This window comes from Parapedobacter lycopersici, assembly GCF_024643285.1.
Lineage (GTDB): Bacteria > Bacteroidota > Bacteroidia > Sphingobacteriales > Sphingobacteriaceae > Parapedobacter > Parapedobacter lycopersici.
Window position 1 is genome coordinate 346,029 of record NZ_JAMSLW010000005.1, and the last position, 55,033, is coordinate 401,061.

The 55,033-nt window shown below is 50.3% G+C and carries 49 protein-coding genes and 1 tRNA gene (1 of these 50 running past the window's edge); 28 read left to right on the forward strand and 22 right to left on the reverse strand.

Translation table 11 applies throughout. From position 1 onward, the window contains the following. The 9 genes from NEV57_RS12605 to polA form a co-directional block, all read right to left on the reverse strand. Window positions 1-72: the 5' end (the start) of an OmpA family protein gene (locus NEV57_RS12605; RefSeq protein WP_257658680.1), read on the reverse strand. It extends 1,305 nt beyond the left edge of the window; 72 of the gene's 1,377 nt are visible here — the first part of the coding sequence; it begins with the start codon at window positions 70-72; the stop codon falls past the left edge of the window. A 470-nt stretch (window positions 73-542) separates the two neighbouring features. Next, a complete protein-coding gene (locus NEV57_RS12610) occupies window positions 543-1,553 on the reverse strand; it encodes an inorganic phosphate transporter (protein ID WP_257658681.1) in 1,011 nt (336 codons plus the stop codon). 59 nt (window positions 1,554-1,612) lie between these two features. Next, entirely contained in the window at window positions 1,613-2,260 is a 648-nt protein-coding gene (locus NEV57_RS12615) for a DUF47 domain-containing protein (protein WP_257658682.1), read from the reverse strand. A gap of 163 nt (window positions 2,261-2,423) precedes the next feature. Beyond that, complete coding sequence (locus tag NEV57_RS12620) at window positions 2,424-3,461, reverse strand: sensor histidine kinase (RefSeq protein ID WP_257658683.1); 1,038 nt, start codon at window positions 3,459-3,461, stop codon at window positions 2,424-2,426. Window positions 3,462-3,512: 51 nt separating this feature from the next. Continuing rightward, window positions 3,513-4,172 carry a phosphatidylserine decarboxylase family protein gene (locus NEV57_RS12625; RefSeq protein ID WP_257658684.1) on the reverse strand — a complete coding sequence of 220 codons (660 nt, stop codon included), beginning with the start codon at window positions 4,170-4,172 and terminating at the stop codon, window positions 3,513-3,515. A gap of 184 nt (window positions 4,173-4,356) precedes the next feature. After that, window positions 4,357-5,196, reverse strand: coding sequence for a VOC family protein (locus NEV57_RS12630; RefSeq protein WP_257658685.1), 840 nt, complete (start codon window positions 5,194-5,196; stop codon window positions 4,357-4,359). A gap of 10 nt (window positions 5,197-5,206) precedes the next feature. Further along, the gene (locus tag NEV57_RS12635) at window positions 5,207-5,614 is read right to left on the reverse strand and encodes a VOC family protein (protein ID WP_257658686.1); all 408 of its coding nucleotides are present in this window, start codon (window positions 5,612-5,614) and stop codon (window positions 5,207-5,209) included. 185 nt (window positions 5,615-5,799) lie between these two features. Further along, window positions 5,800-6,921: a toxin-antitoxin system YwqK family antitoxin gene (locus NEV57_RS12640; RefSeq protein WP_257658687.1), complete on the reverse strand. Its 1,122-nt coding sequence runs from the start codon at window positions 6,919-6,921 to the stop codon at window positions 5,800-5,802. Window positions 6,922-6,935: 14 nt separating this feature from the next. Further along, window positions 6,936-9,737, reverse strand: a complete 2,802-nt coding sequence (gene polA / locus NEV57_RS12645) for a DNA polymerase I (RefSeq protein ID WP_257658688.1) — start codon at window positions 9,735-9,737, stop codon at window positions 6,936-6,938. Window positions 9,738-9,987: 250 nt separating this feature from the next. On the opposite strand from polA, the gene rsgA reads away from it, so the two are divergent. From rsgA to NEV57_RS12660, 3 genes are read left to right on the forward strand one after another with little or no spacing between them, the layout of a single operon-like run. Next, window positions 9,988-10,908, forward strand: a complete 921-nt coding sequence (rsgA, locus tag NEV57_RS12650) for a ribosome small subunit-dependent GTPase A (protein ID WP_257658738.1) — start codon at window positions 9,988-9,990, stop codon at window positions 10,906-10,908. Between the two features lie 24 nt (window positions 10,909-10,932). Continuing rightward, complete coding sequence (locus NEV57_RS12655; protein WP_257658689.1) at window positions 10,933-11,748, forward strand: purine-nucleoside phosphorylase; 816 nt, start codon at window positions 10,933-10,935, stop codon at window positions 11,746-11,748. Next, on the forward strand, window positions 11,748-13,739 hold the full coding sequence (locus NEV57_RS12660; protein ID WP_257658690.1) for a putative porin: 1,992 nt from the start codon (window positions 11,748-11,750) through the stop codon (window positions 13,737-13,739). The genes NEV57_RS12655 and NEV57_RS12660 overlap by 1 nt, the downstream gene beginning before the upstream one ends. Window positions 13,740-13,801: 62 nt before the next feature. Here NEV57_RS12660 and NEV57_RS12665 read toward each other — a convergent pair whose 3' ends face one another. The 3 genes from NEV57_RS12665 to NEV57_RS12675 all read right to left on the reverse strand — a co-directional run bounded on the left by NEV57_RS12665 (window position 13,802) and on the right by NEV57_RS12675 (window position 16,575). After that, a complete protein-coding gene (locus NEV57_RS12665; protein WP_257658691.1) occupies window positions 13,802-14,266 on the reverse strand; it encodes a YybH family protein in 465 nt (154 codons plus the stop codon). 11 nt (window positions 14,267-14,277) lie between these two features. Next, a complete protein-coding gene (locus tag NEV57_RS12670) occupies window positions 14,278-14,625 on the reverse strand; it encodes a TfoX/Sxy family protein (RefSeq protein WP_257658692.1) in 348 nt (115 codons plus the stop codon). Window positions 14,626-14,688: 63 nt separating this feature from the next. Further along, a complete protein-coding gene (locus tag NEV57_RS12675; protein ID WP_257658693.1) occupies window positions 14,689-16,575 on the reverse strand; it encodes a cytochrome c oxidase subunit I in 1,887 nt (628 codons plus the stop codon). A gap of 256 nt (window positions 16,576-16,831) precedes the next feature. On the opposite strand from NEV57_RS12675, the gene NEV57_RS12680 reads away from it, so the two are divergent. The 3 genes from NEV57_RS12680 to NEV57_RS12690 all read left to right on the forward strand — a co-directional run bounded on the left by NEV57_RS12680 (window position 16,832) and on the right by NEV57_RS12690 (window position 18,788). Beyond that, window positions 16,832-17,527: a Crp/Fnr family transcriptional regulator gene (locus NEV57_RS12680; protein ID WP_257658694.1), complete on the forward strand. Its 696-nt coding sequence runs from the start codon at window positions 16,832-16,834 to the stop codon at window positions 17,525-17,527. A 147-nt stretch (window positions 17,528-17,674) separates the two neighbouring features. Beyond that, complete coding sequence (locus NEV57_RS12685; RefSeq protein WP_257658695.1) at window positions 17,675-18,181, forward strand: Crp/Fnr family transcriptional regulator; 507 nt, start codon at window positions 17,675-17,677, stop codon at window positions 18,179-18,181. A gap of 52 nt (window positions 18,182-18,233) precedes the next feature. Continuing rightward, window positions 18,234-18,788, forward strand: a complete 555-nt coding sequence (locus NEV57_RS12690; protein WP_257658696.1) for a DinB family protein — start codon at window positions 18,234-18,236, stop codon at window positions 18,786-18,788. A gap of 167 nt (window positions 18,789-18,955) precedes the next feature. On the opposite strand, the gene NEV57_RS15810 is transcribed toward NEV57_RS12690, so the two are convergent. Further along, window positions 18,956-19,201 (reverse strand): GIY-YIG nuclease family protein, encoded by a 246-nt coding sequence (locus NEV57_RS15810; RefSeq protein WP_372340077.1) that lies wholly within the window; start codon window positions 19,199-19,201, stop codon window positions 18,956-18,958. Between the two features lie 49 nt (window positions 19,202-19,250). Then, window positions 19,251-19,325, reverse strand: a tRNA-Val gene (locus NEV57_RS12695). Between the two features lie 251 nt (window positions 19,326-19,576). Here NEV57_RS12695 and NEV57_RS12700 point away from each other — a divergent pair. From NEV57_RS12700 to NEV57_RS12710, 3 genes are all read left to right on the forward strand, one after another. Continuing rightward, window positions 19,577-20,074 carry a PepSY-like domain-containing protein gene (locus tag NEV57_RS12700; RefSeq protein WP_257658697.1) on the forward strand — a complete coding sequence of 166 codons (498 nt, stop codon included), beginning with the start codon at window positions 19,577-19,579 and terminating at the stop codon, window positions 20,072-20,074. A 517-nt stretch (window positions 20,075-20,591) separates the two neighbouring features. After that, complete coding sequence (locus tag NEV57_RS12705; RefSeq protein ID WP_257658698.1) at window positions 20,592-21,149, forward strand: helix-turn-helix domain-containing protein; 558 nt, start codon at window positions 20,592-20,594, stop codon at window positions 21,147-21,149. Between the two features lie 103 nt (window positions 21,150-21,252). Beyond that, window positions 21,253-22,473 (forward strand): serine hydrolase domain-containing protein, encoded by a 1,221-nt coding sequence (locus tag NEV57_RS12710; protein WP_257658699.1) that lies wholly within the window; start codon window positions 21,253-21,255, stop codon window positions 22,471-22,473. Between the two features lie 74 nt (window positions 22,474-22,547). Here NEV57_RS12710 and NEV57_RS12715 read toward each other — a convergent pair whose 3' ends face one another. Beyond that, on the reverse strand, window positions 22,548-23,336 hold the full coding sequence (locus tag NEV57_RS12715; protein ID WP_257658700.1) for a Rieske (2Fe-2S) protein: 789 nt from the start codon (window positions 23,334-23,336) through the stop codon (window positions 22,548-22,550). A 136-nt stretch (window positions 23,337-23,472) separates the two neighbouring features. Here NEV57_RS12715 and NEV57_RS12720 point away from each other — a divergent pair, with 136 nt between their 5' ends. Further along, window positions 23,473-23,790, forward strand: a complete 318-nt coding sequence (locus tag NEV57_RS12720) for a hypothetical protein (RefSeq protein WP_257658701.1) — start codon at window positions 23,473-23,475, stop codon at window positions 23,788-23,790. Between the two features lie 45 nt (window positions 23,791-23,835). On the opposite strand, the gene NEV57_RS12725 is transcribed toward NEV57_RS12720, so the two are convergent. Further along, window positions 23,836-24,630 (reverse strand): anti-sigma factor, encoded by a 795-nt coding sequence (locus NEV57_RS12725; protein WP_257658702.1) that lies wholly within the window; start codon window positions 24,628-24,630, stop codon window positions 23,836-23,838. Between the two features lie 2 nt (window positions 24,631-24,632). Further along, window positions 24,633-25,277 carry an RNA polymerase sigma factor gene (locus NEV57_RS12730; RefSeq protein ID WP_257658703.1) on the reverse strand — a complete coding sequence of 215 codons (645 nt, stop codon included), beginning with the start codon at window positions 25,275-25,277 and terminating at the stop codon, window positions 24,633-24,635. Window positions 25,278-25,428: 151 nt separating this feature from the next. Here NEV57_RS12730 and NEV57_RS12735 point away from each other — a divergent pair, with 151 nt between their 5' ends. Both NEV57_RS12735 and NEV57_RS12740 read left to right on the forward strand, forming a co-directional pair. After that, window positions 25,429-26,145 carry a ferritin-like domain-containing protein gene (locus NEV57_RS12735; protein ID WP_257658704.1) on the forward strand — a complete coding sequence of 239 codons (717 nt, stop codon included), beginning with the start codon at window positions 25,429-25,431 and terminating at the stop codon, window positions 26,143-26,145. Between the two features lie 8 nt (window positions 26,146-26,153). After that, on the forward strand, window positions 26,154-26,981 hold the full coding sequence (locus NEV57_RS12740; protein WP_257658705.1) for a ferritin-like domain-containing protein: 828 nt from the start codon (window positions 26,154-26,156) through the stop codon (window positions 26,979-26,981). Window positions 26,982-27,276: 295 nt separating this feature from the next. On the opposite strand, the gene NEV57_RS12745 is transcribed toward NEV57_RS12740, so the two are convergent. Next, window positions 27,277-28,590, reverse strand: a complete 1,314-nt coding sequence (locus tag NEV57_RS12745; RefSeq protein WP_257658706.1) for a DUF389 domain-containing protein — start codon at window positions 28,588-28,590, stop codon at window positions 27,277-27,279. Window positions 28,591-28,740: 150 nt separating this feature from the next. Beyond that, a complete protein-coding gene (locus NEV57_RS12750; protein ID WP_257658707.1) occupies window positions 28,741-28,899 on the reverse strand; it encodes a FeoB-associated Cys-rich membrane protein in 159 nt (52 codons plus the stop codon). 229 nt (window positions 28,900-29,128) lie between these two features. Here NEV57_RS12750 and NEV57_RS12755 point away from each other — a divergent pair, with 229 nt between their 5' ends. From NEV57_RS12755 to NEV57_RS12785, 7 genes are all read left to right on the forward strand, one after another. Then, window positions 29,129-32,074: a TonB-dependent receptor domain-containing protein gene (locus NEV57_RS12755; RefSeq protein WP_257658708.1), complete on the forward strand. Its 2,946-nt coding sequence runs from the start codon at window positions 29,129-29,131 to the stop codon at window positions 32,072-32,074. Between the two features lie 10 nt (window positions 32,075-32,084). Continuing rightward, window positions 32,085-33,512 (forward strand): hypothetical protein, encoded by a 1,428-nt coding sequence (locus NEV57_RS12760; protein WP_257658709.1) that lies wholly within the window; start codon window positions 32,085-32,087, stop codon window positions 33,510-33,512. Between the two features lie 23 nt (window positions 33,513-33,535). Beyond that, window positions 33,536-35,110 carry a calcineurin-like phosphoesterase C-terminal domain-containing protein gene (locus NEV57_RS12765; RefSeq protein WP_257658710.1) on the forward strand — a complete coding sequence of 525 codons (1,575 nt, stop codon included), beginning with the start codon at window positions 33,536-33,538 and terminating at the stop codon, window positions 35,108-35,110. A 163-nt stretch (window positions 35,111-35,273) separates the two neighbouring features. Beyond that, window positions 35,274-35,786, forward strand: coding sequence for a signal peptidase II (lspA, locus tag NEV57_RS12770; RefSeq protein ID WP_257658711.1), 513 nt, complete (start codon window positions 35,274-35,276; stop codon window positions 35,784-35,786). An 81-nt stretch (window positions 35,787-35,867) separates the two neighbouring features. Then, window positions 35,868-36,302 (forward strand): low molecular weight protein-tyrosine-phosphatase, encoded by a 435-nt coding sequence (locus tag NEV57_RS12775; RefSeq protein ID WP_257658712.1) that lies wholly within the window; start codon window positions 35,868-35,870, stop codon window positions 36,300-36,302. Window positions 36,303-36,780: 478 nt separating this feature from the next. Next, entirely contained in the window at window positions 36,781-37,140 is a 360-nt protein-coding gene (locus NEV57_RS12780; protein WP_257658713.1) for a hypothetical protein, read from the forward strand. 73 nt (window positions 37,141-37,213) lie between these two features. After that, window positions 37,214-37,963 carry a peptidylprolyl isomerase gene (locus NEV57_RS12785; protein WP_257658714.1) on the forward strand — a complete coding sequence of 250 codons (750 nt, stop codon included), beginning with the start codon at window positions 37,214-37,216 and terminating at the stop codon, window positions 37,961-37,963. Between the two features lie 21 nt (window positions 37,964-37,984). On the opposite strand, the gene NEV57_RS12790 is transcribed toward NEV57_RS12785, so the two are convergent. Continuing rightward, complete coding sequence (locus NEV57_RS12790) at window positions 37,985-39,763, reverse strand: AsmA family protein (protein ID WP_257658715.1); 1,779 nt, start codon at window positions 39,761-39,763, stop codon at window positions 37,985-37,987. Window positions 39,764-40,105: 342 nt separating this feature from the next. Between NEV57_RS12790 and NEV57_RS12795 the strand changes: the two genes are divergently transcribed. The 3 genes from NEV57_RS12795 (at window position 40,106) to NEV57_RS12805 (ending at window position 43,960) form a co-directional block, all read left to right on the forward strand. Beyond that, entirely contained in the window at window positions 40,106-41,203 is a 1,098-nt protein-coding gene (locus NEV57_RS12795) for a vWA domain-containing protein (protein WP_257658716.1), read from the forward strand. A gap of 53 nt (window positions 41,204-41,256) precedes the next feature. Continuing rightward, window positions 41,257-42,744, forward strand: a complete 1,488-nt coding sequence (locus NEV57_RS12800; protein WP_257658717.1) for a sigma 54-interacting transcriptional regulator — start codon at window positions 41,257-41,259, stop codon at window positions 42,742-42,744. 142 nt (window positions 42,745-42,886) lie between these two features. Next, window positions 42,887-43,960, forward strand: a complete 1,074-nt coding sequence (locus NEV57_RS12805; protein ID WP_257658718.1) for an Ldh family oxidoreductase — start codon at window positions 42,887-42,889, stop codon at window positions 43,958-43,960. Between the two features lie 59 nt (window positions 43,961-44,019). Here NEV57_RS12805 and NEV57_RS12810 read toward each other — a convergent pair whose 3' ends face one another. Beyond that, window positions 44,020-45,726 carry a hypothetical protein gene (locus tag NEV57_RS12810; RefSeq protein WP_257658719.1) on the reverse strand — a complete coding sequence of 569 codons (1,707 nt, stop codon included), beginning with the start codon at window positions 45,724-45,726 and terminating at the stop codon, window positions 44,020-44,022. Window positions 45,727-45,885: 159 nt separating this feature from the next. After that, a complete protein-coding gene (locus tag NEV57_RS12815; protein WP_257658720.1) occupies window positions 45,886-46,323 on the reverse strand; it encodes an RrF2 family transcriptional regulator in 438 nt (145 codons plus the stop codon). A 678-nt stretch (window positions 46,324-47,001) separates the two neighbouring features. Between NEV57_RS12815 and NEV57_RS12820 the strand changes: the two genes are divergently transcribed. From NEV57_RS12820 to NEV57_RS12845, 6 genes are all read left to right on the forward strand, one after another. Then, complete coding sequence (locus NEV57_RS12820) at window positions 47,002-47,781, forward strand: tyrosine-protein phosphatase (protein ID WP_257658721.1); 780 nt, start codon at window positions 47,002-47,004, stop codon at window positions 47,779-47,781. A gap of 101 nt (window positions 47,782-47,882) precedes the next feature. After that, a complete protein-coding gene (locus NEV57_RS12825; protein WP_257658722.1) occupies window positions 47,883-48,713 on the forward strand; it encodes a polysaccharide biosynthesis/export family protein in 831 nt (276 codons plus the stop codon). A gap of 15 nt (window positions 48,714-48,728) precedes the next feature. Then, a complete protein-coding gene (locus tag NEV57_RS12830; protein WP_257658723.1) occupies window positions 48,729-51,119 on the forward strand; it encodes a GumC family protein in 2,391 nt (796 codons plus the stop codon). 122 nt (window positions 51,120-51,241) lie between these two features. Continuing rightward, the gene (locus tag NEV57_RS12835; protein WP_257658724.1) at window positions 51,242-51,757 is read left to right on the forward strand and encodes an ArsR family transcriptional regulator; all 516 of its coding nucleotides are present in this window, start codon (window positions 51,242-51,244) and stop codon (window positions 51,755-51,757) included. 267 nt (window positions 51,758-52,024) lie between these two features. Continuing rightward, window positions 52,025-53,947, forward strand: coding sequence for a polysaccharide biosynthesis protein (locus NEV57_RS12840; protein WP_257658725.1), 1,923 nt, complete (start codon window positions 52,025-52,027; stop codon window positions 53,945-53,947). 22 nt (window positions 53,948-53,969) lie between these two features. Beyond that, on the forward strand, window positions 53,970-54,719 hold the full coding sequence (locus tag NEV57_RS12845) for a CpsB/CapC family capsule biosynthesis tyrosine phosphatase (RefSeq protein WP_257658726.1): 750 nt from the start codon (window positions 53,970-53,972) through the stop codon (window positions 54,717-54,719). The last annotated feature ends 314 nt before the right edge of the window (window positions 54,720-55,033 follow it).

Genomic DNA, 55,033 nt, shown 5'->3' on the forward strand with positions numbered 1-55,033 from the left:
CGCGGTCTCTGCTAACCCAAGGGCTGCAACGAGCGAGCAGGCAATTGCCGTTTTGATTGTAGAATAATTCATACTCGTGTTTTTTTAAAGGTTAAAAATTTTTAATTGTCTAATTTTCTCGCAAAAATAACCAATAGTTTGATTCACGCAACATTTGCAAATACTATTCCAGTTTTTTGTTTCCGCGCTTCTTTTTTTAAAAAAGTGCTTCTTTTTGTCTGAAACCGCTTTTTTCTTTATTGTTTATGAGCCTGTTATACAACAGCTTATGCGTGCTGTTTGTTTTCAGGGAAATCAGGGCACTAATGCCCTGTCCTTATTGTATCAGCCCATTCAGTTTTATAATCACCTCAAAAAGAAACGACTGCGTGTCTGCAAACGCATTAATTGTCCAATTTTATGGTCAGTCAAGGCTAAAACGCGATAAAACTACATATAAATTTGCAATGATTCCTATAAAACCCTGTTTTTTTTATACATAGACACAGGTTTTTGCCTGCCAGTATGGTTTGCCGGTATCCCAAAGAACCCGTCGGCCGGTTTTAAAACAGGTAATGGATGATGGTAAAGGTAATACCGGCCAGTACCGCGGATACCGGAATGGTCAGTACCCATGCCCAAAGAAGGCTGATCGTTACGCCCCAGCGGACAGCAGAAACCCGTTTTACCACACCTACCCCGATAATGGAACCGGTAATGGTGTGCGTGGTCGAAACCGGAATGCCAAAGTGTTCGGTAATACCCAGTGTCAGTGCGCCGGCTGTTTCGGCACCCACGCCTTCCAGCGCGTTTACCTTCGTTATTTTGGTGCCCATGGTTTTCACGATTTTCCACCCGCCGCTCATGGTACCCAACGCAATTGCAGAATAACAGGCTAATGGAATCCACTCCGGCATAGGGTCGCCCGATTGCAAATATCCACCCGCCACCATGGCCACGAAAATAATCCCCATCACCTTCTGCGCGTCGTTGCCGCCATGTGCGAAGCTGAGGGCGGCCGACGAAACGAGCTGCAGTTTCCTGAACCACCATTCGGCTACGGCCGGTCGGGCCCGTTTGGATATGTTGATGATGATTAATGTGATAATGGTCGCAATGATCATCCCGATTAGCGGTGCCAGGACAATGAACGAGATAATCTGCAACGTGGCTTTCATGTTGATTGCACCAATAACATTGTCGCCCAGAATAAAGGCGTGCATCATTCCTGCACCGGCAAATCCGCCGATCAGGGTATGGGATGAGCTGGAGGGGACGCCGTAATACCAGGTAAACAGGTTCCAGCCGATGGCGGCAATTAATCCCGCGAAAATCACCTCAAGGGTAATGTACTGTTCCAGTACCGTTTTGGCAATGGTATTGGCAACTTTATGGTCAGTGAAATAGAAATAGGCTGCGAAGTTGAATGCCGCCGCCCACAGCACCGCCTGAAAGGGGGTCAGTACTTTGGTGGAAACGATGGTGGCAATGGAGTTGGCGGCATCGTGAAATCCATTGATATAGTCAAATGCAATGGCAAGGATGATGACGATAACCAGTAATGTGGTAATCATTAGACGTATGTTTCGTTAATTAAACCTTTCGGTTGCTTCGTTATTGTCCGCGGCTTCACTTATGCGTTTTTCACCAGGATGCTCTCCAGTACATTGGCCACGTCCTCACACCGGTCGGTGGCCGTTTCCATCGCCGATAACACCTCTTTGTATTTGATCAGGTTGATGGCGTCCTTTTCAAACTGGAACAACTCGCCCACCGCTTTGTCAAATATATAATCCGCTTTATTTTCGACGCTGTTGATGCGTACACACGAATCGGTGATGTTGCGAATATTTTTCAGGTTGCGGAGCTCATGCACTGCCTTGGCCACATCTTCCGTCGCTTCCACAATCAGGTCGGCGATCTCAATGATGGGATCGGTAATCTTTTCCACCTGGTATAAATCGATCCGGTTGGATGCACCATGAATGAAGTCAGCGACATCGTCCAACGAACTCGTCAGCGTATGGATGTCTTCGCGGTCAAAAGGTGTAATGAAGTTTTTGCCCAATTCGAGGTGTATCTGATGAGAAATCTCATCGCCCTTATGCTCCAGGTCTTCAATTTTTCTGCAGATTTCTTTCCGCTTGCTAAGATCGGGCAGGTTTACCAATTCTTTCAGTAGCCGGGCCATTTCAATGAGGTTGCTGCTGGCCTGCTCAAAAAGTGGGAAGAATTTTTTGTCTTTAGGGACAAAATACTGGAATATGCTGTTTAACGACATAACTGGAATATTTCTGCAAATGTATAACCTTAATGTTAACTTAACGTTAATTAACAAGTTACTTATTGTTAAGTTTGAAGGGAGGAGGGTTTACTTTTTTTCCGCAAAAAAGTAATAAAAAACTCGTCGCTGGGCCCAGCCGCTACAACCACCGGTCACCGGGTTAAATCGCGGGGCTTTCTTTCTCCAGTGTGAAGGCAAAGGTAGTGCCCAGACCTTCCGTACTCCGCGCGTTGATGGTCTGCTCGTGGGCTTCAATGATGTGTTTTACAATGGCAAGCCCAAGTCCCGAGCCGCCGATTTTCCGTGAGCGGCTCTTATCTGTCCGGTAAAACCGCTCAAATACCCGTGTCAGGTTTTTTTCCTCGATGCCGATCCCGTCGTCGGTCACCTCAACCAGCACCGTGTCGAAGAGCTCGTAAACCCGGATGTCGGTCTGCCCGTGTGTTTTTCCGTATTTAATGGAATTGTCGACGAGGTTAACCAGTACCTGCCTGATTTTCTCACGGTCGGCATTCACCATCATGGCCCGTTGGTACTTCTCTTTGAAGCGGAGTGTGATTTCATGTGCTCGGGCCCGGTCGTCCATGGATTCCATGACCTCCCTGACCAACGGCACGATGTCGAATTTCTGGTAGTTGACGGGGATCTGTCCGCTTTCGAGTTTGGAAATCGCATCCAGGTCCTTAATCAGAAAGCTCAGCCGGTCTATATTCTGCGATGCCTTTACGAGAAACTGGGTGGCTGTTTCCGGGTCCTCTTCCAGCATGCCGTCCTGCAGCGCATCGATATACCCCTGGATGGCAAACAGCGGTGTCTTAAGTTCGTGGGAAATATTGGCCAGAAACTCCCGGCGAAAGCGCTCCTGGTCTTTCAGCGTTTCAATTTCTTTTCCCTTTGCCTTTGCCCAGTCCCGCACCTGCTGTTCCATATCATTGATGGGGTCGTTGCTCATCTTCTCGCCCAGCGCATTCTTTAGGTCTTTGCCAAGCTTAAGGCTATGGATCTGCTTATAGATAAGCCTGATTTTATTATAGATGTAACGCTGGAACAAGTAATAAAACACCAGGAAGCTGATGGCAAAGCTAATGCCGAAGGAAATCAGGAAAGCGGACCAGTCGCGTTGAAAATAAAAGTTCACGAAGGCAATGGATATGCCCACCGCACAGGCATTGATAAAAACAAGCAGGAGGAATCTCATGGTGTATTGAAGCTATATGATGCCCCGTTGTATGTCGTCACCGGAGCACTGTTACTCGAACTGCCCGAGTGTCGTCAGTCCGCCGGTTACGTGGTCCCCGATTTTTACATTTACTTTCGTACCGATAGGCAAAAAAACATCCACACGGGAGCCGAACTTGATAAATCCGAACTCCTGCCCCTGTGTGACACTGTCGCCTTCCCTCACATACCAAACGATCCGCCTTGCCATGGCACCGGCAATCTGCCGAAAAAGGACTTCCGTGCCCTTCGCGGTTTGTATCGCAATGCTTGTCCGTTCATTAAGTGTTGATGACTTAGGATGCCAGGCCACCAGGTATTTTCCCGGGTGGTAGCGGAAAAACCGAACGACGCCGCTTACCGGATTACGGTTAATGTGCACATTCACGGGCGACATGAAAATGGAAACCTGTATCCGCCGGTCCTTGAAATACTCCGTTTCCTCTGTTTCCTCAATTACCACCACCTTGCCGTCGGCCGGACAGAGTATGGTGTTTTCATTGGGTATGATGTGCCGTTTGGGATTTCTGAAAAACTGCAATATGGCAACAAACAACAGCAGTGAAAGCAGGTATACGAACCACACCACAAATGTGCTGCCCGGGATAAAGTAATGTACCAAGGCATTACTTACAAAAATTACCAGTAACGTAATGGCAATGCTGGTATACCCTTCTCTATGGATTGTCATCTTATTTTGCTAAGCCGTAAATTAACCAAGCAAACTTAGCTAAATTCACCTTGATATGCAACACGACGGCGGTGCATATATAAACCATCCGGACACCGCATAGCCATACATCCGGCACCGGTGGGTGCACAATCCGGGCAGGCCTGTCCGGCCATCGTACACCTGTTCCTCCGAACAGGGCACGCTACGCATTGACCAGCTGCTCAATATTGAATTTTTTCATCTGCATAAACGCCTGCATTACCCGTGCGGATTTCGCGGGGTCCTGCAGGAGTCCGGCCAATACGGTGGGGACCACCTGCCACGACACCCCGAACCGGTCTTTCAGCCAGCCACATTGGCTTTCGCTTCCACCGTCGGTAAGCCGCTCCCAGTAATAATCGATTTCCTCCTGGGTGTCGCAATCAATCACGAGGGACACCCCTTCGTTAAATGTAAACGGCTGCGGCACGGCACTGTCCATGGCCATGAAAACCCGGTTATTGAGCCGGAATCGGGCGTGTACAACCGTCGCATCGAGGGTTACCTGCCCTGGTTCGTACCGGACGATGCTTTCTGTTTTTGCGGGGTTAAATACGTTGGTATAATATTGCAGGGCTTCCGCAGCCCTTCCCTGTTGTTCGCCACAGTACATCAGCAACGGAACGAATCGCTGGCCCACGGCCCGGCTGTCGCCCAGACTAATCTGCCACGACACCCCGAACCGGTCCTGCACCCAGCCATATTTTTCGCTCCAGTCATACTTGTCGAGCGCCATCAGCACCATTCCGCCATCGGAAAGGCGTTCCCAGGCTTTTTGTACCTGCTCTTCCTTGTCCAGCACAACATAGAATGAAATCGCGGGATTAGGCTTAAATGTCGGCCCGCCGTTCAGGCCCATGAACTTCACACCATCCAGCTCGAAGGTGACGACCATGGGCGTGTCGTCGATGATGCCGGAGTTTTCAAATACCGAACAGTAGTATTCGGCCGCATCCTTAGCCTGACCATCAAACCAGATGCAGGGATAAATTGCATTTTTCATAATTTTCTTGCTATTCCTGTGGAAATTTACTCATATCCATATAACAGACTTCCCAGAGGTGGCCGTCCGGGTCCTCAAAACTCCGTTGCCACATGAAGCCATAGTCGTCGGGCTCCCGGCTTTCTTTGCCGCCGGCGGCCACTACCTTTTCAATGGTATTGTCCACCCGCTCCCGGCTGTCGAGTCCCAGCGAATTGATCACTGCGGCGGTTTGCCGGGTATCAGCAATGGCCTTGCCGGTAAACTGGCTGAATTTTGCATGCGTGAGCAGCATCACGTAGATTTCTTCAGAATATACCATGCACGCCGCGGTCTCGTCGGTAAACGTCGGATTATTCGTGAACCCGGCCGCGGTATAGAAATCCATGGAACGTTTCAGGTCTTTTACCGGGAGGTTAATGAAAACTTGTGTATTCATGATCTTTGATTAAAGGTGAGTAACTAACCACGCAACCTTGTGTGGTATGTTGATCAAAATTACGGCCGGTCGACGGCAATTACACGGTGGAAATGCGACAAATCAGGGGGTAATCCGTGACAAAGAAGCAGTCGGCAATGCGCCGTGTATCCCTGGCCTGCAATCCGGCTAGGATTATAGCCGGTTCAGTACCCTTTTTCGCGCCTGATCTGTATATTGTAAAAGTGCAGTTTTTGTCCGTCCGGGTCAGGGGCTACCTCGGCCGTCAGCGTTAAGGTATCGGCTGTATATTCGCCATCCGCATAAGAGGGGAACCAGAATTCAATGCCATGGCACGCGCTTAACAGCAGGGAAGCGTACTGTGCGCTTGGAAACGTCTGTATGGCCTCAATCCGCTGGGCGGTGCCCGTTTCATCGACGGCAATGGCGAGTTCGATCCGCTGGCTGGCCAGCGCGGCCGCATTGACCGTGGCAAACCATCGCTCAAAGTATTTTTCCAGGTACTGGGTGAAACCCGAATACTCATCAATGGTACAGGCTTTACTCACTAGGATCGTTGCCCGGTCGAAAAATTCAACCGGGTATAGCCGGTAGCGGGGTGTGCCGTCAAACGTTTCGTCGGTGAATGTTTCATATCCCCGTATAAACTGGCCATCGCGGTAATACTCATGGCCGGCCCCCGCCTTTTCACCATCCTCAAACACATATTCCACGATCCAGTTGCCATGGGGAAGCCCGTTAACAACCCGCCCGCTCCGGTTATAGCGGACGTAGCCATATTCGTTGTAACCATCGGCCGCTATTTCAAAGGCATACTTCCCATTGCCGTCGGTCACCTGCTGGCGGCCCCGGGTGTCCCAGAAATTACGGATAATGGTGCCCCGGGGGCCATACTCCAGTTCAAGCAGGGGTTTTCCATCCGGATAGTAAAAAGCCCATATGCCCCGGGGAACATCCTGTACGAAAGTCACTTCCCATTTCCGTTCTCCGTTCGGGTGATAGGCCGTAAATTTCCCCTCTTTTTTACCGTTTTCATAATTGCCCCGCAGTATGGCGCGCCCGGACAGGTTAAAATCGACAAACTCACCTACAAATACCTGCTTGTTGAAATCAAATTTAGCGATGCGCTCGATTGCCCTGAACGAACAGGCCTTATCTGCCAGGTAATACCTGTCGTCATAGAAAAAGCGCAGCATGCCCTCCGGCGCCGGTTCATAATAAACCGGCCGGCCGGTGGTATCCGCGCCGGCGGCCATCGCCGTTATAGCAGTGGTAACCAATAAATATAACAGCAGGTATGTCCGCATAGTTGCCGGTATGGTTAGTGCGCTTCGAGCCAGTTCTGCCCTTCGCCGATTTCCACTACAACCGGCACGGTCATGGTCAGCGCATTTTTCATGTGTTTTTCCACCAGGGTACGGAATTGGGATACTTCCGAGCGCGGAACATCAAAAACCAGTTCGTCATGTACCTGCATGGTCATTTTTCCCTGAAGACCCTGTTGCTGGATATCCCGGTGGATGGCAATCATGGCAACCTTGATCATGTCGGCGGCGGATCCCTGGATGGGGGCGTTGATCGCGTTCCGTTCAGCAAAGCCTCGCACGGTCTGGTTGGCCGAGTTGATGTCGCGCAGGTAGCGCCGCCGCTTGAGCAGTGTTTCCACGTAGCCATTTTCCTTGGCAAAATTAATGGTGTCGTTCATGTACTTTTTGATGCCGGGGTACTGGGCAAAGTATTGGTCAATAATGGTTGCTGCTTCCTTGCGCGGAATGCCCAGGTTCTGCGAAAGACCAAAGGCCGACTGACCATAAATAATACCGAAATTGACTGCTTTCGCGTTTCTGCGCTGTTCGGATGTGACCTCCTCCAGCGATACGCCATATACACGGGCAGCCGTGGCCCGGTGGATGTCCAGCCCTTGGTTAAAGGCATCTACCATACCCTGGTCGCCACTTATGTGGGCCACCAGCCGCAGTTCAATCTGTGAGTAGTCGGCCGAGAGGATCACGTGATCCGCATCGCGCGGTATAAATGCCTTGCGCACCTCGCGTCCCCGTTCGGTACGGATGGGGATATTCTGCAGGTTGGGGTTGGTTGAACTCAACCGGCCCGTTGCAGCTACTGCCTGGTTGTATGAGGTATGTACACGCCCGGTAATCGGGTGAATCATCTGGGGCAGCGCATCTACGTAGGTGGATTTCAGCTTCTGCAGCTGCCGGAAATCGAGGATGTCCTTTACAATATCACTTTTCGTGGCCAGCGTCAGCAGCACATCCTCACCGGTTTTGTACTGGCCGGTTTTGGTTTTCTTGGCTTTCGGGTCGAGCTGCAGTTTATCAAAAAGCACTTCCCCCAGCTGCCGGGGTGAGGCGATATTAAACCGGACACCGGCTTTGGCGTAGATGGTCCGTTCGATCTCGGCAATATCTTTTTCCAGCGAGCCGGAGAGGCCGCGCAGCACCTCCACATCGATCTTTACGCCGCAGCGTTCCATATCGGCCAGGATGTATACCAGCGGAAATTCCACTTCGCGGGCCAGGTTTGAAGCCCCCGCCTGTTCCAGCAGCGGCTCAAAAACCGTCTTCAGCTGCAGCGTGATATCGGCGTCTTCCGCGGCATAGGCGGTGATTGCTTCCAGGTCGACGTCCTGCATGTTGCCCTGTTTTTTGCCGCGCGGACCGATAAGGTCGGTAATGGGTACAGGCGTGTAGCCCAGGTAATTTTCGGCGAGTACATCCATGCCGTGGCGGGTATCGGGGTCGATCAGGTAGTGGGCCAACATGGTATCAAACAGTTCACCTTTAACCGACACGCCGTAGCGGGCCAGCAGTAACATGTCGTATTTCAGGTTTTGTCCTACCTTGGCAATTCCTTCATGCTCAAATACCGGCTTAAACGGTTCGAGCAGGGCGCAGCAGCCCGCCTCGTCGCGGGGTGCAGGCACGTACCACGCCTTACCGGCCTCCGTGGCAAATGATAACCCGACCAGGTCGGCCACATTGGCGTCCGTACCCGTGGTTTCCGTATCGAAGCAGAACGATTTCTGCGCCGCCAGCAACGCCACCAGTTCGGCCTGCTTTTCGGGTGTGTCTACCAGGATGTATTCGTGCGGTGTATTGTTGATGTTCCTGGCGGCAACGGGCGGTACGTACTCTTCCGCCACCTCCGGGTTGCCGGCAAGCTCCGGTGCAGCATTGCCGAAGAGGTCCATCTGGGCGCCGGTAGCCGAGCGCGTTTCAGCCACGCTGAACCCATCGCCAAATACGCGCCTGCCCAATGTGCGGAATTCCAGCTCCGCAAAGATCGGTTCCAGCACATCTTTGTCCGGTTCGCCCAGCTTCAGCGCATCTTCATCCAGCTGAATGGGTACATCCAGCTGGATGGTGGCCAGCTGCTTGGAGATCAGTCCCTGCTCGGCAAACGTCTCCACGTTTTCCCGCTGTTTGCCCTTCAGCTGGTGCGCATTGGCAATAATGCCCTCCACCGAACCGAATTCCTGCACCAGCTTCTTGGCCGTTTTCTCACCGATGCCGGGTATACCGGGGATGTTATCCACCGCGTCGCCCCAGAGGCCGAGAATGTCAATGACCTGGGAAACGTCGGTAATTTCCCATTTTTCCAGGATTTCCCTGACGCCGAGCACTTCGGCACCATTACCCATCCGCGCCGGTTTGTAAATCAGGATGTGTTCAGTCACCAGTTGCCCGAAGTCCTTGTCGGGCGTCATGCAATACACCGTATATGCTTTTTGTTCTGCCTGTTTGGCCAGCGTGCCGATGATGTCGTCGGCTTCGTAGCCATCCATCGAAATGATGGGGATGTTAAATCCCTCGACAATTTTATATACATAAGGGATGGCCGCGGCCAGGTCCTCGGGTATGGCCTGCCGGTTTGCCTTGTAGTTTTCAAACGCGGTATGGCGGTTGGTTGGCGCCATGGTGTCAAATACCACGGCAATATGAGTGGGCTGCTGGCTTTTCAACACCTCCAACAGCGTATTGGTAAAGCCCATGATCGCCGAAGTGTTAAACCCCGTTGAGGTAATCCGCGGTGTTTTGTTGAGCGCAAAGTAGGCCCGGTAAATCAGGGCCATGCCGTCGAGGAGAAAGAGTTTTTTCATCAGCGTAGTTTGTTCTTTAACGACGATGAAGCTTGCATGAGTTGTTTTTCACTTCTTGACAGTTTTCAGCAGTGTTCAAGAGATCGCTGCGCTAAGTTCCTGTCTTTTTTCGAATAGCAATTCATGCAGGTTTCACGTGTATTTGACGTATTGGTATGCTACAAAGATAGGGATAGTGATGAGATGATGTAAAAATTTACCATTTTTGTCGTATGGCAAAATCCACGGCATATTACCCCTTCGCGGCACCATGAAAGGCTTGGTTACCAAATCCACGGGAAGCTGGTATGATGTGCTGGCAGAAGACGGCAGCGTTTACCAGTGCCGGATTAAGGGAAAATTCCGGACCAGGGACATCAAAACCACCAATCCGGTGGCGGTGGGCGACCGGGTAACCATTGTGCCCGAGCCGGAACAGTCAACCGCCGTGATCACCCAGCTGCACGACCGCGAGAATTACATGATCCGCAAGTCGGTGAACCTTTCCAAGCAGGCGCAGATTATTGCGGCCAATATAGACCAGGCCCTGCTCGTCGTAACCCTGGCCTCGCCATTTACCTCGCTGGGGTTTATCGACCGCTTTCTGGTAACCGCTGAGGCTTATGCGATTCCGGCGGGGTTAATTTTCAATAAGCTGGACCTGTTCAGCGCGGAAGGCCTTGATGTGCTGCACGAATATGAAGCCATTTACACCGCCATCGGCTATTCCTGTTACGAGACATCGGCACTCGAAGGCACCAACCTGGAAATCATCAAGCAGGTGCTCAAGGATAAAACGACATTGATATCCGGCCATTCGGGGGTGGGGAAATCCACCCTGATCAACGCACTTAATCCTGCGGCCGGCCAGCGTACCGCCGATATATCGGATTGGTCGGATAAGGGCCGGCATACGACCACCTTTGCTGAAATGATTCCGCTGCCCTTCGGCGGGCAGCTGATCGACACGCCGGGAATCCGCGAATTAGGTATCATTGATATCGAACAACAGGAACTCGGCCACTTCTTTCCGGAAATGCGGGAATTGATGAACGACTGCCGTTTTAACGATTGCCGGCACATCAATGAACCGGGCTGCGCCGTACTGGCGGCGCTGGAAGAAGGACATATTGCACCCAGCCGTTATGAAAGTTACCTGAGTATTTACCATAAGCATGATACCCGGGGATAGGCACGTTTATACAACACTTCCGGTATGTACCATTTAGTAGAAGAAACCACGGCATTTATCCGGCAGCGGATCGCCGATTTTGAGCCCGAATCCGGGATTATTCTGGGCACAGGCCTGGGCAGGCTGGTCGACGAGATCGACATCAGCCACCGGCTGATGTATTCCAACATTCCTAATTTCCCCATTTCCACCGTGGAATTCCATACCGGCCGGCTGATTTTCGGCACACTCAACGGCCGCCGGGTAGTAGCCATGCAGGGACGTCTCCACTATTACGAGGGCTACAGCATGCAGCAGATCACGTTCCCGGTCCGGGTCATGAAAGCGCTGGGCATCCGGAAACTGTTTGTGTCGAACGCGTCCGGCTCGCTTAATCCCGCGATTCTAAAGGGCGACCTGGCGATTATTGATGATCACATCAACCTGCTGCCCGACAACCCGCTCCGAGGAAGTAATGACGAGCGGTTCGGTCCCCGTTTTCCCGATATGAGCCGGCCCTATTCGCCGGCGCTTATTGACCAGGGGCTGGCCATCGCCCGGCAGCACCAGCTGCGCGTACACCGGGCGGTTTATGTTGCTACTCCCGGACCCAACCTGGAAACACGGGCCGAATACCGTTACATGCGGCTGATCGGGGGCGATGTTGTGGGGATGAGTACCGTTCCCGAGGTGATTGTGGCCAATCATATGCAGTTGCCCGTTTTCGCCATCTCCGTCGTTACCGATGAGGGCTTCCATGAAACCCTCCAGCCGGTATCACTGGCGGAAATTGTGGAAGTGGCGGCCGCAGCCGAACCGAAGATGACACTAATATTGAAAGAATTGGTAGCTTTGCAGTGATGAAATCAGTCCGCAGTGTCCTACTGTTTCTGGGTTTTTTTTTCGCAGCCGTGACGCTGCTGCACGCTCAGGTAGAAGAAGAGTGGAGCAGTGCCCTGGATTCCGCACGGGCTGCTGAGGATAATAAGGAAGATAGCGTCATCTATTCCGCGCGGTACGTGCGTTATACTACGCTGGCCATGATGAACCGGGGGACATACACCTACCAGATTGATACACTCCATAAAAATTTCCAATACTACAATCCGCAGAATCAGCCGAGAAACCCGAGCATTAACCTGGGCAGTTATGGCCTGGCCACGCGCGACCTGCTTTTCGTACCCGATAAAGCCATCGGCTTCCAGCCGGGTTTCCACAGCCTGGAGCGGTTCCTTTATCAGCCCGACTCTGTAAAATACTACCGGGCACGGGCGCCCTTCTCGGAACTGTATAATGTCGGTTTCTTTTTTGACGACCAGGTTTTACGGGCAAAGGTCACCCAGAACATCAACCCGTCGCTCAATGTCGGGGGCGAGTTCCATGCCACCCGGGCCGATGGCTATTACGCCAACCAGCGGTACAACGACCTGAAATCGGCCCTGTTTGCCTGGTATGAATCACCGGGCCACCGCTATAATTTATTGGCCAATGCCGTATTTAACCGGCTGATGTCTACGGAAAACGGCTCGATCCTCAAAGACACGATATTCCGCAACGGCGAACGCCCTTCCAGCGATGACGAGTCGACACGGCTGCGGGCTACGCGTGATGAGCGGCCACGGCATACCTGGCGCGACCAGAACATTTTTATCCGGCAGAGCCTGTTTGTGGGGCGGCTGGACACCATCAATGCCGGCGAACCCGAACAGCAGATACTGCCAACCAACAGCATGTGGCACAGCTTCCGCCTGCGTTCACGCAGTTTTGAATTTTATAAAAACGAGGAAGATGTTTACGGTGCCTTTCCGTTTGGCGAAAGCGTGTTGACACAGGATACCACGCGGCTGACTACCATTACCAACGATTTTGGCTACCGCTTTTACCTGCGGGGCAGCTCGCTGTCGTTCGTTAAAAACGAGATCCGGCTCGATGTGGGCTACCGGCACGACATGCACTGGTACCGGGACCGTGGTTACAGCGCTTTTTTGCAGAACAGCACACTGAAGGCGGGTATCGGCTACCGGTTCAGTGACCGTGTGAGCGTTACCGGCGACCTGAACCAGATTGTACAGGGGCAGAATTTCGGTGATTACCTGTATGAGGCGGAAGCCGATTTTCTGCTGAGCAAAACCATCGGACGGATAAAGCTGGGCGCTTATACCCAGAATAAATCGCCGGAACGGGTTTATGAGCGGGTGAATTACACCTACCACCAGTGGGACCGCAGCTTTGAAAAAACAAAGACCACCAGTTTCTCCTTTGCCTATGAAAACGATGCGATCGGTTTTTCGGGCAAGGCTGCGTATTTTTTGATTGCTAATCACCTCTACTTCCAGGAAGTGACCAATGAGGCAAATGACCCCCGGCTGTTCCGTGTCATTGAACCCGCGCAGCTGGACAACAGCATCAACCTATTACAGCTATCCGTGGGACAGAACTTCCGCTTTGGCGGCTTTCATTTTGATAACTACGCGGTGTACCAGAAATCGGACTATAATGCGGTGCTTGCCATCCCTGAGCTGTATACCTGGCATAGCTTTTACTACAACGGCAAGCTGTACAAGGTAGTCGATTTCAACCTGGGCTTTGATGTGCGGTTCAACACACCGTTCCGTACCCCGTCGTACGCTATTAACGTCGGACAGTTTTACAATGATAACGTAGGGATTGAGTTTTCCACCTATCCCATTGTCGATGTCTGGGCGACGGCTACACTCAAGCGGGCCAACCTGTTCCTCAGTTATAATTTTGCCAATCAGAACGTCTGGCCGGTAGGTTATTATACCGTGCGCCGGTACCCGATGAACAACGCCAACCTGCGGGTGGGGATTTCATGGAAATTTTACGATTAATGCAAGTGTACTGCGGTTTCGTTTCCGGTGTGTTTAAACCGGAGAGAACAGGAAGCTTGGGATTACGACCGATAGTCAGCCGGTACAAGCTCCCCTTTTTCGTTTCGGAGATGGGTTTCAGCTCCCGGCACGATATCCGTATTCTGTGCCGACACACATAGCCAGTGATCGCCGTGTTTCCGCACCACAAATAAGAACAGGTTATTCCGTATACCTGCCGCTGCCTGTGCTTTGGGCGTTTGGCCCGTAAGTCGCATCCGGGCATGGACCACCGCATGGCTATCGCCCAAAGGCTTTGTCTTGACCCGGCCGGTTTTCAGGGTCGATTCGTTGAAGATGATCCGTAAACCATAATCATGCGCTTTTTGGATGTCCGCCCGGTTTTCCCACCAGATGCCCACCACGTTAATGAAATCGGCTTCTTCCTCAAATAATGAGGCAAGCCAGTCCGCACGCCTGGCATTCCAGGCTTCGGTGAACAGCCTGGGGATGTCTTCGGGGGTTGTGGCTTGCGTGAGTTGATCCATTTGCTGGCCCTTTACCGGTGACGCTTGGATACTTTAGCCCGGTCATTAAATGACAGGCAACACTCCAGCCAATACGCAAAGTCATCTGCCCGGCTGTATCCTTCGGGACTGATATAACAATATCCGTTCAGCGTCTTCCCTTTCATTACCATCGGATGGTAACCCGGGCGTTTGGAGACCGTCGCCAGGTCGGCCGGATCAAAACGGCACATCAGGTTATTGCTGCTTACATTAACGCACATTTTTCCATTAACGAGGAACGCCAACCCGCCAAACATTTTCTTTTCTTCAAGAACGAGGCCGGGGATACCTGTCAGATATGCCCTTACTTTTTCTGCTAATGCGGTATCGTATGCCATGCTTAACTATAATAACATAAAGGTGGATATTTTTACCGCATTCTCCAAACGGGTTGCGCCACGCTATGTTTCATTGGCCTGGCCCTCCCGCTGCCGGGCGGCCTCCCATTCCCGCTGGTACCGTTCCCCCTCCGGGTTGCCATCGAAATCGTGCGGTAGGTTGGATTCCATGGTCTGAGAAAAGGGGACCGTCTGGCAGATAAAGTCCGCATCATGCCCGGGTTTGCTGTAGTCATATGGCCAGCGGTAAACCGTGGGCAACTCTGCCGGCCAGTTTCCGTGGATATGCTCCACGGGGGTGGTCCACTCCAGCGTATTGGCCTGCCAGGGGTTCTGCCCGACCTTCTTTCCGTAAAATGCGGAATAAATGTAATTGAACAGAAAGGCTACCTGCGCGAAACCGGCGATGATGGCCGACCAGGAAATGAACACATTCACCGACAGCCAGTGTTCCATGGACGGAAATTCCGTAAAGGCATAGTACCGCCGGGGGACACCATCGATCCCCATGAAGTGCATCGGGAAAAACACGAAGTAGGCGCAGACAAACGTTACCCAGAAATGCAGGTAACCAAGTTTTTCATCCATCATTCGCCCATACATCTTCGGAAACCAATGATAAACACCGGCAAGCATGCCGAAAACAGAGGCCGATCCCATAACCAGGTGGAAATGCGCAACAACAAAATACGTGTCGTGCAGGCCGATATCCAGGGTGGAATTACCCAGGTAGATACCCGTCAATCCGCCGGAAATCAGGAAGGACACGAAGCCGAGGGCGAACAGCAGCGGGGGCGTAAACCGGATGCTTCCCCGCCAGAGCGTTGCCAGGTAGTTGAACGTCTTGATGGCTGAGGGCACGGCGATGATCAGGGTGGTTACCATGAACACGCCCCCAAGGAACGGATTCATCCCCGACACGAACATGTGGTGGCCCCATACCAAAAACGACAGCACGACAATACCCATGAGGGAATACACCATGGCGTGGTACCCGAAGATCGGTTTCCGGGAGTGAACGGACATCACCTCCGAAACAATGCCGAAGGCAGGCAGGATCGCGATGTAAACCTCCGGGTGGCCCAGGAACCAGAAGAGGTGCTCCCATAGGATGGGGTTACCCCCTTCGTTGGGCAGGATCTTCCCCTGGATAACCAGGTCGCTGAGGTAAAAGCTGGTCCCGAAGCTGCGGTCGAAAATCAGCAGGACCAGGCCTGCCACCAGCACCGGGAAGGTGAGCAGGCCCAGCACAGCGGTCAGGAAAAGCCCCCATACCGTTAACGGCATTTTCCAGAAATCCATTCCGCGCGTCCGGAGGTTGAGTACGGTGCTGATGTAGTTGATGGAGCCCAGCACCGATGAAGCTACAAATAGAATGACGCTGGCCAACCACAGCGTCATGCCCAGCCCGGAACCCGGGATGGCGCGTGGGACGGCCGAAAGCGGCGGATAGACGGTCCACCCTGCGCTGGCCGGGCCCGTTTCGATGAAGAGGGACGACATCAGCACCACGCACGACGCAAAAAAGAACCAGTACGAAAGCATATTCATAAATGGGGAAGCCATATCCCGTGCACCAACCTGCAACGGAATAAGCAGGTTGGCAAAAGTGCCGCTCAGTCCGGCAGTAAGTACAAAAAACACCATAATGGTGCCGTGTATCGTAATCAGCGCGAGGTAGAAGTCGGGGTTGATCCGACCACCCTCGGCCCATTTCCCGAGGAACAACTCCAGTATGGGAAATTCCCGGTCCGGCCAGCCGAGCTGGATGCGGAACAGAATGGAAAGCAGCAAGGCCACAAACGCCATGGTGATGGACGTAACCAGGAACTGCTTGGCGATCATTTTGTGGTCGGTGCTGAAAATATACCGGGAAACGAAACTTTCCCGGTGATGGCCGGCGTGCCGGTCGTGGGTACCGTCGGTATCCGAAAGAACTAATGTTGCCATGGTATCGAATTTAACGTTCACGAATGGACGGAAGTCGTCGCAGGTTCCCGGAGACCTTCTGCTCCGCTGTGGCCAGGGTCATAGGGTGATTCCCGGGCTTCCACGGGTAAAATTATAAAAAACATTTTATATTGTATAAATAATATAAAACACCATTTATTGTTTAATAAAATTTATTTATTTATTGTTTATGCAATATTTATTGAAATAGGATCGCGGCGATTTATCCCGCGGAATTTTCGTACTATTGCGGTATATGAAGCGAAAACACCCTTCGTGTAACCTCAGCGACTGCATCCTTTGCCGGCTCTGCCTGCCCGACTGGATTCCGGCAGTGGAGCTCAACCGGAAGGTCATCCTGCTCCGGAAAGGGCAGCAGGCTTTTACCGAAGGCGATGTGGTGAAGGGTATTTATTTCATCTACTCCGGCGTGATGAAAGTCCACCAACGCTGGGACCAGGAGAAGGAGCTGATTGTGCGGTTTGCACGCCGCGGCGATATGGTGGGCCACCTGGGGTTGGGCAAGGAGGCGCGCTACCCGGTTTCGGCGACAGCCCTTGAACCCACGAGTGTGTGCTACCTGGAAATGCCTTTCTTTGAAAGCACTTTAAAAGTAAACCCCGAGCTTACCTATGCGCTGATGCGCTTTCTGGCCAACGACCTGCAGGAAGCACACCGGGCCATGCGTAACCTGGCGCATATGCCCGTTAAGCCTCGCATTGCACAGGCATTGCTAACCCTCAAAAACCAATTCGGCACCAATGAAGCCGGCTTTCTGGACTTCGCCATTACCCGGCAGGATATCGCATCCTTCGCCGGGACAACCTATGAAACCCTTTTTAAGGTATTGAATGAACTCAACGCAGGGGGACTTATCCAGCTGGATGGTAGGGATATCGCCATCCGTGATGAGGTGGGGCTTGCGACCATCGTTGATCCGGGCGATCGATAGTGCCTGTTTGATGTTAGCTGTTAAATTCGACATTTGAGATGCTATGGGTATTTATTCGAATGTCGCAATGATGTTTTTCGAGACCCTGACATCGCCAATCCATAAACCAATTGATTGCAAATACACAAAGGCACAGCCAGACAGCGAATGAAAGAGATTATTGAACTTTCAGACCGGGAAATAACCCTTGGCAGAAATGAGTTTCTGAAGGTAAAGGACAGCGTTGATACCAATGTATATTATGTGGAGCGCGGGAGTCTGCGGATTTTTGTGTTGGACGATTATGAAGAACGGATAATCCGATTTGGTTACAGCGGAAATTTAATTGTTTCGCTGGACTCATTTTTGACAGGCAAACCCTCAAACCTATATATACAAGCGATTAAAAGGACGGTAGTAAAAGCGATTACTAAGCAACAGATTGACCGTTTTTTGGAAACTGGAAGAAACGGAGATTTGTGGATTAACATCTTGGAAGACCTGGTTCTTCAACAAATGGAACGTGAAATTGACATTCTGACAAATTCTCCAAAAGAGAGATATGAACGGGTTTTAAAGAGAAGTCCGCAGCTTTTTCAGGAAATTCCCAATAAGTATATTGCTAATTATTTAAGAATGAGTGCTGAAACCTTATCGCGGCTAAAAAAGTCTTGACTTCAATCAAGATTTATATAAAATGCTTTTTTGAGCTTTGCATAAAAATGACATGATGCAAACAGCGGACTTAATACAGGCACTTCTAGCGCAGACCAAACACGCAATTAATCAAGCAGAAAAACTGAAGACCTATGATCTGGATGCTTTGACCTGGAGAGAAAATGAAACGTCGTGGAATATGCTGGAATGTCTGGAACATCTGAATCTGTATGGCGAGTTTTACCTGCCACAGATAGAAAACAAAATTAAGCATTCGAAGACCAAGCCCGAAAGGGATTTCAAAAGCGGCGTTTTAGGCGGATACTTCGCAAAAAGTATGTTGCCAAAGGAGAAGCTGAATAAGATGAAGACTTTTAAAGATAAAAATCCGCTAAACGCGGATATTGGCAAAGCGGTCATTGATAAATTTATTGAACAACAAATCAAGTTATTGGATTTATTAAACCAATCAAGAAAAGTGAATTTGGGCCAAGTAAAAATTCAGACTTCGATTTCGAGTTTAATAAGACTGAAATTGGGGGATACGTTTCAATTTTTTGTAAATCATATTATCAGGCATTTAAAACAGATTGACAACATACAGGGAGCAATGAAAAATGCCTGACTGTTCTCCCTTTTAATTTCACCGATACCCGAAGGTAGAGTGCAAAGGGCCGATAGGTTTATAAACGAAAAAGCCCCACATTGCTGTGAGGCTTTTTTAGTGGGAGATACTGGGTTCGAACCAGTGACCCTCCCGACTTATAGTCGGGATGCTTTGAACCAGCCGGGCTATGTTTTTTGCACAAGTTTTTCGATTAGCCTGCGGCTTTTCCATGATTTTATTTCCCGTTCTCTTTGCCCCGCTTTAATCCTGTTTGGAAATTCTTCTGTGTATATGATGCGCCAGTCTTCCACCTTGCCAGTGTAGCCCCGGTGGTGGCTGTTGTGCCTTCGGAGCCTTTGCTCGAGGTCTTGGCAAGAGCCGATGTAAAACCGGTCAATTTCCCTAGAGTACAGGATATATAGGTAATGCATTTAGGTTAGGTTTAATGATAAAAGCCCCACGTTATCCGTGAGGCTTTAGTGGGAGATACTGGGTTCGAACCAGTGACCCCCTGCTTGTAAGGCAGGTGCTCTGAACCAGCTGAGCTAATCTCCCTTTTGTTTTACCCCTGCTCCAGTGACCCTCCCGACCTGTAGTCGGGATGTGCTGAACCAGCTGAGCTCCCTTTCTTTTGGGACTGCAAATATAGCGCAGATTGCGAACAATAAAAATTTATTTTTTATTTTTTTATGATACCGCTATCCTATCGTGCGATAGGATATATTACATAATTTTACACCCTGTTGCATTGGCCGGCAAACCTTTTCAGGACCTTTGGTGTTTTTATCGTAATTTTATCTTACGTTATGAAACAAACCAGCTTTATTCTTTCAGCTTTAGTAGTCCTTTTCGGTTGTTCAAATGCTGCGCAATCGGGTCATTCCGAAAATGCTATTGTAAACACAGCTTCACAAGACAAGGTAGAACAACGCTCTTCACAGGTTACCCTACCGGACAGCGCCTCGGCTTTTATCCGGCAATACTTTGCGCCAGCAGAAGTACAGCGTGTTACTAATAAAAAAGCACCAACGGCCACAGGAACATTTTACGAAGTGACGTTAATGAATGGAACGGGGATAGACTTCGGCAAGGCGGGAAACTGGATCGAGGCAAAAGCAGATGAACCGAACCGACTGCCCACAGGTTTCTTCCCCCAGGCAATCCAAACCTATCTTGAAAGCAACTTTGCCGGCGTCGGTGTCGAAAGCATTGACAAGGAAAATAAAGGATATGAGTTGGAACTGACCAATGACGTCAATTTGTATTTCGATGCAGATGGCTCATTCATAAGGCAGGAAAAATAACAACCAGACAGGGACAAGAGGGCATGCTGTCTACCAGCTCATTATAAGCTTTCCATTTGCTTCAAATTGTTATAGGAATCTACTTGATGGGTTTTCTTTACAACCTTATGTTGGTGCTTGTCTGACAGTACCGATACGGGCGATGCATGTCCATCTTCTCCACTAAAAATAGGAATTCAAATGTTCGACTGATCTTCGAGTGTTGTTCGAGTGCGCTTCGACTGTCCTTCGAGACTTGTTCGACCCTTGTTCGAGTCGGCTTCGAGGGCGCTTCGGGGCTGCTCGGTGTGCAATGCGTTGCGCTTCGAAGCATTTCGAATGGTTTCCGAAGCAGCCCCGGAGCAGTCCCGAACAATTCCCGAAGCACGCTGCAATACCGCCCGAACAGCAATCGAACCCGTTAAAGGGGTTCCGCGGATCACGCGAAAGGATGATATGGTTTTTCACCTGGGACTGAATTTGCGAATGAGGCGGTCAGACAAGCTAAAATTAGGAGCCTGAAGACTATCTTTACGCAATGAAACGAAACAGCGGTTCTTCATTGGCCCGGTGCCGAAAAGAGAAAGGCATGACGCAGGAACAACTTGCGGAGGCTTCAGGCGTAACCGCGCGTACCATCCAACGTATTGAAAGCGGTGTCGTTACCCCTCAGGGACAAACCCTGAAACTGCTGGCAGAAGCATTGCAGGTTCACCCGGGCGAGCTTGTTTCTGTAGACACGGCGCCCTCCTTTTCCGAACCGGTATTGTTACCTCTCTATCACATACTGCCTTTGCTTGGACTTGCCCTGCCGTTTGTAAATATTATCCTGTTGCTGATTTTATGGACAATGAAGCGAGATGAGCATCCGGAATACAATCGCCAGGGACGGGAGGCCATCAATTTCCAGATCACGGTTACCATTGTCATTGTTTTATCGTTTATAACCATGGTGCTTTATTTCCCGGTCGGGTTTCCTTTGATGATTGCCAGCTATGTTGTTGCCGCCAGCTTTTGTATCCTCAATACGATAAGGGCGCTAAAAGGAAGGCCCGTCCATTACCCGTTGTATGTTCATTTTTTGAAGAAGGCCTAAAACCGTCTAAACACCCGGAAATGCAGGTGTCGTGTAAATGTCGTGCAGGTGTCGTTTGACGGCATTTCCTTTCGGCGGATCTTTGATCAAAAAATTCACAGCCATGAAATTTGCATGCTTTCTTTCCGCGCTTATTGTCCTTTTCGCCCCGGCAAAACTTTCCGCACAGCCCTCGGCTGACGCCGTGATTCAGCGTATTGACGGGTCCGCTATTACAACAGATTCATTGACTAAAAAGATTCGGCAACTGATGCATGATGCGAAAGTGGACGGCATGCAGGTCGTTGTATTTAATGACGATAAAGCCGTCTATAAACAAGCCTTCGGCTATGCCAACAAAGCACAAAACACCCCGCTTGCCACCAGTAATAGTATGTACGGCGCGTCATTAAGCAAGGCGGTATTTTCGACCCTGGTAATGAAATTGGTGGAGCAGGAAAAGCTGGATCTGGATAAGCCGTTGCAGGAATATCTTGACCGGCCGGTGTATGATTATCCTGCTAAAGGCGAGAATTATTGGGGATCGGATTTTAGCGATCTGAAAGGCGATACGCTGTATCAGACAATCACTGCCCGGATGTGCCTTAGCCATACGACCGGTTTTGCGAACTGGCGCTGGTTTGAACCTGACCAGAAGCTGCATATCCGATTTAAGCCGGGCAGCAAATTTCAATATTCAGGTGAAGGGATGGGCTACCTTCAATTCGTTATTGAGCACATTACTGGGAAACGCCTGAATGATTTGGCGCAGGAATTAATCTTTGACCCCGCCGGGATGAAACAGAGCGGTTATATCTGGAGTGACGCGTTCGGCGGTCAAATTGCACAGGGCCACGATACCAATGGAAAGGTATACCCCGTTAAGAAATACGTTGTTGAGCGTGCCGGAAGCACGTTGCAGACGACCGGAGATGATTACATCGCTTTCCTGGAATCCCTGATGCATAATAAACTGGTGAACCCCGCCAGCCGGAAAGAAATGTTCCGCCCGCAGATCCGGATACATTCCATGCTGCAATTCCCAACCAGCCCCGAAAATGACCGGGATACACATCAAAACGATCATATTCAGCTAAGTTACGGTTTAGGCTGGGTCGTCTTCCAGCCCCCCTTCGGCCCGGGGGTTTTTAAAGCCGGTCACGGTGATGGTTTCCAGCATTTCTCCATCGTTTTTCCGGAAAAAAAGATCGCCATGCTGATTATGGCCAACAGTGACAACGCGGAAAGTATTTTTAAGTATCTTCTTGAAAATGCCATTGCAGACACCTACACACCCTGGTTCTGGGAAAAATACATTCCCTATGATGTTATCATCAAGTTCTAACTATAGTGGGTAGGACCGCGCAATTGCAGGTGAGGCCGGTATAAATGGCGTAATATGGTTTAGCTGCCCGGGCGTTACAACGTATCCGCATTCAGGTACACATATCCGGCATTTTCAACCACCTCATACGTCTGTATTTCTTTTGCGGCCGGGCCAGCGTTCGGTGCGCCCGTCCGGACATTGAACTGGGAGCCGTGCCACGGGCACTGTACGGTGCCGCAGATCATGCTGCCGCCGGCCAGGGACCCGCCCCGGTGACTGCAATGATCGCTGAATGCGACGTAACCATCTTCCGTTTTGGCAAGCACCACCCGCTTGTTCTTGATATGGATTAACATCATCTGGTCGGTGGACAGCGTGTCGGCTTTTGCTACGTTTACCAAGGTGCTTTTTTGATCAAAATGCAGTTCCTGCCATTTACCCGCGTTTGCGTACCGGGGGTCGACGCCTATCTGGTTGCGGACGACCAGCGTACCGCCCAGCCATCCGGCAATGAGCATGAGGATAACGCCTCCGCTTTCCAAGACAACGGGAAGAATCGAAAAGGGATCGGATCGATTGAAATACGCAATGATAAAAAGGGCGAGCATACAGCCATTGACAACCGCATGCTGGCTTGCCCGCCGCTTTGCCGAACTACGCGGCGGAACCGTGTACAGGTAGTCGATCACTCCGGGTACCGCAGCAATAAATCCGGTGAGGATACCGGCAAGCTCCAGGTATCCGGCGGTTGTCCAGAAGCTGTTGTTGAGATAGATTATTCCCAATACATCAAAAAGCAAGGCTCCTGTAAGGAATGCGATAGGAAAAGAAACCAGAATCATGTGTACCGGATGCCCCTTGATATGTGCTGTGCTTTTCATGGGTTACGGATTTAATCTTTCTTTTGTCTCTGGACCTGCGTCCCTTGCAGCATCCGCTCGACTTTAGCTGGCCTTTTCTGCGTGTCGCCAGCGCGATTTTCTTGACCGGTATGCTCAATAACGCTTCACAAGCGATATGGTTTTGATTTATTTGGGTAGACGCAACACCCGGATAGCGCAAACGGTTGCCTGGAAAAACAACTTGATAATTAATGGCCGGTCTGAGTTGGTCAAGAATGCCAATGACGGCAACCTGTCGCTTATCACGGGTGACTGGAAGTTTATTCCGCCAAACCACGGGGCTAGGTATAACGCATTGGTGGATGTCGAACTGGGTAATGATACCGTGCCCCAGCTTTATCGGCTGAAAGACGATATCGGCGAAAAGCATAATCTCGCTGAAGAATTTCCGGAAAAGGCAGCGCAAATGACTTTGACCATTTCGCGGATGTAGCCGCCATCTTCTATAACTGCAACACCCTCTTTCATCTAAAAAACATTACGGTTTACCAGCTACCACCATTTGATCTAATGTAGGCTGGTCACTACCTCCCGTCGGCTCTATGGTGATGGCAAACATATCGGCATTTTCAATGGACAACATTTGCAGGAGGGCCTGATCCCCAACGGCGGAATCATAGGTCCCTGCATTGACAGGTTGCCCATCAACTATACCCCAAAGTTGGTATTGCTTGTCTTGGGGCAGTGCCGGTAAATCAGTCGGCTTAAGGTAAACCGCTTGGGAAGCCGTATTCCAATAGACCACTGCGCGACTGTTGTCATGACCGGCGACTCCACTGAGCACCACCGAGGTGAATGCAGGGTCTCCGACTACCTTCATTTCGTGGCGGGCCCCTTGGATTTGTGCCATGAAGGTTTCATTTTGTGCGATCAGGGCTGCTTTTTCCTGCTCCAACTGCCTTATCTGTCTTCGGAAGTCACCCATCCTTATCAGATGGAAGCCAACGGTGGCAAGAAAAAGTACGGATGCGGCAACGGCGATTGTGCGCAAGAGCGCAGTCTTTGAAGACCGTAAAGGGGGGGCTTTCTCATCTGGATGGATTTGCCCGTCATCGACCAGTGTTTTGAAAATCTTTCCCTTTGCGGAAGCGGGAGGCGTTTTACTATGCAACAGTCCATAGCTTACCAATGCTTCTTCCGCTTCCCGTAAGGCTTCCCGTACCTCAGGATGTTGTTCGGACATCCGGGTAAGCTCAGCATCTTCCGCTGGCGAAGTAAGGCCTAGTACATGGCTCTCGATGATTCCTGACGATATGTAATCCTGTATGTTCAACGTTAAACAAACAAATGCTTCAATTTCATTAATGCTGCTCTTGCGCGTGTCTTGACGGTTCCCAAAGGCATATTTAATTCCTTGGCGATCTCCTCTTGAGTATATCCTTGGAAATAAGCCAAGTCTATAATTTTCTTTTGTTCCGCGGTAAGCTTATCGAGTACGGTATTCAAGCCAACATGGTCGATTTTGATCGCATCGGTATAACCAGGGTCACCCAGCGGTGTCGATTCTGTCAATGACTCTGTCTTAATGCTGTTCCTGGACTGCGCGGACCGGACGTGGTCTATGGCCAGGTTTCTGGCAACATTTAACATCCAGGTGAATAGTCGGCCTTTGTCGGCATTGTACTGCTCAATATTCCTCCATATCCTTATAAACGCTTCTTGCATTACGTCAGCTGCCTCATCTTCATCACCGACCACTTTGCAGATCACTCCGTAAATGGCAGCAGAATAGTTGTCATACAGGTAATTATATGCTCGCTGGTTTTTGAGCTTAAGCAGCCCAATCAGTTGAGCTTCCGTGTATGATTGCTTCGAGTGCAAATTGCTTTGGATCGTAATTACTGTAATAATAGTGTTTTTTTCTTGTTCCTGAAAAATAATTCCAAGCTGATTTGTTAACCCCGAATCTATATTGTTCAAACTCTTTACTGGGCATTATATACGCAAAGCCGGCCGTTACGGATTTATCACCTTTTACTTTTTTTGCCCGGGGTGAAATCCGTATCCTGATAAACTTCGTATGTATTGATGTGTCGATACGACCGCACTTATTTATAAAAAATAAATACCAATGGAAAGTTCGATTAAAAAAACAAATGGTCAGCCATTGCCGAGCGATAGGCCGACTGAAACTCCGGTAAGGCGCCGGCAATTTCTTCAATATGCCGGTGCTGGGGCGGCTGCGGCCGTATTGGTGGCGTGGGGATGCAAGAAGGACGACCCCGGTCCAGATATGGGGGGCAAAGGATTTTATTTTGGAAGCGGTGACATTGCCATTCTCAATTATGCCTATGCGTTAGAACAACTAGAAGCTGCTTTTTACACTGAGGTTACCTCGAATCCGTACGGCAGTATTTCAGATTGGGAACGTGCCCTGATGACGGATATCCGCGATCATGAAATTGCGCATCGGGAATTCTTCAAGGCAGCGCTCGGCCAGCAAGCGATCGATTCGTTAACATTCGATTTCTCTGCAGTCAATTTTTCAAGCAGGGGAAGTGTGCTGGCAACGGCGAGAGCATTTGAGGACCTGGGCGTCTCCGCTTACAATGGCGCGGGCTGGTTGATACAAGATGTGAATTACCTGGCGCTTGCCGGAAAGATCGTATCAGTGGAAGCCAGGCATGCCGCTTTGGTACGCGACCTGATCGACAACGGATCGTTTGCCAATGATGAGGTAATCGACGCAAACGGTTTGGACCTCTCCAATAGTCCTACGGTAGTTCTGGAAGTGGCAGCACCGTTTATAAAATCAAAGATCGATGTAACAGATTTGCCTACTTATTAATCACTGTCATGAACATATTCAACATATTCGATGAAATAACGCAAGTGGATCCGGAATTCCACGAACGTGTAAGCCCACGCAGAACGGCTATCAGAAACCTCGCCTCGATGGGTACCAAAGTAGCTGCCGCTACCCTACCTTTCATGTTAGGATCATTGTTTAAAAAGGCCTATGGCCAGGTGCCTACCGATGTAACCGGCGTGCTCAATTACGCACTTACTTTGGAATACCTGGAGGCCGAATTCTATACAATGGGTACGGCTGCGGCCGGTTTGATTCCCGTTGGGCCGCCTCAGGGAGCAATTGCCACCATACGTGATCATGAAATCGCACACGTAGCGTTTCTGAAGCAGGTACTGGGGTCGGATGCCGTATCCAAGCCGGAATTTGACTTTACCGCCGGGGGAACATTCGGCAATGTTTTTACGGACTATGATACGTTTCTGGCGCTCGCACAGGCGTTTGAGGATACTGGAGTAAGGGCTTATAAGGGACAAGCCGGACTACTAAAAGGTAATCAGGTAGTGCTTACCGCGGCTTTGCAGATTCACGCTGCGGAAGCCCGCCACGCTTCGCATATCCGACAGATGAGACGTGCGCGCGGTGGAGCTGCCGCTGCCCAGAAACCCTGGATTACGGGCGCTAATGACAGCGGAATCGGTGCGGTGGTGGATCCTGTATATGCGGGCGAAGACAATGTTTCGCAGGCCGGTGTTAATATTACTTCCCTAAATGGGATTGAGGGAAAGCTTTCCGCCAATGCGGCCACAGAATCTTTCGATGAGCCCTTAACCGCAGAAGCGGTGCTGGATATTGCGGGACTGTTTATTAAGTAAGCGTTCTGCAGGACATAGTAAACCTCATTGGGCCCGTTAGACAAAAGGTCCTGCCATTTCGGGCAGGACCTTTCCATGTAACACATGCGATCGCTTAATCCAATCGGGGACAGGAGCTGAGCTTACTTGGCTAAACACTTCTGTACGATTTCATGTGGCATGCAGTGCTATTTGCCGGCACGGGTGCACAGTGTTTAGCATTCAGGCACAAATATTCGGTATTTTCAACCACCTCATGCGTCTGTATTTCTTTTGCGGTCGGACCGGCGTTTGGTACGCTAGTTCTGAGGCTGCCTTATTCAATATATATTTTGACCGAATCGGTATTCAGTCTCGATCGGAACCATCCTTCCAGTTTTTCGTGGTTAGCGAGCGTTTTCCTTCGATCTGACGATCCTAAAACAAGGGTTAAGTAGTTTTGCGCCTGAAGGGAATCATTATAGAACACCTGATCTGCTGCCCCGCATGTTGTAATTTCAGGGTAAAGGGGCTTGAGCTCCTGAAGCAGCTGCTTACCGAGGTGCTTTCGGTTGTTGAGGCTGTCCTGCAACTGTAGCGTTGTTCCCAGGGTAGCCCGAAGGCGATTGATTTCAGCTTGTTGCGTATTGATGGCTAATAGATTTTCATTGGATTCACTTTCTTCAAGCGAAAACCCCTGCTGGATACTAATTGATGCGCCATTCAGGCTGTAATGTCTGGCCTTGTCAATTACAGCTTGTTTTGCCGCCTCCGGAATCAACCGTCCGCCATAAACGAGCCTAATTGAACGTTTTGTAGGATCTATATCGGATTTGAGCAGGTAATCACCTTCGATGTTGGTTTCACTCCGTATAAATGACTGCGCATTTCTCGTGAACCGTTCCTGTTTAACCAGAATATAGCCGAAATAAATACTCGGCAAAATGGTGACGGTGGCGATAACGCTCACCCAGCGGTTTGCAGTTTTTTTCATGTTTTCATCGACGCCCTGCCAAATGGGGTATTTCAGAAAACGGACAATCAGCAGGGTGGCTACGGCAATAAATACCGTATTGATGGTGAAGAGGTAAAATGCCCCGAAAAAATAATTCCAGGTGCCTGAGGCCAATCCGTATCCAGCGGTGCACAACGGTGGCATCAGTGCGGTAGCGATGGCGACCCCGGGTATTACATTGCCTTTTTGTTTGCTGGAGAGCGCCACAATACCGGCCAATCCACCAGCAAGCGCGATGATTACATCATAAATATTTGGCTGTGTACGCGCCAATAATTCCGAATGGGCTTCTCCAAGGGGTGTGACAAGGAAATACAGGGTAGAAGCACCCAGCCCTGATGCGACGGCAAATCCGAAATTTATCAGCGACTTCCGTAGCAATCCGAAGTCGTACGTTGCCAAACTGTATCCCATGCCCAGTATCGGCCCCATCAAAGGGGAAATCAGCATCGCACCAATGATGACTGCCGTAGAATTTACGTTGAGGCCGACACAGGCAATGAGAATGGCGAATATCAGGATCCATAAGTTCGTGCCCTTGAAAAATATGCCTTTCTCTACGGTATCGTGGATGACGTTATAATCTTCCTGCTCTGACTTGATATTAAATTTCTGCGCTAGTTTTTGTAGATCCATATATGTGGAGTTAATATTGCCTTCTTCAACTGAGTTTGCCGATATTCCGTAATTGGGTCTGGCACGCCGTTATCGTACCGTTGCGCAATAAAGGCTCTGGAGAATGTTTTCTATTGCACAACGCTAAATTCAACCGGCGGCTAACTCCGCCTAAACCTCCTCATCCCGATGTTTTTCCGGCTCCAGGTCGGACAGGTTCAACTTCCGTTCGAGCTGTTTCCGGTCTTTGCGGTTCCGGCGGATCAGCCAGAACAGCAGGATCAGCACGGCTAACCCGACCAATCCAACAATAAAATAGTTTATCTCCATGGCAGTAAAGGGTTAAACTCCAATTAAAGTTAACCACATTTTGCGTAGCACGCAAGGAAAGAAGGATAATTTAACAGGGCAATCGTCGTCCGGGTTCAAATGTAATACAGGTTTAATGTGCGCTTAACCCCCCGGGACTACCTTTGCCGGCAGTTAAAACCCCCTGATTATTGCTTTTATCGGCGGTTGATGCGGGTTTTGTATGCTGCTAACTACTATTTATTATACGATGAGGAATTGTTTATTTTTTGTGTTATTACCGGCATTGTTAGCATCGCCCTATGCCAAAGGCAGTACCCCTGCCGGACTCCTGCCGCACAACCTGGATCGGGCGGCCCGACTTGAAATCAACCAACAGCCGACCATACAGGGTGTCGTCCTGGACATGCGGACCCGCGAACCGATCCGGGGTGCATCGGTGAGCATTGCGAACACCTCATGGGTGTCGCAGACGGCGGCCGACGGTGCGTTTAGCCTGCGGTGGCCCAACGGGGAGTCGCAAGTGCTGTTAACCATATCCAGCGTGGGCTTCAAGTCGCAGCAGGTTACTATCCAGCGGGCAGCCAGTGAATCGCCTGTTTCGGTTTATCTTGAGCAGGACTTGTTAGGGCTCGACGAGGTGGTGGTTACCGGCCAGGGACTGGATATCAGTAAAAGGCGACTTTCGACTAATGTGACCAGCATTGGCAGCGAAGAATTGGAAAGAACACCTTCCGGACGTATTGACCAGCTCCTGCAGGCAAAACTGCCGAATGCGCAGATCCGGCTAACCGGCGGCCAGGCGGGAGCGACATCCATCATCCGGGCGCGTGGCGTTGTATCGGCGTATATGAACTCTACCCCGGTGATTTATGTGGATGGCGTGCGTATGGATAACCTCAACACGGCCTCGTCCATCGGCGGGGGAAGCACCCAGGGTGCTGCCGTCAGCTCCATTGCCGATATCCCCATGGAAAATATTGAACGTATCGAATACATTAATGGCGGCGCGGCAACGACATTATATGGTTCCGATGCCGCAAATGGTGTGATCCAGATTTTCACCAAAAAAGGCGGGGCCAGCCGGACGGCTGTGATTGTGGATGCTACCGTGGGACGGGAAACACCGACCACGGACTTCCTTCATTTTGAGCGGACGAAGGACCTGCTTTTTGAACCGGGTGTATTCCAAAAATATAACGTGGCGATTAACGGCAGCGGGGAGCGTGTGGGATACAGCTTTTCCGGCGGTTACCTGAACAGCAGCGGCGTACAGCTGTACAATCAAAACCAGAATGAGCGGCTCGACCTGCGCACGGGATTCCGGGCCAGTCTTGCCGAGGAGTTAACCTATGAAAGCACGTTTAGCTATGTCAATAACCGGTACAAGCGCAACCGGAACGGTAACCAGGGGGGCTATACGGCACTTTGGTTTACGGAGAGCGGCGCCTCTGCCGTTACGGGTCCGCAACCGCGATTTAACCCGCGGATTGACGAGCAGGGCGACGAGGAGTTTGCACGGATGATGGCTTATGTCGATGAGGCTGAGCGGCTACAGGATAACGAAATTGTGGTTAACCGTTTTCAGACATCGCAAAGCTTTGTGTACCGCCCGGTCAATAGTGTGCAGCTGAAAGCGCTGGGCGGTGTGGATTTCCGGCAGCTGCGTAACCAAACGATCCAGACCAACCAGTACCTTACCCATACGACGGGCAACCTGACGACGGACCGGGGCAGTATTAACAACGGTGAGCGGAAGTACTGGGGCCTTACGCTGGAACTTAACGGGCAGCACCGTGCAGATGTAGGCGATTTTTCATTTGTGACTACCGTTGGCGGGCAGCTGTTCAGAAATGAAGACCGCCAGGTATCCTACGTGGGTACCAATATCCGCGACGGCGCGCGGAACATTGCCGACGCCGCCACGAAAACCAGCGACGAGGTGTATTATGAGGTGGTTAACTATGGCGTTTATGCCCAAACCAACATCGGGTTCCGCGACCGGCTGTTTGTTGACCTTGGCCTGCGGGGCGACGGTAACAGCGCATTCGGCGAAGCCATTGGTGTGCAGTATTACCCTAAAGTAGGTGTTTCGTATATTCCTTCTGCCGGCGCGTGGTGGCAGGAAACGCTGCCATTCTTTTCGGCGGCCAAGGTACGCGGCAGTTACGGCATCGCAGGGAATTTTCCCCCGCCATTCCGCAACCTGCGCACGGTGTCGTTTCCCGGATACTTGGGCGAACAGGCCGCGGGCTTCGGTACGCCGGGGGTAGACCTCCGGCCGGAGAAAAGCAGCACGTTCGAAGCGGGTATCGATCTCGGTATGCTGCAGGACCGCATCGTGCTTTCCGCGGGTTTTTACCATACCATAACCAATGACGCGCTGTTTGAAGTGCCGTCAGCTCCTTCCACGGGTGAATCCGATGCGTTTCGTAACGTGGGCAAGATCCTGAACAGGGGGTGGGAGTTTAGTACTAATATTACGGCGGTACAGACCGCATCGACTTCCCTGCGCATAAACCTGGCGGTTAACACACTGCATAACCAGGTACTCAGCGCAGGGGGTGCCGCACCGTTTAACATCAACGGCTTCAGCGAACGCACCATCCAGACGGTCGTGCAGGAAGGATATCCCATTGGTTTTATCCGGGGCAGTTACGGCATATTCGGCGCGGATGGTGTAATGGAGCGCTCGATTCCACTCCAATACTTGGGCACGACCATTCCGGACCTGTTCGGAAGCATGGGCCTGGATTTCCAGTACAAGGGCTTTAGCCTGTTTGCGAATGCCGATTACCAGCAAGGAGCCTTTGCCAACAATTGGGACAGCCAGTTCCGCTACAACTACGGTGCAGGCGATGAGGGCATCCCCTTGGGGGAAATCAATTCTCCGCGGGGGCGCACCGGCTGGCTGGATTTTACCAACATGTTTATTGAACAGACCGATTTCATCAAGATCCGGACCATCGGTGCCAGTTACAGCTTTAGCAGGGCGCAGCTTGGCTCGCGCCTGCAGGGGCTCACGGTTGGCTTGAACGCCATCAATCCGTTTAATTTCGCGACGTCGTCCTTTGATCCGGAAGCCACGATCAGCGGCAGTGCCGCAGGCCAGGGCGGTGCCACCACCGGCGGCATTGCTTATGCTACTTATTCCGCACCTAGGCAGTTTCTTCTTTCATTAAAAGTCAGTCTATAAAAAGCATCCCATGAAAATACATAAAAACATTCTGGTCATTACAGCGCTCTTATTATCGGGGTGTGAGCTTACCGAGGTAACCAACCCCTATGTTACGGAAGACCGGTTCCTAACCGGGTCGCAGTCGGCCGTTACCTGGGTAAACGGTGTCCGGAGGCAGCTAAGCCAGACGGTTGGCACGGTGACCGAATTTACGGAACTGGTATCTGACAACTATTTTAACAACTATACGCAGAGCAGCAAGGTGTTTGATGTTCCGCAGATCAATTATTTTGACATCGACGTAACCCGCATCCAGACGGCTATCCACCAATTGCTGGAAATGAGTGAATTCGGGCTGACGGATGTGTTGCCCCGCGACCCGGAAAGCACGCAACAGCAGCGTGCGGAATTGTTGCGGAACAAGGCCTATGCGCTGATACTCGGGGCTGAGCTGTTCGTGGCCCTGCCGGCAGGGCCCCTTGGTGAGGTACAGGAACCGGAGCAGCTGTTGCTGACTGCCGCAGGGCTGCTTGATGAGGCTGCGGGACTTTTTGCGGAACAGGATGACAAGCTGGTCTGTGCGCTGCTTAAGGCACGGATTTATTATCGCCTTGGGGACGCGGCACAGGCCATCCGGTTTGCACAGGAGGCCCAGGCTAATCCGCTGCTGCTAAGCCAGGTACATTACGGCACGCAGACGGGACCGTCCAACAATTTCCAAAGCGCCATATTCTCCTCCACAACCAACCAGTTTGCGCCGCTGCCACGACTGGATTTCCTCGACCCTAAATACTTCCATACGACCGGTGTGGTCTTTGACGACGAGAAGCCGATCAGCATTGCCAAAGCGGAAGAAGCATTTTTGATTATTGCTGAGGCCCAGGCTGCGGCGAATGAGCTGGCGGCGGCCCGTGAAACCCTGCGGCAGCTGCTGACCGAAACCGTTGCCAAACGTCCGGTGGTTATGCTGGATGACAGCCGGGAGACCCGCAACGGCGGTAACCGCGGCGATTATCCGCTTACCGCCGTATCCGTGCGCTTTGATGCGGGCAGCGATCCAGTGGAAGGACTGGTGCTCGACCGGCAGGCGGGCCTTATTCCTGCCCGTACGGTATCGGGTACCAGCGTAACCGGGGCGCAGCTGGATGCGGCTGTCAGCCAGGACGAACTGCTGTACCTGATTTACCTGCTCCGGCAGGAAATCTTTATGGCCGAGGGGCGGCGGATGACCGACCTGGGTATCCGTTTCCCGGTATCGCAGCGTGAAGAGCAGAACAACAGCCACGTACGGCCTGAACATACCAAGGCGTTGATTCCGTCATTTATTCCGGTAAACCGGGAGCTTGACGATTTTACTTACGACGCACAGCAGGGTGTCGTAACCATCAGGCATGACATGAACAAAATACTGGTTGCCCATAAATCGGCACCAGAAATTTTTCCATTCAATAATTAGCATTAACATAAACAGCAAATCAAATGAACAAATTAGGATTAACCTGCTGTTTCCTGGCGCTTGCACTCGGTGCGGCGGCGCAGGGACAGGTAACGGGGTATGTGTTTCAGGATGCCAACCAGAACGGACAGCGCGACCGCGGCGAAAAGGGCGTGGCCAACGTATCCGTGAGCAATGGCATCCAGGTGGTGCAGACCGACGGGGATGGCCAGTACATCCTGCCTGTTGGCAACGACAACGTGATTTTCGTAATTAAACCGGCGGGTTATCAGGCGCCGCTGGACGCGTTCAACCTGCCTAAAACGTACTACATCCACAAGCCGGGCGGATCGCCCGCTTCGCTTGAATATCCGGGAGTGGCTCCCACGGGCGCCCTGCCGGCATCGGTTGATTTTGCGCTGGAACCGGCCGATGAATCCGGTGAATTTAAAGCGCTGGTCTTTGGCGATCCGCAGGCCTACACCAAGGAGGAAATGGAATTTTTTGCCAAAGGCATCGTTTCCGAAGTGGCCGGCATCCGCAATGTGGCTTTCGGCATCAGTCTTGGCGACCTGGTGGGCGATGTGCTCAGCCTGCATCCGGATTATAAGCAGGCCGTTGCCAAAATCGGTATTCCCTGGTACAACCTGATGGGCAATCACGACATGAATTATGATGTGACCGCGGATTCCCTCGCCGATGAAACGTATGAGGCGAACTTTGGCCCGGCTAACTACGCATTCGATTACGGCAACGCCCACTTCATTGTGCTTGATGACATCCTGTATCCGGACCCGCGGGATGGTAACGGCTATTGGGGTGGGTTCCGCAAAGACCAGCTGGATTTTGTGGAAAACGACCTGCGGTTTGTCGATAAAAACAAGCTGGTTGTGCTGGCGTTCCATATTCCGCTTGACCACCGCAACGGGGACACGTTCCGGCCGGAAGACCGCCAGCGGCTGTTCGACCTATTGCGCGATTTCCCGCACACGCTGTCGCTGTCGGCGCATATGCACACGCAGACACAGCATTTCTATACCCGCGAAGATGGCTGGCAGCAGGACAAGCCGCACCACGAATATAACGTGGGCACCACTTCGGGCGACTGGTATTCAGGCCAGCTGAACAAGCAGGGTGTGCCGGATGCTACCATGCGTGACGGGACGCCCAATGGATATGCTTTTCTCCATATTGCGGATAACCAGTATCGGCTGGAATACAAAGTCGCCGGGGAACCTGCCGATTATCAGATCAATGTGTTCAATCCGAAGGTTGTTGCCCAGGGCCAGCGCACACGTGCCGGCATTTTCGCTAACTTTTTCATGGGCCATCACGGCAATACAGTGGAATACCGCGTGGATGACGGCGAGTGGCGCAGGATGACGCCGGTACAGTCGGCCGACCCCGCATACCTGGCGCTGGTGCACCCCTGGGATAATTCAGATGAACTTATTCCGGGAAGACGGCCTACCGACGCGGTAGCCAGCACCCACGTTTGGCGGGCGGCGATCCCGACTAATCTGGCGATTGGTACGCACACCGTCGAAGTCAGGGCTACTGACGACTACGGCAATACCTTTACACAGACCAGTACCTACCGGATCGAGCAGGCTAAGTAACAACAGACTTCAATCAACCTCCATCTTCCCCGTCGGTGGTTTCCCCTATCCCGGAAACACCGGCGGGGCTTTTCAATTTGTGCGGAACCGTTTTTATTCCGTTCTTTATGGCGCCGGAAAGCCGATAGACAGGCAGAAAAAAAGCCGGCAAAAAGGACGATATATGGCCTATAGAAAAATAATACGCGCGGTTGTGCTTTTGCTGCTCGTAGCCTGCAATGTCAGCTGCGACCAGGTGTCCAAAACCATTGCAAGGCAGCAAATTGATTATGGTGAACAGCTGAAGCTGGCTTCGGGGTATTTTACCTTTACGAAGGTGGAAAACCGCGGTGCGTTCCTAAGCCTGGGGCACACACTGCCCGAGGGGATTCGTTTCTTCCTGCTCTCCGTGGTGCCGTTGTTGGTATTGCTTTATGGTTTATATTACCTGTTTACGCAGCACCGCATGGCCAGCCTGCTTGCGCTGGGTCTCAGTTTTGCACTTGGGGGCGGACTGGGTAATCTCTATGACCGATGGCGACATGGATCGGTAACGGATTTTATGCACATTGATTTTGTGGTGTTTCAGACGGGCATATTTAACATGGCCGACGTTTCACTGACCATTGGGGTGATCATCATGTTTATTGCCCTTTCACTGGAGCGGCAACGGGTTTCGATAAATCAAGCGGATTAACTGATCAGGTAACGGGCTCCGGGCCGGCGCTTTTAAGCACAGATCTCTCCGGAGGTGGCCATTATGGAAAAAAGTAATCGAATGAAGATACTGATGGTTTGTTTGGGTAATATCTGCCGTTCGCCGTTGGCGCATGGCGTAATGCAGGCGCTGGTGGAAACCGAGGGCCTGGACTGGGTGATCGACTCCGCCGGCACAGGCGGATGGCATGCGGGTGAAGCACCTGACCGCCGGGCGATTGCCGTTGCCCGGCGATTCGGGGTGGATATCAGCAGACAGCGTGCCCAGCAGCTGCACCCCCGCCACCTGGACGATTACGATCACGTACTGGTGATGGACCGCGCGAACCTACGGCATGTGCTGGCCATGGCCCAGACACCGGAGCAGCGTGCCCGCATTCGCCTGTTTCTGGACGACCAGGAAGTGCCGGATCCGTATTATGACGATGGATTGTTCGAACCGGTGTACCGGCTGGTGGAGACGCGCTGCAACGCGCTGTTGGAGCAGTGGAAATAAACAACACCGGGTAACGCAGGAGATGGCTGCAATGCATGTGTTCTTCTGAATGCTTTTTGACCGTTAGGGAACGGGTATCAACAAAAAAAAGCGTCACCGAAGCGACGCCTTTTCCAGATACTAAAACAAACAGTTCATACTATACTAAGTAATGCTGTTCTTTTTCAGCGTTCCGACCCGGGAGCGCTATATTTTTATGCTTTTACTGCGTATGATCATTTTAAGTTCAACCCTGTAGTAACAATATTGTGCCAAGTTGGAAAATTGGGGCAATGCTGCCGCAGCCTTTTTATTCTTTTTGGTCAACTGGCCTGGCAATCAATCCAATAGCTGTTTCCTTTTTCCTTTGGGAAGCAGCGAATAAAGGTGTGTGGGGTATTGTTTTCCACCTGGCGCGGATCAGCTTGTTGCGCAATTGCTACAAAGTGTGGCGCAACTACACATGGTCAGCGCCCCGATTAATCCGTATATTTGTCGCGTGAAAGCCTCAGAGATCAACAAAAAATGGGCAGCGCTGCAAGCCCATACCGCAGATCAGTTCGACATGGAAATGCCCGACATCAAAATCATGTTATTTTTGATCGGTGTGCAGGAATTGGGTAAAGGTCCCATGAAATTCAGCAAACGGCAGAAAGAAGAGCTGATGCATATCGCCACGTGCCGCCTGTTCAGCTCGATGGGATTCTACGAACTCGAAGGGCTCGACCAGGATGGCTGGCCGCACTGGCGGCTGCTTAAACCCATTCCCAATTACACACTACTGGAACAGGAAATGATTATTAAGTCACTCATTATTGATTATTTTGAGGACGCGGCATCGATGGATGGTGTTGTGTGAACGGTGGTCGATAGTCAGTGATCAGTGGCGTTTACCCATAATGACGGTTAAGGGAACAGCAATTAAAACGAACATGAAAAAAATTCTTTTGTTAATAAGCTTTGTCGTATTGCAGACCGCACTTTTCGCGGCGGCACCACCACAGAAATACGTCCGCATCATCACACCGAAGGGCACCTGTATCCTCCGGTTATATGATGAAACACCCCAGCACCGGGACAATTTCATTAAGCTGGTGCGGGAAGGCTATTATAACAACCTGTTGTTTCACCGTGTGATCGAAAACTTTATGGTCCAGGGAGGCGACCCTGATTCGCGATACGCGGCCGATCGCCAGCAGCTGGGCGATGGCGGGCCCGGCTATACCATTCCCGCCGAAATGGTGGACAGCCTGTTCCATAAGAAGGGGGCGATTGGTGCCGCACGGGATGATAACCCGGATAAGGCATCGCATGGCTCGCAGTTTTACCTGGTGCAGGGCCGTACGTTTACCGACCGCGGACTGGACAGCCTGGAACAAATGCGGCTGGGCGGCCGCAAGATTCCGCCATACCAGCGCGAGATATATAAAACGCAGGGAGGGGTGCCCCACCTCGACCAGCAGTATACCGTATTTGGCGAAGTAGTTAAAGGCATTGAGGTGATCGACAGCCTTGCGGCAGTGCCCACGGACAATCACGACCGGCCGGTAGTGGATCAGCGGATGGAAATGCAGCTGCTTACCCGCCGGGAAGCCGTTGATGTGGAGCGGGGCCTGGCCGGACTCCCGCCGAAAAAGAATATTTTTACCTGGCTGCAGGATTTGTTTAACGGCAAACAGTGATCTGTGGTCGGTGTGCTACGGTTACCGTTCGCTATCCCGTGACTCCCGTTTCTTGAAAATCCGCCGGAAGAATCCGCCGGTCTTTTCTTTGATTTCCTTTACTTCCTCTGCGGTGCTCATCAGGCGCTGTTCCCGTTCTTTGCTGATGCCCGCACATTGCTTAACGCCCTCCAGCAGGCTTTTCCATAGTGTTTTGAAAAAAGAATAGGTTTCGGGCCGCCGGTAGTTGATGGTGCCGGTATGGTACACGTCATTGGCATCCGGGTTACTGTCGTTAATGACAAAACTGGTAGCCAGGAAAGAGGCCACCCGCATGGAATTTTTCCCCTCGGTGCCCGGCGGTGTAAGCAGGTTAAGCCGCATGTTGCGGTAGTCAAAGCGCAGCGACCCGCGCGAGCGGTAATCATCGGCCTGCATCACGAAACTGACACCCCGGATATTTGCACTCGTGATCTGCGCATTAAGCAGGGGGGTAATGATGGAGTTGAGTGACCGGCCATCCATCGGCCCCAGGGTGCCTTTGTAGGTATAGGCACCACGCTTGTCAAGCATGTCAAAATCAAATACCACATCCAGCTTGCCGGTGTCCATGAGGTAAGAGGTGAAACGCGCAGTCAGCGACTTGTTCTGAATCAGTGCCAGGGTATCATTGGTTACATTATACAGCACGCCGCTGGTCCGGTCAAAACTGATTTCTCCCGTTTTCCCGTACTTTGCACTTACTTCGCTGTAGCGGATCGCGACATCGCGCAGCAATACCGAATCAATCTTCAATGGCTGCTGCATCTTCAGGAGTAGCTGGTGCGGTGACTTCCCGATCTTGTTTGTGGTTATCCGCGGATGGCGCAGGTCTTTCAGAATGTCCACCACGCCGCTGTCTATGTGGAGGCTGCCGGCATAGATTTTCTGGTTCCGGACGAACCGGTAGAGATCGATGTTTTCCAGGCGGATCGTCGGAAAGGCGATCGTTGTCATTTCCGCTGCGGCCTTTTTGCGGCGGTAGAATTCGGCACGGTCCACTGCAGGGGCATATTGCAGACCGGTGAGTACAACGCGCTTGTCGCCCGTAGCGACCTTCAGGCGGTCGAAACGCACGAAATACAGACTGTCGGCCGTTTCCCAGCGGAAACCGGGGATGTCTACGTCAATGGCGCGGGTATGGTAAAACCGGGCGGTATCAAACTGCGACAGCGAATCGATCAGGATGTCCCGCGCGGTGAGGTTCACGTGCTGCAGCGCCATTTCCGATAAGGTGGTGTCTGTCTTTTTGGTAAACCGGAAATTGATGTTGTTCAGCTGAAGCGATTGCACCCCAACGGCGCGCAGCATGCCCGATATGCGCTGGTACAGGGTCCGGCTGTCGCGTTCGGTCGCGACGGTATCGTTATAGGCATGATATTCATTGATTACCCGGATAGCAGGCGTATCGATGATAATATCGTCGATGTGCAGCTGCTGGCTGGCCAGCATGCGCCGCGGATGGAACCGGCGGATCCGGAGGCTGGCCACGTGGATATCATAGCGGTTATCGGGCGCCAGCTGCTGCTGCTGCAACCGGGCATATACGCTGGAATCAGGAGTGAGCCGCAGGTTTTTAATGGAAGCATTGCCCGTAATCAGACTGAAGTCCAGGTCGTCATACGTGATCCGGTACAGGCTGTCCGTCGAACGGATGACAGCTTCGCGGATCTTGTCATATAATAACGGCTTCCAATGCCGGCTGAGGTACCAGGAACCTGCAAATGCTGCCACCAGCAGCACGGCCACCGCGCCGATGATCCACTTCCATATCGATCTCATAAAGACATTATTTGTGTTTATAACGGCAATAAAGCTTGTTTTGCCCCATGATTTTTCACCGATTTATCAAACGGGATGGCATTCGTTTAATAGAAAACAATGTTTTGCAAAATAATGTTCACGAAAGATACGGAATTTTATGGGGATGTGTGATCTGGGGTCGGTGTTCTGGGGTGGGTGGTCGGTGATTTGTGACGGGTGATTGAGCGTACTGTTACAGCATACCGGTGACCGGTCACCGACTATTGGCGCCCGGCCACGGATTCCAGACCACCGGCCACAAAAAATGACACCCCACTGAATCGATTTTTATGATAAAACCCGTACCTTCGACTTTGCGTTATGCGTGGTTTTCATTTTTCGAAATACATCCCTGACTCCCTGCCCAAAGGCAGCTTCGATGAGCTGCTGAAGCTTTTTATGCAGCTGCTTCAGCATACTTCGGGCGATGCGGCGGAAGCCCTTGCCTGGCTGAATGAGCTGGACCGGCAGTATGGCCTGACCACCGGCGATTACGGCATCGGCGATTTTATCCAGGACCTTAAAGACCGCGGGTACATCAGCGATGATCCCGGCGGAGGCGAAATCCGCATTACGGCGAAAAGCGAGCAGGCTATCCGCCAATCGGCATTGGAGGAAATTTTTGGGAAACTCCGAAAAAGCGGCAAGGGTAACCACAACAGCAACCGTTCCGGCCTTGGCGAAGAGAAAAATGCCGACCGCCGCGAGTACCAGTACGGAGATTCGCTCGATCAGATTGACATGACGGCTTCGATCCACAACGCCCAGGTGAACCATGGCCTTGGTGATTTCCGGCTCACGGAGCGCGACCTGGAAGTGGAGGAACGGGATTATAAGACATTGACCTCCACGGTGCTTATGATCGATATTTCGCACAGCATGATCCTGTATGGCGAAGACCGCATTACGCCGGCCAAGAAGGTGGCCATGGCACTGGCGGAGCTGATCCGGACCCGTTACCCGAAAGACACGCTGGATATTGTGGTATTTGGCAACGATGCCTGGCCCATTGCGCTTAAAGACCTGCCCTACCTGCAGGTAGGGCCTTACCACACCAATACGCTGGCCGGCCTGGAGCTGGCGACGGACCTGCTGCGCCGCCGTAAAACGCATAATAAGCAGATCTTTATGATTACCGATGGCAAGCCCACCTGCCTGAAGGAGGGCGGGCGCTATTATAAAAACAGCATGGGCCTCGACCGGAAGGTGATCAACAAAACATTGAACATGGCGGCACAGTGTAAGCGGCTGAATATCCCGATTACCACGTTTATGATTGCCCGCGATCCTTACCTGCAACAGTTTGTGCGCCAGTTTACCGAAACGAATGGCGGAAAGGCATTCTACAGCTCGCTGGACGGGCTCGGGGAGTATATTTTTGAGGATTATATCCGGAACCGAAGGAAGACGGTACGGTAGCAGCTGCCGGCAAAGACGATTAAATAAAAAACGAAATAGCACGATCATCATACATGACCGAGATAACGACACTTAAAGAACTCAAAAAATCCGGCTACCAATACCGGACAGTAAAAGAAGAATTACGGACGAATCTAATTAACAGGCTGCGGGATAAAAAGGCCGAGTTTGCCGGCATTATCGGTTACGATGAAACGGTGATTCCGGAACTGGAAACCGCTATCCTTTCGCGGCACAACATTCTGCTGCTTGGCCTGCGTGGACAGGCCAAGACCCGCATTGCCCGGCTGATGGTGCATTTGCTGGATGAATATGTGCCTTACGTGGCTGGCAGCGAGCTGTTTGACGATCCGATGCACCCCATATCGTGGTATGCCCGCCATGAAATAGAAACGAAGGGCGACGATACGCCCATCGCGTGGCTGCATCGTTCGGAACGGTATACCGAAAAACTGGCCACCCCCGATGTGACCGTGGCCGATCTGGTGGGCGACGTGGACCCGATTAAGGCGGCTACCCTCAAACTGACCTACAACGACGAACGGGTGATCCATTTCGGACTTATTCCCCGGGCCCACCGCGGCATCTTCGTGATCAATGAGCTGCCTGACCTGCAGGCGCGCATCCAGGTGGCCCTGTTTAACATGCTGCAGGAAAAGGATATCCAGATCCGTGGCTTTAAGCTCCGACTGCCGCTCGACATCCAGTTTGTATTTACCGCCAACCCCGAGGATTATACCAACCGCGGGTCCATCGTTACCCCGCTCAAGGACCGCATCGAAAGCCAGATTTTAACGCATTATCCAAAGACCATCGACATTGCCCGGAAGATTACCTTCCAGGAGGCGCGGATTACTCCGGACCAGCGGGAAGCCATTGAGGTGGATGGTCTGTTGAAAGACTTGGTGGAACAGGTGGCGTTTGAGGCCCGGGACAGCGAATTTATCGACCAGAAATCCGGCGTATCCGCCCGGCTGACCATCTCGGCATACGAAAACCTGGTGAGTGCTGCCGAACGGCGCATGCTTGTCGCTGGACAGAAAAAGACCATCGCCCGGCTGTCGGATTTCATTGGCATTATCCCGGCCATAACCGGTAAAATTGAACTCGTTTATGAAGGCGAACTGGAAGGTCCGGTGCACGTGGCCCACCGGCTGATCGGGGGTGCCATCAAAACGCTGTTTACCCAGTATTTCCCCCATCCGGAAAAAGCCAAGAAAGCGAAGACCGACAGTCCGTACGAGTCTGTTATTGAGTGGTTTAACCTCGGCCACCGGCTGGAGCTTACGGATGAACTGACAGACAGCCAGTATAAGAAAGTGCTGATGGAAGTGCCCGATCTGCATGGATTGGTGAAGCAGCTGCACCCCAAACTGACCGAGAGCCAGCGGTTGCTGCTCATGGAGTTTGTGCTCCATGGATTAGCTGAATACTCCCAGCTGAACAAGACTTACCTGCATGGGGGTATTAGTTTTTCCGACATGTTTAACAGCCTGTTCGACGGGGATTTTGATGACGACGAGGGTTTTGACGACGAATAGCAGCTTCCCGGCATAACGGACAGGCACGCGGGCTTACGGCACATTGCATCGTATGCGTTTGTCGTGACGGGTTGCGGACAGCAATTGGAATGTCTCCTCATGCAGGCCGCATACAGGCCATAGACTATAGCAAAAAAGAAAAATGACGATATACGAACAACCCCTGCGGGAATTTACTGAGCAGGTATTTAAAGCCATCGGCTGCAGCGAGACGCACGCCAGGCTGGCTGCCGATGTACTCCTTTCAGCCGATCTGCGCGGCATCGATTCGCACGGTGTAGCACGCCTCAGCGGCTACGTGCGCCTTTGGGAGCAACACCGGATCAATGCAACGCCCGATATCCGGGTAGTGCACGAAACACCGACTACCGCAACGGTTGATGGCGATCGCGGCCTGGGGCTGGTCGTTGCCCCTTATGCGATGGAAGTTGCGCTGGAGAAAGCAAGGCAATACGGCTCGGGCTGGGTGGCCATCCGCAATTCAAACCATTTCGGCATTGCCGCGTACCACGCGCTCCGGGCCGTGGCCGAAGATATGATCGGTTACGCGATGACCAACGCCAGTCCGCTCGTAGCCCCCACCTTTTCGTCGGAACGCATGTTGGGCACCAACCCGATGTGTTACGCATTTCCGGCTGGCCAGCATCCGCCGGTGGTGGTGGATATGGCCACGGCGGCGGCGGCCAACGGCAAGCTGGAGGTTGCCGAGCGCGCCGGCAAGCCTATCCCCGAAGGGTGGGTGCTGGGTGCGGCGGGCGAGCCGACGACCGACCCCACCGCACTTAAGCAGGGCGGTGTGCTGCTGCCCCTAGGGAGCGATTATGCGCACGGTAGCCACAAAGGATTTGGGCTGTCGGCCACGGTGGATATCCTCTCGGGCGTGCTTTCGGGGGCTAATTACGGGCCGTGGGTGCCGCCATTTGTGGCGTTCCTTCAGCCCGCGCCGGATGAACCCGGTCTGGGCATCGGCCATTTCGTGGGCGCTATGCGGGTTGACGGATTCCGCCCTGTGGAAGATTTTAAGCGGCACATGGATCAGTGGATCGGACGGTTTAAGGAGGCCCGGCGCATTGATGCGCAGCAGCAGGTGGTGATTCCGGGGGAACCCGAAGACCTGGCGGTGGCTGAGCGTCGGATTAATGGGATTCCATTGGCCGCTGCGGTGTGGACAGATTTGCAGCAACTCGGTGAGCGGTTTGGGATTGAAGGGTTGTAATGCGTCCAGGTGGACCGGGTAAGCCGCGTGGAATGCAGTAACCCCAGCGGGCTGTGCTGCTATTGCCCCCGTTGGGCCGCACGGAGCAACCGCTCCTCATCTTTCTGGCTTAAACCCATGCACTGTTTTACTCCCTCGAAGATTCCCTGCCAGATCATCTTGAAAAACGAGTAGGTCCGGGGCCGTTCAAAATCAATGCTGGCCGTATGGCGTTTGCCGTTGGCGTCCGGATTACTGTCGTTGATGACCAGCTGGTTGATTAAAAAGGAGGCAAGCTTCTGCGTCGCCCGTTCACCGGATTCATCCTTGGCTTTCAGCACATTCAGTTTCAGGTTACGGTAGTCGAACTGCTGCGAACCGCTCGTCCGGTAATTATTCGCCCGCATGTTAAAATTCAACCCCTGGATATCGGCGCTTGCAATCTCGGCAGGCATCAACGGTGTGAGTACGTGGTTGAACAGCCGCCCGTCCATTGGCCCGAGCCTGACCTGATACCGATGCCCGCCTGCCTCATCCAGCAGGTCAAAATCAAACCGCACCGACAGCTCACCGGCGTTCATCAGCTTTGCGTTTACATCGAGCACCATGTTTCGGTTTTTGGCCAGCGCCAGTGAATCGTTGGTTGCGTTACGGATTACACCCTGGATATGGTCGAACGTCACTTTGCTCTCCTCCCTGCTTTTTTCACCCAATTGAGCAAAGCTTACGTCCAGGTCGTTTACCACGATCGAATCAATAGCCACAGGCTGTTTGAGGTTGAGCAGGTGCTGGTGTGGTGCGCGGCCGATTTTATTTTCAATCGGCTCCGGATAAAATAAATCCTTCGACACGGCGATGGTGCCACCGCTGTCGATGTGCAACGTGCCCGCGGCGATTGTTTGGTCGGTTATCCACCGGGGCAGGTTAATATCCGACAGCCGGATGCGGGGAATATCCATGTCCACCATGTCTTCGGCTACCTTTTTATGACGATAAAATTCCGCCATGCTGACCAGGGAGTAATACCGCAGGCTGTCGATGGTGAGCATGCCGTCATCCGTTACTGCATGTAATCTTTTCGCGGTCAGCGCATAAAGTCCGTCTGCCCGGATGAATTCGACGCCAGACAGGTTCATTTCAATGGTGCGGGCACCGTAGAACCGCGCCGTGTCCGATTGGGAAAGCGAGTCGATGAGCAGGTCACGTACGTCGATATCGATCCGGGGGAGCGATATCCGGGTGGCGTCCTTTGTTTTTTCCAGTGCAAACCGCCCGCCATTCACCCGCGCCTGCCCTATTTTTAATTTATCGGTAAACGATGCAATGCGCTGGTATAGGTTTTTTGCCGGTTTGTCCGCAACCGTGGTATCGTTATACGCGTGGTATCGGTCGGTAAGGTTAACGGCTGGCGTGTCAATCGTCAGGCTGCTGATGTGCAGGTTCCGGCTGAGCAGCATACGCAACAGGCCAATACCGCCCAGCTTTATGCGCTGCGCCGTGACGCCATAGGTGAGGTCAGGAGCCCGCTGTTCCCGCTCCAACCGGGTGTAAACGGCGGAATCCAGTGTCAGCTGAACGTGGGATACGGCTGCATTCCCCGTAATGAGTGAGAAATCAATTCCGTTGTAGCTGATGCGGTACAGGCTGTCGGTACCGGTTAATACCGCCTCCCGCAGTTTGGTCTCCACCAGCGGTTTCCACCGTTTGCTGAGGTACCAGGCACCGATTAAAACAAGAAAGATTAGGCTGGCTGTGATGCCGATTGCCCATTTCCATATGGGTTTCATCAGAAGAGAAACACGGAAGATACAGGAAATGTTTGCGTGACCGTGTATAATGCCTTCATCGCAGGGCATGCAACGGAGTTGTCCGTGCAAGAACTGATCTATCCACATGGATTGTTTATCCGCCGGCGGGCGAATTACAGTAATGCAGCAGTAGGCCGATTACACTTCCAGGTTCAGGCGTTTCTCTTTATTCAGGATATCCGCGATGCTCGTATCGTTGAGAATCTGCAACATTGCGTTGCGAACATCCACAAATGTATCGCGGATGCCACAAATCTCTTCTGACTTGCACTCATCGCAGCTGCGATAAAAGTTCAGGCTCACGCAGGGCAGCAGAGCAATGGGTCCGTCTATGAGGCGCATCACCTGCGACAGGCGGATGTCTTCCGGCGCTTTGTTCAGGCTGTAGCCACCGCCGGCCCCCTTTTTACTATATAGAATCCCCGCATTGCGCATCTCCAGCAGGATCTGCTCCAGGAATTTTTTGGGAATATTTTCTTCCTCCGCAATGCGCATGATCTGCATGGGTTCGTTGCCATAATTCCGGCCCAGCACGATCAGCGCCTTGATCGCGTATTTTGTCTTTTTAGATAACATGCACTACTCCTATGTAATACGTTGATTACAAAGATACAAATAAATTCAGTTACGTTGTAGCGTTGTGCAGCGGATGTCTGTTCTATATAAGACGTTAGTTCATTGATCGGCAAAATTTTAGCTACCTTTGCGGCTTGAGGGGCAGCTATTTAATGAGGGAAGGTATAGGAAAGCGATGTTGTGTCACAATAAAAGTTGGCTTGGGATTTCGCGGTGCGCGAATGGCGCATTTACGGCTGGTAGGAGAGAGAAAGATGAACTGGCTGCTGGCAGAGGCTGTTACGCCGCAGTAAAAGTCGCATGGAAGATTTTGCGGGATGCAGATGATGGATTGGATTAGAGAAAAATGTTAAGTACGGCTGCTGGCGGAAACTGTTGTGCCGCTATGAAAGTCGCCTAGAAGATTTCGCAGGATGTAGGTTGATGCACTATCCACTGTGGCGAAAGATTCCAGCGACGAGTTTATTCACTGTGTGTTTATTTTAATCGGTGTTCATGAACTCCCTTCGGTCGGTTTTACTTACTTTTTTGCGGAAAAAAAGTAAGAATTACCTACCCATAAGTAGGTAATTCACCCTCAAAAACATAAAATAATAACAACCCCAATGAGATAAATCTTTATCTTGGTATATTATTTGAGTACAAACAACAGAGACTAAACAAACACGATTAAATTGAATGGGAATATTTCTATTTGGAAGTAAGAAGAAGCTGGTACAGTTCCCGATCGGTGAGTTATTGAAAACCGACATGCACTCCCACGTTCTTCCCGGTGTTGATGATGGCTCACCCGATGTGGCAACCTCGCTGCAGTTAATGCGTGGCTTAGCCGAAATGGGGTATGATACCCTGATTGCCACGCCCCACGTCATGGCGGATATCCACCGTAACGACAAGCACACGATACAGCATGCTTACGAGCAATTAAAACAAGCCGCAGAAACGGATCCGACACTGCCGAAGCTTCGTTTTGCAGCGGAGTTTATGATGGACGAAGGGTTTGGACATTTGGTAAAGCAGGATGCGTTAATTCCCCTTGCGGGCGATCAGTATCTACTGGTGGAAACCCCTTATCTTCACCGACCGTTAAACTTGGAATCCTATATTTTTAATTTACGGGCTATAGGATATACACCGGTCTTAGCCCACCCCGAACGATATCATTATCTATTTGATAAGTCTGCCGAATACGAACGGCTTAAAGAACTGGGCTGCCTGTTTCAAGTAAACATCTTGTCATTAATGGGATATTATGGTAAATCCGAAAAACATGCGGCGGAATGGTTACTGGAGGAGGGGCTGGTGGATTTGCTGGGCACGGATCTGCACCATGAGAAACATTTGAAGCGACTGCTTAATTTCACGGTAGATCAAAAACTAGTTAAATTTTTGGAGCACGGTTCATTTCTGAATCGGCAACTCATCGCCACAGCCGCTGTGAACCTTTTTGGCACATAGGTTGTTTTAACTGTTGGATTCTTTAGTGGAATGTTTATTTTTGCTGCCGTTTATGTAATTATTGACCTATACCTGGTGTTGTACGAAAAATACGTTAGCTTATGGGTTATACAATAACCGGATATATGCAAAAATTCTTGTTTACTCCTTTGTTTCGCCTTCTATTATTGACGATCGTGTTTGCGGGGCTATTTGCCTCCTGCGGCAGTCGACAAAATTTGGTGTACTTCAGTGACTTGCCGGACACCGTAGCATACAAGGTAGCGATGGGTGAGGTGGAAGAACCGACCGTTCAGCCGAATGATGTGTTGCGGATTATGGTAAATAGTTTGAATCCAGAGACCAATCGATTGTTTAATACGGGAACGATTCAATCTGTTGAAGAAAGCCGTTACAGCACATCTTCCGAAGGGAATGTAGGTCAACAAGGCTATCTTGTAAATGCAGACGGTTTTATCAGTTTTCCGGTATTAGGGCAGGTGCAAGTGGAAGGGTTAACGCGCGATCAGGTGCGCCAGAAAATGGTGACGCTGGTTAGTGAATATGTCAAGGACCCGATTATTAACGTTCGCTTTACCAACTTTCGTGTCACTGTTGTGGGCGAGGTACGGAACCCATCAACTTTCCAAGTACCCACAGAACGAATCAATATCATTGAAGCATTGGGTCTGGCTGGTGATATGACCGAGTTTGGTAAGCGAGACAATGTGTTACTGATCCGGGAAATTGATGGAGAACGAACGATGGTACGCTTAAATCTTAACGACAAAGACGCCTTGAACTCTCCCTATTTCTATTTGCGTCAAAACGACGTGATATATGTAGAACCTTCACGATATAGGGATCCCAGTGGAGATCGGGCACTACGTATTGTTACCGCTGTCTTTGCCGGACTGACGACCCTTGGTCTATTTTTGCAGCGTATATTGTAACCTAAGAATGCATTGATGAATACCAAAATATCCCAAGAATACGAAGGAGAACAGATTGACATTAGGGCATTATTGACCAATTATCTTCGTCACTGGTATTGGTTTGTGATTTCTGTGTTAACATGCTTATTTTTAGCGTTTTTGTATCTAAACTACGCTACTCCGCAATATGAAGTAAGCAGTACTCTATTAATTAAGGACGATAAAAAGGGGGGCAACGTATCTGATATGGCTGCATTCGCGGATTTGGGATTTGGCCAGTCAGGACAGAACATTGCCAATGAAACCGAAGTGCTGAAGAGTAAGGGACTAATGCAACGTGTTCTAACATCACTATCTTTACAGGTCTCCTATTTTGAAGAAACTGCTATGCGCTCCACGGAACTTTATGCAGACAGTGTTCCGCTCCGAGTAACGGTCCATACGTTAGATACCTTAGCTTATAAGACAAATCTCGAAATTCGAGCAAAGGGGGGCAGCCGATTCGAACTACTGGAAGAAAATGAAATTGTTGGAACATACTCATTTGGTACGGAGATTCAGCGGCCTTATTATCGTTTTACGGTTACTGCGATTCGACCCATGGAAAAAGGAACATTGATTCGAATCGTGTTTAATGATCTTCGCAAACTAGCCAATTATTACAACAATGAAATTTCAATTGAACCGGTAAACAAAGATGCTAGCGTATTGAAGATCACACTTGTTGAACCGGTTCGGCAAAGAGGCGTGGACATCATCAATAAGCTCGTTGAATTATATAATAGTGAAGCTATTGAGGACAAAAATCAGATTGCGGCCAATACGGTCGAGTTTATTGACGATCGACTCAAGTTACTCGTGTCCGAACTCTCTGATGTCGAAGCGAATGTAGAACGATACAAGCGCGAACACGAAATCACGGGTGTTAGCACGGAAATCGAACAGTATCTAACGCAAGCGGGTGAGTATAATAGACAGGTTACAGGGTATGAAACTCAATTACGGGTACTTGCTTCTATTGAAGAATATCTTCAAAACGAGAATAGTGGCGAGCAATTGGTGCCAAGTGCACTGGGTATTCAGGATATTACCTTGCAAAATCTAATCGCTCAGTTTAATGAATTGCAATTGGAAAGACAAAGGTTGTTGCGCACAACTCAGGAGAGTAATCCCTTAGTGCAAACAGTAGATGAACAACTCGTAAATCTGCGACGAAATATTCAGGAGAACCTTCGTAACATTAAATCCGGCTTGGAAATTACACGAGACAATTTATTGGCAAATACTGGGCAGTTCCAAAACCGGATTCAACGTGTTCCCACAGTTGAACGCGATTTGCTGGAAATTCAGCGTGAACAGAGCATTAAGGAACGTTTATACGGGTATTTACTACAAAAGCGAGAAGAATCAGCCATTTCGATGGCGTCAAATACCACTAATTCTAGAATTATCGATTCGGCGATGGCTGGCGATACGCCGGTCAAACCAAAGAAGATATTGGTATTGCTTTTTGCTTTGATCATCGGGATTGTCGCCCCTGTTGGTGCATTATATGCAAAGGATTTATTGAATGATAAGATTCAGACGCTAAAAGATGTAACAAACATCGTCGATGTGCCTATTTTAGGCGAATTGAGTCATAGCGATGGAAGAGATGTGCTGGTAGTAAATAAATCTGTTCGAACGGAAATTGCGGAACTGTTTAGGTTGATTCGAACTAATTTGCAGTTTGCTGCAAATGGAGGGGCCAATCAGGTCATTATGGTGACTTCCAGTATGAGCGGCGAAGGGAAGACATTTTTTGCTATTAATCTGGCAGCCAGCTTAGCGATTACCGGCAAGAAAATAGTGGTCTTAGAATTTGATATCCGACGGCCACGTGTATTAAAGGACATTGAGTTACTCGTCAAAAATCCCGGGATCACCAATTATTTAATTGATGAACGACTGCATATTGAGGATCTAGTTTTTGAGACTGGACTGGTTGAGGGGCTATCGGTTATCGGTGCGGGTCCAATCCCGCCAAATCCAGCAGAACTACTGATGAGTCCCAGGATTGGCCTGCTTTTTAGCGAATTGAGAAAGCAATATGATCATATTTTAGTTGACACCTCACCTATTGGGCAAGTAGCGGATGCGTTTACATTGGCTAAGTATGTGGACATGGCGGCTTACATGGTTCGATACAATTATACATTCAAACAAAATGCCTACGTCATTAAGGATATATATGAAAATAAGAAGATCCATAATGTTATGTTGGTGATGAACGATGCGAAGCCAGAAAATGGAACTCGTTATGGCTACGGCTACGGCTATGGCTATGGTGAAGAGTTTGATGAAAAGCGGTCGTTTTGGAAGCGCGTTAAACAGCGCATTGACCCAGTTAGCCGCGGTAGATGGAAGTACAAAAAGAGCCGATAGCCTTCCTCGCTAATGTAACGTCGTATATCTCAGGTTCTTCTTAGCTTGCTATCATAACGATGATGTGACGATAATTTGCAAGGCCTAAAAAATTCGAGTACCTTTGTTGCTCATCGTATGGGATGGATATGCTAGATTCTTTAATTACTTCCAAAACACGTCTTCGGCTACTGGTTAAATTTTTTATCGATGCCGCTAACCAAGGGCATATGCGTGGACTGGCGGAAGAGTTTAATGAATCTACCAACGCTATTCGGAAGGAACTCAATAACCTATGCGAAGCAGGGTATTTGGAGAGGCAAACCATCCAAAATCGAATTGCCTATCGTGCAAATACCAAACACCCATTATTTGCATCCCTGCAGAATATTGTACACAAATATTTGGGCTTGGACACTATTGTGAGTCGGGTTTTAGACCGCATGGGCGACGTACAGCAGGTCGTACTTACGGGTGATTATGCGGCCGGACGTGATACAGGTACTGTCGAAGTAATAATTGTCGGTCAGACCCTCAATGAAACCTATCTTGAACAGTTGGCATCTAAAATCTACGAAACGATCGGACGACGGGTCCGGTTTACCCTCCTAGGGACGCCCCTGAAAAAAGGATTGGTCCTATATCAAAACATCAGATAAAATATCACGAATATTTAATCTGCTTTTTTTTAAAGTGGCTTCATTTTTGTTTCGTACTCTCGCAGATAGATAGAAAGCGAGCAGGCAGACTGGTTTTTGACTTCAATCGACCGTTTTTCAGCGATTTTAATCTATCCATTTTATATCTACCAAGGTAAACATTTTATTATGTCTATAGAAACTACAGTTTTTATGTGACAGGACGGTTGTTATTACGACATGTTTTCGACAAAGAAAACATGTTGATGGTTTGATTTTAGGCATGATATGAAATACTTTGACTTCACTAGCCTTCGGACAATGCCACGGTGGATTATTCTGCTCATCGATACTGGGTTGATGACCTGGGCGTTTTTCATTGCTTATTTTTTTGTACAGGATTTTTCAGTTAGCGGATTATTGAAACCTGCATTTATTCCGTTACTATCAATTTACGCATTTTTCTCGCTCATTACACTTTATTTGTTACGCACATATAAAGGGCTAGTGCGTTATACGAATACGGCGGATATTGCTCGGATACTAATCACTACACTATTCACGTCCCTTTCTTTTGGTTTTTTGTTGTGGATTGGATGGGTTCCCTTTGTTAACTTGTCTTTTCAAGAAAACTGGAAATTATTAGTGTTAAATTGGTGCATAAGTACCTTGACATTGATTTTATTGCGTCTCGCTACTAAGCAGCTCTACTATTTCTTTGCAGCACATCACGGTGATCAAAAGACCAAAGTAGCCGTTTATGGAACGGATCATCGCGCTATTATGGTGGCACAAGCATTACGAGGGTTACCTCAACCTCGGATTCAGGTCACCGCCTTTGTTGATCATGCACGTGCGCGGTTGCGAAGCACTATTGAACAATGTAATGTGTATCACATTAAGGATCTGATTAAGTTAAAAGAAAAACATCACGTTTCGCAACTCTTTTTAGTGAAAGAGCAGTTGGATAGCAGAGATAAACAAGTATTGATCGAACGTTGTTTGCGACTAGGTATTAAGGTAATGACTGTTCCACCGGTGCAACAGTGGATGTCTGGACAAATTAATCCAAAACAAGTGCAACGTTTACGGATTGAAGACCTGCTAGAGCGCAAACCTATCGTTATTAATAATCAACTGGTAAGTCGGGATTTAAAGGGTAAGCGCATTTTAGTTACTGGAGCTGCTGGCTCTATCGGTTCAGAGGTGGTGCGTCAGGTAATGACTTTTCATCCTGAACAAGTGATTCTTTGTGATCAAGCAGAAAGCGCATTACACGACGTGCAACTGGAATTACAAGCCAAATATAATGCAAAGTTATTTATTCCTTATATGGCGGATATCTGTAATATACAGCGGATGGACACACTATTTTCGACCTACCAACCTCAGGTGATATTCCACGCTGCCGCCTACAAACATGTACCAATGATGGAGGTCCACCCGGCGGAAGCAGTGCTTACTAATGTAGGAGGAACGAGATTATTGGCTGATTTAGCCATCAAACATAACGTGGAGAAGTTCGTTATGATCTCGACAGATAAAGCGGTTAACCCTACCAATGTAATGGGTGCTTCGAAGCGGATTGCGGAGATTTATACACAAACTTGCAATATGATGACGAATAGTCCTACCCGCTTCATCACCACGCGATTTGGGAATGTATTGGGTTCTAATGGTTCTGTGATTCCACGCTTTAGGAAGCAAATCGAAGAAGGCGGACCCATTACAGTGACTCATCCGGAAATTACACGCTATTTTATGACTATTCCGGAAGCAGTACAGCTAGTACTGGAGGCTGGAACTATGGGCCAAGGTGGTGAAATCTTTGTATTTGACATGGGTAAGCCCGTTAAAATTGCCGATTTGGCAACTAAGATGGTACTGTTGGCCGGATTAAAACCCGGCATTGATATTGATATTGTGTATACCGGGCTTCGGCAAGGCGAAAAACTATATGAAGAGTTGCTTAATGACGCTGAAAAAGCGTTGCCAACACATCATGAAAAAATTAGCATTGCCCGAGTCCGTCCTTATGGACTTGAGACTGTTGTACAGCAAATTGATAAGCTGCTTGATTCGGCTATGGGGCAACGAACAGGCGAAATTGTTTGTCAAATGAAGGCTATAGTTCCAGAATTTAAGAGCAACAACTCGCCGTATGAAAAATTCGATAGAGATCTAAAGAAGAGACCGTTAGTTATTCATTAGCTACATTAGGTATAAGATTTGTATGTTCATATTAAAAGCGAAACAGCCCTTCCCTGTTAACCGTGCAACAACAGTTGATTTACGGGCCCAATTATTACCAGGTATTGCCGGCGGACCAGCTCATTTGGATTCTGCTACAGCCCTGGTACAGGGACTAACGGCATTAGGATACCGGCATTTGATTACAACACCTCAACTCCGAGGTCCCGATTACCGTTTGGCGGATCAGGCTATTCAACAGGCCGCCATACAACTTCAACAACATGTAGACCAACATGGTATTATCGTATCCATTACGCCAGCAGCGGAATATTGTATTGGCGAAGGATTTGAAGAATTTGTTCGTCAACATTCTATTCGTGCACTTCCTGGTAACTATGTATTGTTGGATATCTCAAATCATGAATCGGTTAGAGATTTAAAGGGACCTCTTTTTGAGTTACGGGCCCGAGGCTACGAGCCGGTTATTGTACAGCCTGAAAACCTCCCTGATCTCATTCGTAGTATGGCGGCTCTTGAGTATTTGCGGGATTTGGGCTGTTTTTTCCAAGTCAATTTATTGTCCTTGGTTGGCCACTATGGAAGGAGGGCGAGTTCTTTTGCGACTAAACTCCTAAAGGCGGGCTATGTAGACTTTTTGGGTTCAAACGTTCGAAATCTTCAAGACCTTTTCTTATTACAAACTTTTGCTGTAACACCAACCATTGGTACATTGCTTGAGCAGACGAAATTTAAGAATGGGGAACTGGTCTTTTCTGAAATATCGAAATAACTGCTTAAAATAAGATAAGATTAAATTTGTATCTTTTTAGAAAACGAGTACCTTTGTTGCTCATATTTCTGTCTGGAAAATGAACGATAGAGCGTTTTTCATTGTCGAAAACATCCTTAATACTATCGAACAAAGATATGCTGGCTTACCCTTGACTAGAGAGTTTGCCAATCTCCGGTATTGCAATGTGTTTATTTTTACTGTTCCCAGACTACTTATTTGTCAAATAAAGAAACCAAACTCCCACACTATTATTATATAGTATCATTATGAACATCACAAACATCTGCTGCATCGGGGCGGGCTATGTCGGG

What these genes read in the sequence shown, in the direction of transcription:
- rsgA (WP_257658738.1), top strand. Translation starts at nt 9,988, where the DNA reads ATGAAAGGCTTGGTTACCAAATCCACGGGAAGCTGGTATGATGTGCTG.
- NEV57_RS12640 (WP_257658687.1), bottom strand. Translation starts at nt 6,921, where the DNA reads ATGCGGACATACCTGCTGTTATATTTATTGGTTACCACTGCTATAACG.
- NEV57_RS12620 (WP_257658683.1), bottom strand. Translation starts at nt 3,461, where the DNA reads ATGAGATTCCTCCTGCTTGTTTTTATCAATGCCTGTGCGGTGGGCATA.
- NEV57_RS12795 (WP_257658716.1), top strand. Translation starts at nt 40,106, where the DNA reads ATGCGTGGTTTTCATTTTTCGAAATACATCCCTGACTCCCTGCCCAAA.
- polA (WP_257658688.1), bottom strand. Translation starts at nt 9,737, where the DNA reads ATGAAAAAACTCTTTCTCCTCGACGGCATGGCCCTGATTTACCGGGCC.
- NEV57_RS12635 (WP_257658686.1), bottom strand. Translation starts at nt 5,614, where the DNA reads ATGAATACACAAGTTTTCATTAACCTCCCGGTAAAAGACCTGAAACGT.
- NEV57_RS12675 (WP_257658693.1), bottom strand. Translation starts at nt 16,575, where the DNA reads ATGGCAACATTAGTTCTTTCGGATACCGACGGTACCCACGACCGGCAC.
- NEV57_RS12700 (WP_257658697.1), top strand. Translation starts at nt 19,577, where the DNA reads ATGAAACAAACCAGCTTTATTCTTTCAGCTTTAGTAGTCCTTTTCGGT.
- NEV57_RS12740 (WP_257658705.1), top strand. Translation starts at nt 26,154, where the DNA reads ATGAACATATTCAACATATTCGATGAAATAACGCAAGTGGATCCGGAA.
- NEV57_RS12745 (WP_257658706.1), bottom strand. Translation starts at nt 28,590, where the DNA reads ATGGATCTACAAAAACTAGCGCAGAAATTTAATATCAAGTCAGAGCAG.
- NEV57_RS12835 (WP_257658724.1), top strand. Translation starts at nt 51,242, where the DNA reads ATGGATATGCTAGATTCTTTAATTACTTCCAAAACACGTCTTCGGCTA.
- NEV57_RS12775 (WP_257658712.1), top strand. Translation starts at nt 35,868, where the DNA reads ATGAAGATACTGATGGTTTGTTTGGGTAATATCTGCCGTTCGCCGTTG.
- NEV57_RS12665 (WP_257658691.1), bottom strand. Translation starts at nt 14,266, where the DNA reads ATGGATCAACTCACGCAAGCCACAACCCCCGAAGACATCCCCAGGCTG.
- NEV57_RS12785 (WP_257658714.1), top strand. Translation starts at nt 37,214, where the DNA reads ATGAAAAAAATTCTTTTGTTAATAAGCTTTGTCGTATTGCAGACCGCA.
- NEV57_RS12720 (WP_257658701.1), top strand. Translation starts at nt 23,473, where the DNA reads ATGGTTTTGATTTATTTGGGTAGACGCAACACCCGGATAGCGCAAACG.
- NEV57_RS12750 (WP_257658707.1), bottom strand. Translation starts at nt 28,899, where the DNA reads ATGGAGATAAACTATTTTATTGTTGGATTGGTCGGGTTAGCCGTGCTG.
- NEV57_RS12815 (WP_257658720.1), bottom strand. Translation starts at nt 46,323, where the DNA reads ATGTTATCTAAAAAGACAAAATACGCGATCAAGGCGCTGATCGTGCTG.
- NEV57_RS12805 (WP_257658718.1), top strand. Translation starts at nt 42,887, where the DNA reads ATGACGATATACGAACAACCCCTGCGGGAATTTACTGAGCAGGTATTT.
- NEV57_RS12735 (WP_257658704.1), top strand. Translation starts at nt 25,429, where the DNA reads ATGGAAAGTTCGATTAAAAAAACAAATGGTCAGCCATTGCCGAGCGAT.
- NEV57_RS12830 (WP_257658723.1), top strand. Translation starts at nt 48,729, where the DNA reads ATGAATACCAAAATATCCCAAGAATACGAAGGAGAACAGATTGACATT.
- NEV57_RS12765 (WP_257658710.1), top strand. Translation starts at nt 33,536, where the DNA reads ATGAACAAATTAGGATTAACCTGCTGTTTCCTGGCGCTTGCACTCGGT.
- NEV57_RS12820 (WP_257658721.1), top strand. Translation starts at nt 47,002, where the DNA reads ATGGGAATATTTCTATTTGGAAGTAAGAAGAAGCTGGTACAGTTCCCG.
- NEV57_RS12840 (WP_257658725.1), top strand. Translation starts at nt 52,025, where the DNA reads ATGAAATACTTTGACTTCACTAGCCTTCGGACAATGCCACGGTGGATT.
- NEV57_RS12705 (WP_257658698.1), top strand. Translation starts at nt 20,592, where the DNA reads ATGAAACGAAACAGCGGTTCTTCATTGGCCCGGTGCCGAAAAGAGAAA.
- NEV57_RS12660 (WP_257658690.1), top strand. Translation starts at nt 11,748, where the DNA reads ATGAAATCAGTCCGCAGTGTCCTACTGTTTCTGGGTTTTTTTTTCGCA.
- NEV57_RS12845 (WP_257658726.1), top strand. Translation starts at nt 53,970, where the DNA reads ATGTTCATATTAAAAGCGAAACAGCCCTTCCCTGTTAACCGTGCAACA.
- NEV57_RS12690 (WP_257658696.1), top strand. Translation starts at nt 18,234, where the DNA reads ATGATGCAAACAGCGGACTTAATACAGGCACTTCTAGCGCAGACCAAA.
- NEV57_RS12715 (WP_257658700.1), bottom strand. Translation starts at nt 23,336, where the DNA reads ATGAAAAGCACAGCACATATCAAGGGGCATCCGGTACACATGATTCTG.
- NEV57_RS12790 (WP_257658715.1), bottom strand. Translation starts at nt 39,763, where the DNA reads ATGAGATCGATATGGAAGTGGATCATCGGCGCGGTGGCCGTGCTGCTG.
- NEV57_RS12655 (WP_257658689.1), top strand. Translation starts at nt 10,933, where the DNA reads ATGTACCATTTAGTAGAAGAAACCACGGCATTTATCCGGCAGCGGATC.
- NEV57_RS12760 (WP_257658709.1), top strand. Translation starts at nt 32,085, where the DNA reads ATGAAAATACATAAAAACATTCTGGTCATTACAGCGCTCTTATTATCG.
- NEV57_RS12630 (WP_257658685.1), bottom strand. Translation starts at nt 5,196, where the DNA reads ATGAAAAATGCAATTTATCCCTGCATCTGGTTTGATGGTCAGGCTAAG.
- NEV57_RS12800 (WP_257658717.1), top strand. Translation starts at nt 41,257, where the DNA reads ATGACCGAGATAACGACACTTAAAGAACTCAAAAAATCCGGCTACCAA.
- NEV57_RS12610 (WP_257658681.1), bottom strand. Translation starts at nt 1,553, where the DNA reads ATGATTACCACATTACTGGTTATCGTCATCATCCTTGCCATTGCATTT.
- lspA (WP_257658711.1), top strand. Translation starts at nt 35,274, where the DNA reads ATGGCCTATAGAAAAATAATACGCGCGGTTGTGCTTTTGCTGCTCGTA.
- NEV57_RS12680 (WP_257658694.1), top strand. Translation starts at nt 16,832, where the DNA reads ATGAAGCGAAAACACCCTTCGTGTAACCTCAGCGACTGCATCCTTTGC.
- NEV57_RS15810 (WP_372340077.1), bottom strand. Translation starts at nt 19,201, where the DNA reads ATGCATTACCTATATATCCTGTACTCTAGGGAAATTGACCGGTTTTAC.
- NEV57_RS12825 (WP_257658722.1), top strand. Translation starts at nt 47,883, where the DNA reads ATGGGTTATACAATAACCGGATATATGCAAAAATTCTTGTTTACTCCT.
- NEV57_RS12625 (WP_257658684.1), bottom strand. Translation starts at nt 4,172, where the DNA reads ATGACAATCCATAGAGAAGGGTATACCAGCATTGCCATTACGTTACTG.
- NEV57_RS12615 (WP_257658682.1), bottom strand. Translation starts at nt 2,260, where the DNA reads ATGTCGTTAAACAGCATATTCCAGTATTTTGTCCCTAAAGACAAAAAA.
- NEV57_RS12810 (WP_257658719.1), bottom strand. Translation starts at nt 45,726, where the DNA reads ATGAAACCCATATGGAAATGGGCAATCGGCATCACAGCCAGCCTAATC.
- NEV57_RS12755 (WP_257658708.1), top strand. Translation starts at nt 29,129, where the DNA reads ATGAGGAATTGTTTATTTTTTGTGTTATTACCGGCATTGTTAGCATCG.
- NEV57_RS12710 (WP_257658699.1), top strand. Translation starts at nt 21,253, where the DNA reads ATGAAATTTGCATGCTTTCTTTCCGCGCTTATTGTCCTTTTCGCCCCG.
- NEV57_RS12670 (WP_257658692.1), bottom strand. Translation starts at nt 14,625, where the DNA reads ATGGCATACGATACCGCATTAGCAGAAAAAGTAAGGGCATATCTGACA.
- NEV57_RS12685 (WP_257658695.1), top strand. Translation starts at nt 17,675, where the DNA reads ATGAAAGAGATTATTGAACTTTCAGACCGGGAAATAACCCTTGGCAGA.